The organism is Flexivirga sp., from assembly GCF_051955415.1.
Lineage (GTDB): Bacteria > Actinomycetota > Actinomycetes > Actinomycetales > Dermatophilaceae > Flexivirga.
On the sequence record NZ_JBQCGS010000042.1, the window covers coordinates 55,199 to 104,090 of the forward strand.

The window sequence follows — 48,892 nt, forward strand, 5'->3', positions numbered from 1 at the left end:
CTCGTCGGCCAGTTTGCCGTCGGCCACCGTCTCGCCGGTGAGCAACCGGACGCCGCGGTCGGTGAATTCCTTGGTGATCAGCTCGGCGATCGATGTCGGGAAGAGACGCTGCTGGACCAGGTCCTCATCGAAGATCATGGTGACCTTCGCGCCGTTCTGGGTGAGGGCCGAGGAGATCTCGGCCCCGATGTAGCCGCCGCCGACCGTCGTGACCGGGGTGTCCTTGCCGGCCAGGTCGCGCAACCGCCGGTAGTCGGCAGCGGTGCGGTAGTAGATGACCCGGTCGGTGTCGGGCAGGTCGAGGGTGCGGGGGCTGGAGCCGGTGGCGAGCAGCAGCTTGCCGTAGGTGACGGTGGCGCCGCCCTGCACCGTGACGGTGTGCGCGCCGGGGTCGATCGCGGTCACCGGGCTCGAGGTCTGCAGGTCGGCCTGCTGCCCGTCGAGCAACCGGCTCTGCTCGAGGGTGGCGTCCTCGTCGAGCCAGAGCTTCTTGGACAGGTCGGGACGGTAGACCGGACCGTCGGGTTCGGCACCGAGCACGAGCACCGAGCCGTTCTCGTCGAGCTCCCGGATGCCGCCGACCGCGGCCGCGGCCGCGACGCCTCCGCCCACGATCACGTAGTCGTAGTTCTTGCCGTCGAGATCTGCCATGACTCTCCTCGCATCGCTTGCGTCCGCATTGCTGCGCGGTCCTCCTGATCGTATGACGCCGGCAGTCACCGGGGACAGGGGCGCGGACAGTGGGGCCCTATTCCCGATATCTGCTGTGAATTTTCTTACCGCACAATGGAATCCAGCGGTTTTGCGGCGTACCTGAGCAGGTCTATCGTCTTTCCCATGCCGACAACAACACCTGCACTGTCCGTCGCCGCGGCCGGGGAGAGCTTCGCGCCGATCCACCTCGAGCGTCGCGACCTGGGCGAGAACGACATCCGCATCGACATCCAGTGGGCAGGCATTTGCCACAGCGACATACACACCATCCGTGAGGAGTGGGGCGCTGCGCACTTCCCGCTCACACCCGGCCACGAGATCGCCGGTGTGGTCAGCGAAGTGGGCTCCGGCGTCACCCGGCACAAGGTCGGCGACCGCGTCGGCGTCGGCTGCCTGGTCGACTCGTGCGGTGAGTGCGAGCAGTGCAAGAACGGCTTCGAGCAGTTCTGCGAGCGCGGCTCGGTCGGCACCTACAACAGCAAGGGGTATGACGGCAAGATCACCCAGGGCGGCTACGCCCAGCAGGTCGTGGTCTCCGAGCGCTTCGTGTGCCGCATCCCGGACGGCATCGACCTGGACGTCGCGGCGCCGCTGCTGTGCGCGGGCATCACCACCTATTCGCCGCTGAAGCGGTGGGGCGCCCGCCCCGGCGCGACCGTCGGCGTCATCGGCATGGGCGGCCTCGGGCATCTGGGCGTGAAGATCGCCGTCGCTCTGGGCGCGGAGGTCGTCGTGCTGTCCCGCACCACCGCGAAGTCGGCGGACGCCGCGGAGTTCGGGGCGGTCGACCACCTGGCCACCTCGGACCCGGCCGTCTTCCAGGACAACGCCGGCCGCTTCGACCTGATCCTCAACACGGTCAGCGCTGACCTGCCCATGGAGGACTACCTGCGGTTGCTGAAGCCGAACGGCGCGCTCGTCTCGGTCGGTCTGCCCAACCAGCCCTACGAGATCAGCCCGGGGAGCCTGATCGGCGGCAACAAGGTCGTCGCCGGCTCGATGATCGGCGGCATCCCGGAGACCCAGGAGATGCTGGACTTCTGCGCCGACCACGGCATCGGAGCCACCATCGAGCGGATCGACGCCGACCAGGTCGACGCGGCCTACGACAAGGTCGTCGCCGGTGACGTCCGCTACCGCTACGTGATCGACACCTCGACCATCAGGCCGTCGTAACCGGTCTCGATACGTCACTCGCCGAGCGGCTCGCTCCTACTCGGCCGACGTAGGGTCGACGATCGTCATACCGGCGGGCGTGGCGGTCTCCATGGCCGGCAGCAGCTGCGCAGCCTGGTCGAGTCCGACGACGCGCTCGACCAGGTCCTGCGGAGCCAGCGCGCCGGAGGCGATCAGTGCGAGCATCTCGGGGTAGTCCGCGGCCGCCATGCCGTGGCTGCCGAGCAGGTCCAGCTCCCAGGCGATGACACGGGCCATCGGCACCGGGGGATGGACCGTTGGCAGCAAACCGACCTGCACGTGCCGGCCGCGCCGGCGCAGGCTGAGGATCGAGTCGGCGCAGGCCTGTTCGGTGCCGACCGCGTCGATCGCGACGTGGCTGCCGCCGGTCACCTGGTGTACCTGCGCCGGTATGTCGCCTCCGCCCGCCACCAGCACGTGGTCCGCGCCGCATGCGGTGGCCTTCGCCAGGGCGCCCTCGTGGCGGTCGACGGCGATCACCTGCGCGCCGAGCGCTTTCGCGATCAGCACGGCGGACAGCCCGACGCCCCCCGCGCCGACGACCGTCACCCATTCACCGGCCTGCAGCCGCGCCCGGCCGACCAGTGCGCGGTATGCCGTCGCGAAACGACACCCCAGGCTCGCGGCCGCTGCGAAGGACACGTCGTCCGGCAACGCGACGAGGTTGGTGTCGGCGGCGTGCAGGGCGACATACTCCGCGAACGAGCCCCAGTGGGTGAAGCCGGGTTGCTGCTGGTCCGGGCAGACCTGCGCGTTGCCGGCCATACACCACTCGCAGTGGCCGCAACCCTCGACGAACGGCACGGTGACACGGTCGCCGATCCGCCAATTGCGCACTCCTGCACCGATTGCGGTCACCACGCCGGCGAGCTCGTGACCGGGCACGTGTGGCAGTGCGATGTCGTCGTGGCCGGCCCAGGCGTGCCAGTCGCTGCGGCAGAGGCCGGTCGCGCGCACCTGCACCACCACGCCGCCGTCGGGGGCGACCGGCTCCGGCGCCTCGCGCACCGTGAGCGGCCCGGCGATCTGCTCCATCAATACGGCGCGCATGGGCTCGAGTATGCCGAGCCGCGCGCTGCGACTGGCACTGAGGCGCCTCCGCCTAGGACGATCGCGGCGGCGTCACGTCGTGCAGACCGAGGTAGTGAGCCAACGCCAGCTCGACTTCGATCAATTGGTCCTGGGACAAGTAGTCCACGGGATCGCCCACGACGTAGTCGGCGTCGATCGAGCGGACCTGATCGATCAGCATCCGAGTCGGTCGGCCGGCGATCTCGACCTCGGGGCGGTGAATGGACGAGCCGGCCGACGTCGACGTCGACGTCGGAATCACGGTCACCACGGACAGCGGCGAGTCCGACGGAGACACGACAAGTCCCAGACGCTTGCCGCCCTGCTCATGACCGCGCGGCCGGCCGAGGTCGACCCGGTAGACGGCTCCGCGGATCACCAGGCTTCCGGTTCCGCGTTGAGGTCTTCGTCCTTGACCGCCTCGGCGTCGGCACGAAACTGCTGCAACCAGCGTTCGTGATCGAGCAGACGCAGCGCGCGGCGCAGGATGTCCGAGGTGCTCTCGCCAGGCTGTGCCGCTTCGTGGAGGATGCGCTCGTCCTCGGGGGTGGGACGGAATCCGATGGATGCAGCCATTGCCCCATGGTAGCCGCACGTTCGACAATTGTTGAACACGCGGCGGCAGGCCGCTCAGTCCTCGGCGTCGAGGTCGTCGTCGGGCTCTTGGTCGTCCGGACCCTGCCGGCGGCCGCGGGTCAGCACGATCAGCGCTGCGCCACCGACGCCGACGATCGCAATGACGACGATCGCGACGATGGCTGCGGTCGGCGTCCCGCCGCGGCTCGACCCGGCCTTCGGCGCCGCGGCGGCCGTGGAGGCCGCAGCGGACCCGGCGCTGGAGGAGCCGGTGCATGCCTTCGGGGACGCGATGCCCGTCGCGGCGGCAGCTCCGGCCTTCGGCCGGTAGGTGAAGGACAGGCTGTCGGAGACCGGGTGGCCGTCCGCCGACACGATCCGCCACGTGACGGTGTATTTCCCGGTTCCGCCGAGCGCGACCGGGACCACGACGGTCCGGTCGGTGACCGTGCCACAGCCGGTCTCGTAGTAGCGCCCGTCCGGCCCCTTGACGGTCAGCTGCGGGGGCGCCGGCCGGCTGAGCACGATGTCGTTGAACTCCAGCGACACCTGCTGCGGCGCCGTGGTGATGGTGCTGTTCGGCTTCGGCGTGCTGCCGACCAGGTAGTCGTGCGCCTGCGCCGCCGGTATGACGCCGAAGACCGCCGACACGAACGCGACCGCGGCGATGAGGCCGCGGCGCCACGTCATACCGGCCCGGGGGGCCGTCACCGGGATCGCCGCGTCACGGCATACAGCGCGACGAGCAGCGCCACGACACCCACGGCCAGGCCGGCGACACCGAACCAGACACCGCTGTCGGAGGAGGAATCGTCCGCCGGCTGCGGTGCGGCCGCCACCGAGGGAGCGTTCGACGGGGAGGCCGGGCTCGCGGCGGCGCCGATCGTGAGCACCGGTGCGGGGTGCTCCGGCTCCGGCGCGCCCGGCTTCGTCGGGTCGACCCACTTGACGACCGAGCCGTCCGAATAGGTCTGGATGGCCTTGAAACTCACCGACGGCACGTCGGGCACCACACCGACCGACACCGGGAACTGCTGGAACTGACCGGCTTTGATGCCGGCGTCCTTGCCCGCGGTCCAGACGATCTTGGTCGGCGCCTCGGTGATCGTGCCGTCCTCGGTCTTGACCGGCTGGGCCAGCTTCGAGGTGGTGATCGTGGTGGTCCAGCCGGGCACCGGCTGGTAGGAGACCGAGGTGAACGGGTGCTCGGTCGGCAGGTCGACCTCGATCCGGGTGGTCGAGGCGTCGGCCTTCTCGGTGGGCACCTTGAAGACGAGGGTGGCGTAGGAGCCGGCTTCGGCGGTGTCCGGGTTGACGGTGACGTGCGCCTGCGCAGCCACCGGGACGGCCAGCAGCAGCCCGGCGGTGGCGAGAGTGGCAGCGGTACGTCGGAGGCTGGCGGAGCGCAGAGTCGTGGTCACGGCGTTGACTCTACAAGTTGTAGAACACGGGCTGCTGGCCGGCATCAGCGGAATGCCGATTCGCCGGTCAGCGCCTGGCCGATGATCAGCTGGTGCACCTCGCTGGTGCCCTCGTAGGTCAGCACCGATTCCAGGTTGTTGGCGTGCCGCATCACCGGGAACTCCAGGGTGATGCCGGCGGCGCCCAGGATGGTGCGGCATTCGCGCGCGATGCCGATGGCCTCGCGCACGTTGTTCAGCTTGCCGAGCGAGACCTGTTCGGGCCGGATCGTTCCCGCGTCCTTCAGCCGGCCGAGCTGCAGCGCGAGCAGCATGCCCTTGCCGAGCTCGAGCGACATGTCCGCCAGCTTCGCCTGGGTGAGTTGGTATGACGACAGCGACCTGTCGTAGATCTGCCGGTCCGCGGCATACGCGATGGTGGCCTCGAGGCAGTCGCGGGCGGCGCCGAGCGCACCGAAGACGATGCCGTAGCGGGCTTCGTCGAGGCAGGTGAGCGGCCCGCGCAGGCCCCGCACCTCCGGGAACGCCGCGCTGCCCGGCAGCCGGACGTCGTCCAGCACCAGCTCGCTGGTGACCGAGGCACGCAGCGACAGCTTGTGCTTGACCTTCGGCGCCGAGAACCCCGGCGTGTCGGTCGGCACCACGAATCCCCTGATGTCACGGGAGGTTTCGCCCGTCTGGGCCCAGACGACCGCAACGTCGGCGATGGAGCCGTTGGTGATCCACAGCTTGTTGCCGGTGAGCACCCAGTCGTCGCCGTCGCGGCGGGCGCGGGTGCGCATCCCGGCCGGGTTCGACCCGAAGTCCGGCTCGGTCAGCCCGAAGCAGCCGATCGCCTCACCGGTGGCCATCCGCGGCAGCCACTCCTGCTTGTGCTCCTCGCTGCCCCAGTGGTGGATCGCGAACATCGCCAGCGAACCCTGCACCGACACCAAGGAGCGGACGCCGGAGTCGGCCGCCTCCAGCTCCATGCACGCCAGTCCGTATGCCGTCGCCGAGGTGCCGGCGCAGCCGTAGCCCTCCAGGTGCATACCCAGCACCCCGAGTTCGCCCAGCTGGCGGGCGAGTTCGCGAGCCGGCAGGTCGCCCGCCTCGTACCATTCGGCCAGGTGCGGCTTGATCTTGTCGGTCGCGAACGACCGCACCGCGTCACGCAACTCCCGGTCGTCGTCACCGATGAGCTGGTCGGTGGAGAAGAGTTCCAGCGGTGTCTGCGTCATGACGCTTCCTTGTCGAGGCGGCGAGTGGCTTCGTCATACAGTGTCCCGCACCCGCGAATCTCCATTGCGAGGCCTGGTGCTGCGGCGGTTGACTGGCGGCCATGACGAACACCACCGGGTATGACGGCATGTGGCTCCCCATCGCGGATGACCCACGCACGCAAGGCAATCCGCAGGGCGAGCTGGCGACATACCGGGAGTATCTGGGCAACTACCGGGCGACGTTGCGGCTGAAGTGTGACGGACTCAGCCCGCAGCAGCTGGCGACGCAGAGTGTGCCGCCGAGCAATCTGAGCCTGCTCGGGCTGATCCGGCACATGGCCCGGGTGGAGAACGCGTGGTTCACCTGGTTCCTGCAGGGCCGGTGGGACGTGCCGCGGCTCTACAAGACGCCGCAGGAGCCCGATCTGGACTTCACCGGTGCCACCGGCACGCAGGACTGCGTCGCCGACGCGTTCGCCGGCTGGGAGCGCGAGATCGCCGAAGCCGAGCGGTGGCTCGACGGGCTGACGGAGGAGCGCCTCGGAGAGGAGTTGCCCTTCCCGCCGAGCGCCGACGGCGCCGAGCCGGAGCGGGCCAGCATCCGCGACGTCCTGCTGCACATGGTCGAGGAATACGCGCGGCACGCCGGGCATGCCGACCTGCTGCGGGAGTGCATCGACGGCCGCACCGGGCAGTAATCGCCAAAAGGCGGGCCCCGGCCGGCCCCGATCGGCTAGGTTTCACTCGCCGTCACAGACTCCGCGCGCGTCCCGCGCGGGTCAGCCGTCTTGTCTCTCCGGGGGTCCGTCAGTCATGTCCGCATTGTCCCGTGTGCAACAGCTCGCCGTCGCCGGCTCCGTCGGCGCCACCGTCGCGGCGGTCGCCGTGCTGGGCGCGGCCGGCTCGACCGCCGCACCCGCCGCTGCGTCCCACTCCGGTGGTCCGCGCTGGTATGCCGCGCAGTCCGCGCCCGCGTGGCTCAGCCATGCCGACGCGTCCCGGGACGGAGCGAGCGGCGCGGCCGATGCCTCGTCCGGCTCCACCAGCGACAGCGGATCCGATCCGACGTCGACCGTCATCTCGCCGGCGCCGACGTCGACCGCCACGTCCCCGAGCACCACCCCGTCGAGCATTTCGTCTGGCATTTCGTCGAGCAGCAGTTCATCCAACACGGACGGAGGCGAGGGCAACCAGGGCTCGGATCCGCAGATCGTCGACATCAGCGCCACGCCGGGGCCGTGCACCCAGGACGACATCACGGCCAGCCGCTGGTCGACCCGGGTGACCATCACCAACCCGGCGGACGCGGGGCCGCTGGACTACCTGGCCGTGGCGATCAACTTCGCCAACGGCAGCGAGGACCTGAACGACTACCCGCACGCCGGCCCGGTCCACCTGGCGGCCGGCGCCACGGGCAGCGTCGTGCTGACCGGCCCGAGCAACTACTTCCCCGACGCGATCGTGGTCGGCGGCGGCATCAGCGCGGACGGTCAGACGGCCCAAGCCATCGGCGAGGTCGACATCTTCGACCAGCAGGACTTCCTCAAGGTCGCGAAGGTCTGCGGCTCCACGACGCCGACACCGGACCCGATCGACTCCGATCCCACCGGCGCGGCCACCGAATACCCGGTCGAGACCAAGACCGTGACCGCCACCGTGACGGTCACCCGGACCATGCCCGGCGGCCCGGCGATTACCGAGCCGCCGACCCCGTCGCCGGTCACCACCCGACTGGGCGTCACCGGCTGACGGCATACGGGCCGCCCGGCGTCAGCGAGCGGTACGCCGCGGGTGCTGCTGGTCCGACCGGCCAGGGCCCGGCACCGGCTCGCCCGCCGGTATGGCGCCCGGTGCGTTGGTGCACTCACACACCCGGCACCCGGTGGAATCGTGCCAGCCCGGGTGATGCCCGCAGTCACACAGCTGTCCTGAGTGACGCAGGTGCTTCTTGCCGGGCCATCGCATGGTGTCGAGTCTCGCGTGGTCACCCGCACGTTCGCTGAGCGTTCGGTGTGAGCCGGCCGCGTGCGGCGTGCACCAGCGCCGCGATCGGTGCGTGGTCCGGACCCATCTCCGGGTGCCACTGCACTCCGACGCAGAAGCGGTCGGCGGCCGGGTCGCCTTCGGTCGCAAGCAGTTCCATCGCCTCGATGCTGCCGTCGGATGCCCGGCCGGTGACCGCGAACCCCGGGTGGGTCGCCACCGACTGGTGGTGGTGGCAGGGGCCACGGACCGTGTCGCCCTGCACGGCGGCCAGGCGTGAGGTGCGCTCCAACGCCACGTCGACGGTGCCAAAGACGTCCCCGCCGGGAGAGTGCCCGGTGTGACCGACCTCGTCGGGCGTGTGCTGCTGCAACGTGCCGCCGGCGTGGACCGCCATCAGTTGCATTCCGCGGCAGATGCCCAGCGTGGGGAGCCCGCGCGCGTCGGCCGCGTCGAGCAGGGCGAGCTCCCACGCGTCGCGATCGGGGCGGACACCGCTGGTGGCCGGGTGCGGCACGGCGCCGTACCGCTGTGGATCGATGTCGGCTCCGCCGGCGATGAGCAGCCCGTCCAGCCGGGCCACGACCGCCGCGGCCGCTCCGCCCAGGTCGTCACCGTGCACCGGGGCGGGCGTGAGCAGCACTGGCACCCCTGCGTGTTCGACGACCGCGTCGGCATACTGGGCGAACTGTATGTCGGCCACCTGGCGCCATACGCCCCAGGACGCCTCTTCCCGGTAGGTGCTGATGCCGATCAGTGGAGGAGCCGTCACAGCGGCGTCACGTAGGCGCCGGAGATGCCGCCGTCGACCAGGAAGGTGTTGGCGGTGATGAAGCTGGCGTCGTCGGAGGCCAGGAAGAGCACCGCACTGGCCATCTCCTCGGGCTCGCCGAAGCGACCCATCGGCACATGCACCAGGCGGCGCGCTGCGCGTTCGGGGTCGGAGGCGAAGAGTTCCTTCAGCAGCGGCGTGTTGACCGGGCCGGGGCACAGGGCGTTGACCCGGATGCCTTCCCGCGCGAACTGCACGCCGAGTTCACGGGACATCGTAAGCACGCCGCCCTTGGACGCCGAGTAGGAGATCTGCGAGGTCGCCGCCCCCATCACCGCGACGAAAGACGCTGTGTTGATGATGGATCCGGACTTCTGCTCCAGCATGTAGGGCAGCGCCGCCTTGCAGCACAGGTAGACCGACGTGAGGTTGACCTCCTGGACCCGGCGCCACGCCTCGAGATCGGTGTCCAGGATGGAGTCGTCCTCCGGCGGGCTGATGCCGGCGTTGTTGAAGGCGATGTCGACCGCACCGTAGGTGTCCTTCGCGGTCTTGAAGAGGGCCTCGACCTGGTCCTTGTCGGTCACGTCGACGTGCACATAGGTCGCGACCTCGTCGCCGCCGAGGTCGGCGACCAGCTGGGCGCCGGCGTCGTCGGCGATGTCACCGATGACCACCTTGGCTCCCTCGGCGACGAACCGCTGGACCGTGGCCAGCCCGATGCCCGAGCAGCCGCCGGTGATCACGGCGACCTTGCCGTCAATGCGTCCTGTCATGGTGTGAGTTCCTCGATTCGGTGGGGTGAACGAAAGCCGGTGATCTCACCGAGAGGACAAGTACCGCACCGAGAGGACACGAAAAAGGGGCCGTTCTGCCCGCATTATGGTGTCCGCTCGGAGTGTTTGTTGTCCTCTCGGTGAAGTTGGTGGCCGGCGGGGGGTGGCCGGGGTTGGATCGGGCCGGTCGGGTCAGTCGGCCGGCGTGCTGGCGAAGAAGACGTTCTTGACCTCGGTGAAGCCGTCCGGTGCGTCCGGGCCGAGCTCGCGGCCGAGTCCGGACTGCTTGAAGCCGCCGAACGGCGTCCAGTAGCGCACCGCGGAGTGCGAGTTGACCGACAGGTTGCCGGACTCGACACCCTGGGCGACGCGCAGTGCGCGGCCGAGGTCTCGCGTGTAGATCGACCCGGACAGGCCGTAGTCGGTCCGGTTGGCGAGCGCGATCGCCTCCTCCTCGTCGTCGAAGGTCATCACCGACACCAGCGGGCCGAAAACCTCCTCCTGCCAGGCCGGTTCGTCCACCGAGTGTGCCTCGGCGACGGTGGCGGGCAGCCAGAAACCGCCCAGGTCCGGCACCTCGCCCTGTATGACGACGTCGGCGGCCTCGACATACGACCGCACCTTGTCCCGGTGTGCCGCCGAGACCAGCGGGCCCATCTCGGACCGCTCGTCGCTCGGGTCGAGCACCTGCACCCCGCGGACGGCGGGTTCGAGGTGGGACATGAACTCGTCGTATGCCGCACGCTGCACCAGGATCCGCGATCGTGCGCAGCAGTCCTGACCGGCATTGTCGAACACGCCGTAGGGCGCTGCGGCGGCTGCGGCCGGGACGTCGGCGTCGGCGAAGACGATGTTGGAGTTCTTGCCACCGAGCTCGAGGGTGACCCGCTTGACCTGCTCGGCGCAGCCGGCCATCACCTTCTTGCCGACCACGGTGGAGCCGGTGAAGCAGACCTTGCGCACCAGGGGGTGGGTGACGAAGCGTTCGCCGACGACGTCGCCGGCGCCGGGCAACACCGTCAGGACGCCCTCCGGGATGCCGGCTTCGAGGGCGAGTTCACCGATCCGCAGCGCGGTCAACGGGGTCAGCTCGGCGGGCTTCAGCACGACCGTGTTGCCGGCGGCGAGTGCGGGCGCCAGGCCCCATCCGGCGATCGGCATCGGGAAATTCCACGGCACAATGATGCCGACGACGCCGAGCGGCTGACGGAAGGTGATGTCGACACCGCCGGCCGCCGGGATCTGGCGTCCGAAGAGTCGCTCCGGCGTGGCGCTGTAGTAGTTGAGGACGTCGCGGACGTTGCCTGCCTCCCACCGCGCATCGCCGATGGTGTGACCGGCGTTCCTGACTTCGAGTCGGGCCAGCTCCTCCAGGTGGTCGTCGACGACGGCCGCGAACGCCCGCAGCAGCCGGGCGCGTTCGCCGGGCGCGACCGCCCGCCAGGAGCGGAACGCCTCGTGGGCGCGTTCGATCGCCGCGTCGGTGGTGGCGAGGTCGGCGAGCTCGATCTCGGCGAACACCTCGCCGGTGACCGGGCTGATCAGGGTGTGACTGGTCAATGCTGTTCCTCTCAGAGCCTCTCGAAGCCGCGGCGGCGTTCCCAGTCGGTGACGGCGGCACCGAACGCGGCCACCTCGACCTCCGCCATGTGCGCGTAGTGGTCGACGACGTCGTCACCGAGCGCGGTACGGGCGACGACGGAGGACCGGAACACGTCCCCCGCCGCGGCGAGGTTGTTCGGCACGCGTGGCTTGTCCGTCTCGTAGGCGTTGCCCTCGACCGGCGCCTCCAGGGTCAGCTGCTGCTCGATGCCGTGCAGCCCGCCGGCGATCATCGCGGCCAGCGCCAGGTAGGGATTGACGTCCGCGCCGGGCACGCGGTTCTCCATCCGGGCCGCCGCGCCGTGGCCGACCAGGCGCACCGCGCAGGTGCGGTTGTCCTGCCCCCAGCCGATCGTCGTCGGCGCGAAGGTGCCGTCCGCAAACCGCTTGTAGGAGTTGATGTTCGGCGCATAGAGCAGGGTGAAGTCGGCCGCGGTCGCGAGTACGCCGGCGACGAACTGCTCATAGAGCTCGCTGCGCCCGCCCGGACGGTCGTCGTCGGTGAAGACCAGCGAGCCGTTGTCACCGCGCAGTGACAGATGGATGTGGCAGGAGGAACCCTCGCGCTCGTCGTACTTGGCCATGAACGTGAGCGACTCGCCACGCTGGGCGGCGATCTCCTTGGCGGCGTTCTTGTAGAAGGCGTGGTTGTCCGCGGTCACCAGCGCCTCGTCGTACAGGAAGCCGATCTCGTGCTGGCCGAAGTTGCATTCGCCCTTGGCCGACTCGACGTTGAGGCCGGAGTCGTAGAGCGTGTTGCGCAGCCGGCGCAGCAGCGGCTCGATGCGGGCGGTGCCGAGCAGCGAGTAGTCCACGTTGTAGCGGTTGGCCGGGGTGAGCCGGTGGTAGTCGCGTTCCAGGGCGTCCTCGTAGGAGTTCTCGAAGACGATGAACTCCAGTTCGGTGCCGGCGTACGCCTTCCAGCCGCGGTCGGCCAGCCGCTCCAGCTGGCGACGGAGTATGCCGCGGGGCGACGCGTCGACCGGACGGTGGTCGGGCCAGACCAGGTCGCACTGGATCATGGCGGTGCCCGGCTGGTGCGCGACCCGGCGGGTGGTGTCCCAGTCGAGGACGAACTCCATGTCGCCGTAGCCCTTGTCCCACCCACTGGTGGCGTAGCCGTCGACGGTGTTCATGTCGACGTCGACCGCGAGCAGGTAGTCGCAGCCCTCAGTGCCGTCGGCCGCGACGTGGTCCAGGAAGTGGTGGGCGTGGAAGCGCTTGCCCTGCAGGCGTCCCTGCATGTCGGTGAAGGCGGTGACGACCGTGTCGATGTCTCCGGCTTCGATCAGGTGACGCAGTTGCTCCTGCGTCAGATGGCGGTCGTTGCGTAGCGGCATCTCATCCTCTCTTCACGTGCTTGGTCTCGATACGCCGCTCGTGCCTCGCGGCTACTCGACCAGCGCTGGTGCTCATCCGAGTAGTCCGCGCAGCAGCGCCGCGGTGTCCGAACAGTGTTGGTGCATCACGCGACTCGCGCGTGACTCGTTGCCGGTGAGGATCGCGGTCACGATCGACCGGTGTTGGCTCGAGGAGTGCTTGATGTTGCGCGAGAGCACCGGAATGGCCTGCAGCAGCGTGTGCAGGTCGTCCTGCGCGGCGGTCACCGCGGTGATCAGCCGGGCCGAGCCGGACAACCGGGCGATGGTGAGGTGCAGGATGCTGTCGGCTCGCCGATGGATCGCCTCGTCCGGAGCACCCTCCACCGATGCGAGCGCCGTCTCGAGCGCCCGGCGATCGCCGGCACCCACCTCGTCCCGGGCGCAGCGGGCGGCGGCCAGCGCGGCGGCGCCCGGTTCGACGATCGCCCGGAAGTCGAGCGCATCGCGCAGATCATGCTGTCGGCCGGCGAGCGCCGAGGCGCCGGAGTGCTTTTCGTCGACGGGGACGGAGTCCAGCACCACCGTGCCGCCGCCGCGGCCACGCCTGGTCTGCAACACCCCGGCTGATCGCAGCGCGGTGATCGCCTCGCGGAGCGTGGCACGCGACACCGCCAGCAGGCCGGCCAGGTCGCGCTCCGGCGGCAGCATGCTGCCGGGCGGGTAGATACCGAGCCGGATAGCGATCGCCAACTGTTCGACGCAAGCCTCGAAGGCGTGGTGCGCACGGACCGGGCGCAGCACTGCCCGGTCCAGTCGGTCGCTGCTGCCGGTGGTCGCGCCGGTCGAGCCGTTGTCGAGGCCCGACGGATCCTTGGTCGTCACGGTGCCGACGGCTCCGCCTCGCGCAGCGCCTCCGGGTCGATGTCACCCTCGGGCTCGATCTTCTTGAGCATGAAGTGGTTCCGGCCTCCGGCATACCAGGTCACGATCGCGAAGACGGCGACGACCAGCACCGCGATCGGTGCGTAGTTGAAGTTGTCGACGGTGACGGGCGATCCGGGCGGCAGGATGAAGAGGATGCAGATGAAGATCACCCACACGACGGCGATCCAGCCGATCACCGGACTCCACTTGCCGAGATTCCACGGGCCGGGCGTGAAGTCGGGCTGGCGGCGGCGGAGGAACACCGGCACGACATACGCGATGTAGAGCCCGATGACGGCGATCGACGTCACCGCCAGGTATGCCGTGGTGCTGAAGAGTGCCGGTGAGGTCAGGATGATCGACAGCACGATGCAGAACCAGATGGAATTGGTCGGCGTGCCGGTGCGCGGGTTGACCTTGGCCCACAGTCGCGAGCCGGGTAGCGCGTCGTCTCGCGAAAAGGCATAGGTCATGCGGGAATTGGCGGTCACCGACGCCATACCGCAGAAGAACTGCGCCATACAGACGATGAAGAGCAAGAACTTGGCCATGAACGGACTGTTCAGCGAGTCGAGGAAGACCTGGGCCGGCGGCAGTCCGGTGCTGGTCCCGAGCAGCTTGTCGATGCCGGCCGGTGAGGCGTTCTGGATGGCGGCGGTGATCGAGAAGAGCAGCAGGAAACCGCCGATCACCGAGACGACGACGCTCATCACGATGCCGCGAGGTGCGGCGAGCGCCGCGCCCTTGGTCTCCTCGGCGACGTGGGCGGAGGCGTCGTACCCGGTGTAGGTGTATTGCGCCATCAGCAGGCCCATCAGCAGCACGTAGGGGCCGAAGGTCCAGCCGGTGCCGTTGTGCCAGCCGGTCAATGTCCAGCCGACCGACTGGTGGTGGTCGGGCAGGATCCACAGCATCGCCACGATGAACAGCGCGCCGGCCACGTGCCACCAGGCCGACACCATCGACAGCAGGCTCACCAGGCTGACGCCGAAGGTGTTGAGCAGGCCGTGCACGATGATGATGCCGACGAACAGCAGGAACGTGCCGGTGGCGGTGACATGGACGCCCCAGGTGAGGTTCATGAACGCCATCCACGTGGTGGCACACCCGAAGTCGATCGCCGCGGTGACCGCGACCTCACCCATGAAGTTGAACCAGCCGACGAACCACGCCCACTGCCGATTGTTGCGGCGAGCCAGCCGGCTCGCCCAGAAGTAGAGGCCGCCGGCGGTCGGGTAGACCGAGCAGACCTCTGCCATCGCCAGCGCCACGCAGACGACGAAGGCGCCGACGACCAGCCACCCGAGCGTGATGGCCGACGGGCCACCCGAGTTGAGCGCGATGGCGTAGGACGTGATGCAGCCGGCCAGGATCGAGATGATCGAGAACGACACGGCGAAGTTGGAGAACGCGGACATGCCGCGGTGCAGCTCTTGCTTGTAGCCCATCTCCGCCAGGAGGCGGGCGTCGTCATCCAGGTGTGCGTGTGCAGAGGTCGAGGCGGAGTCTTGGCTCACGGCTGGCTCCCGTGGTGGACGGACCGAAGGGGACCGCGCCAGTGTGGCGCAGGTCACATCGTCTGGTCAATGGTCCGACTTCATACCTTTGATCCGCGGCATTTCGTGACCCGTCAGTGCTCCGGCAGGTCGGCGAACGCCTGCTTCATGTCGCGGTACCAGCCCATCGACTTCTTCGGGTGCCGCCAGCGACCCTTCATCTCTTTGCGTGCCTCGAAATGCGTTGCGTCACCGGCGTTCTCGGCGTCCTTGAGGTGCTGGTCCTGTGCCTTGATCACGTCGTCGGCCGTCGCGCCGCGGTGCTCGAGGTCGCACGGTCCGCCCAGTTGGCGGCAGGTCATGGTCTTCATCGGAGTGCCCTTTCGGTCGAGTTGCTGTCACTTGTATGACGATCGACGCGCCGCGAGTGTGACCGGCCACGGCTACCCGGCGGAATGATCCCTGGTCTCGACGAACTCGACCCGCCCACCGATGGCGACGGTACCGTCCGCCCGAGGGTCGACGACGATCCGCGAGGCCACCCCCTGGTGGATCGTCACCGGGCGCTGCAGCAGCGCGCCGAGGCGGATCGCGGCGGCACCGGTCGCCTCGTCCTCGGCGATCCCCATCCGGGTGGGGAAGACCCGCACCCGAACCTCACCGGCCGGCTCGTCCTGCCAGGACCAGACCTGCAGGTGCTCGTCCGGGCCGGCGCCCGGGTGCGCGTCGACCTCCGCCGGCGCATCGAGCCGGTGCATGTCGAACTCCGGCGCCCACTCCGGTCGCGCGCTGATCCAGGTGTCGCGGCCCTCGGTCCACGTCGGGACGTCCCCGGCGGGCGGCCGGAGCACCGGGACGGGCACGCCCTCGCGGCGCAACAACCAGGATGTGCCGACGAGCGGATGGCCGGCCAGCGGCAACTCGACCGCCGGAGTGTGGATCCACAACTCGCCCCTCGCGGCATCTCGGACGAAGACCGTCTCGGAGAAGCCGAGCTTCGCCGCGACCCGCTGCCGGCGTTCGGCGGACCAGCTGTCGGCGTCGAGGAAGACGCCCAGCGGATTGCCGCCGCGTCCGTCCTCGCCGACGAACACCTTCAGCACGTGCAACTGCGTCATACGACCCCGATCCATGCGGCTGAGTGCCGGTCGCCCGTCAACCTACGAGATCCGCGAGCGTCATACAGCCGAAAGAAATGCCGAAGGCCGGTGGACTCTCGTCCACCGGCCTTCGTCTCGCGTGCGCGAGGGGGGATTTGAACCCCCACGCCCTTTCGGACACTGGCACCTGAAGCCAGCGCGTCTGCCGTTCCGCCACTCGCGCGAGTGCGGGTCAAGTGTGCCTTGTCCGGCCGTCGAACGCCAAATCGGCACGGTGCCACCGTGAGGACGGCGACTCTGCGCCGCCGTTGACCTCGCGGGAATCGCACCCATCGCCAGCGCGTATGCCGAGCCGTCATACGCCACACAGTTACCATGGCGTGCGCGGCACGGCCGCCACCCGGAACAGACCCGAGCACGACACAAGCACCGACACGAGAACCGAACCCCGCACCACCGGAGCAAGGAGGCGAGGCGTGGGCATCTTCGACAAGCTGGAGCGCAGCATCGAGCGCGGCGTCAACGGCGTCTTCGCCAAGGCGTTCCGGTCCGAGGTGCAGCCCGTCGAGATCGCGAGCGCCATGCGGCGGGCGATGGACGACCGCGCGGTGAGCGCCGGCAAGGGCAAGCGGCACGTCGTGCCCAACCTCTTCGTGGTGGAGCTGTCGACCACGGACTACGAGGGCCTGGTCACCGAGCACGAGGACGAACTGGCCGACGACCTCATTGCGACCGCGTCCGAGCACGCCGAGAGCCAGCGCTACGAGCCCGGTGGTCCGGTGAGCGTGCAGTTCACCGAGGACGAGAGCCTGGAGACCGGCGTCTTCCGGCTGCGGCCGTCGACCGCCCGCCAGGTGCAGTCCGGCATGCACCGGATGCCGGAGCGTATGCCGCCGGCCCGCGATCACGACGACCCCCGCGCGCCGCAGGGGCAGGAGCCGCCGCCGCGCGCCGACCGAGTGGGGGGTCGTGGTCTCGATACGCCTCCTCCGCTTCGCTCCCCCGGCTACTCGACCAGCGACGCACAGGGCTCGACCGACAGGTCGGACTACCGGCCGTCGCCGGCGGCGCCCCGGAAGCTGCGGCAGCGGCCGTGGCTGGACGTCGACGGCGACCGCTACCCGCTGCTCGGCTCGATCACCGTCCTCGGCCGCGACGACGACGTCGACGTGGTCCTCGACGACCCGGGCGTCTCCCGGCGGCACAGCGAGATCCGCATCACCTTCGACGGTCCGCACCAGGTCATCAGCATCCGTGACCTCGGCTCGACCAACGGCACCTTCGTCAACGGCGACCCCATCGGTTCGCTGCACCTGCAGGAGGGCGACCGCATCACCATCGGACGCACGCACCTGATCGTGCACGAAGGCGGGACTCGGTGAGCGAACTCACTCTCACCGCAATCCGACTCGGGTTGCTGGCACTGCTCTGGGCGTTCATCTTCAGCATCGTCAGCGTGCTGCGCGGCGACCTCTACGGCACCCACGTCACCAGCCGCGCCGGCGACCGGCGCAGCAGCTCCGCGTCCCCGCCGCGTCCGGCCAAGCCGGCCCGCCGGGGTCCGACCCGGCTGGCGATCATCGAGGGTCCGATGCGTGGCGGCAGCGTGCCGCTCACCGCGGGCGGCGTGCTGATCGGCCGCAACCCCGAGTGCACCCTGGTGCTCTCCGACGACTTCGCCAGCGGCCGCCACGCCCGGATCTACGCGCGCGGCGACGGCTGGATGATCGACGACCTCGGCTCGACCAACGGCACCTTCGTCGGCGGCGAGCGCATCGGCCAGGGCATGCAGTTGCGCGAGGGATCGCGGGTGCGCATCGGCCAGACCGTCCTCGAGGTCAGGAAGTAACCGCCCCATGTCGATCTCCCTGCGGTATGCCGCACGCACCGACATCGGTCTGGGCAGCAAGAGCCGCAACGAGGACTCCGGGTATGCCGGACCCGACCTGTTGGTGCTCGCCGACGGCATGGGCGGGCACGCCGCGGGCGACATGGCCAGCTCCACCGTGGTCGCGGAACTCCTCGACCTGGACGGTGCGTCGTTCGCCACCGACGAGGCGCTGCGCCGGCTCGCCGCGGCCGTGCGGGCCGCCAACGCCCGGCTGCGGGCGGAGATGGACGACGACCCCGAACTCGAGGGCATGGGGACCACCCTCATCGCCTTCCTGCGCAGCGGCAACATGCTGGCCCTGGCGAACATCGGCGACTCGCGCGCCTACCTGGTGCGCGACGGCGTCTTCAGCCAGATCACCAAGGACCACAGCTTCGTGCAGACCCTCCTCGACGAGGGACGCATCACCCCGGAGGAGGCCGAACACCACCCGCAGCGGTCCCTGGTGACGCGGGTGCTGACCGGCCGCGACGACGACGAACCGGACCTGTCACTGCGCGAGGCCAAGCCCGGTGACCGGCTGCTGCTGTGCTCCGACGGCCTGCCGGACTACGTCGCCGGCTCCACCATCGAGCAGATCGTCACCGGCGACGGCACCCCGGCACAGATCGCCGAAGCGCTCATCGCGATCGCGCTGAAGGCCGCCACCCGCGACAACGTCACGGTGGTGGTCGCCGACGTCATCGGCGACGACGAGGACGGGCCCAGCTCCTCGACCCCGCAGATCGTCGGCGCCGCCGCCGCGCACGACCTCGCCGCCGAGGAGGCCGACGCCCCCACCTCTCCGGCGGCCAAGGCCGCCGCGCTCAGCCGGGCGGCCAACGCACCCGCGCCCCGGCTCGACGACAACGCCGACGACGCGGACGACGCCGCCGCGCCGGTCCTCGCCGAGGAGGGCCCGCGTCGCTTCACCGGGCTGCGCCGCGGCCTCTTCGCGCTGCTGGTCGTCGCGGTGCTCGCCGTCATCGGCATCTTCGGGTATGCCGCCACCCAGCGGCAGTACTACATCACCCAGCACCACGGGAAAGTGACCATCTACCAAGGCATCTCGCAGGACTTCGGGCCGATCAGCCTGCACTCGGTCGACACGGTCAGCGACATCTGGGTCGCCGACCTGCCCAGCTACGACCGCAGCAAGGTCACCGCGGGCAGCCTGACCGCGGACAGCCGCCAGGCGGCGATCGGCATCGTGGAGAACCTCCGCTCCGACATGGTCACCTGCCAGGCACAGGCCGCCGACGGAAGCAGTTGCTGAGCGTGAGAGCCAAGATCGCCGCACCCAGGACCCGGCGCAACACCGAACTGGTGTTGCTGCTGATCGCTGTCGCGATCGTGCTGGTGGCCTACGCGAATGTCGGTCTGGCAGTGAACAACTCGTTGCCGGTCGACTTCTACACACTCGGCGGCGGCTTCGCGGTCGTGGCGTTCGCCTTCCACCTGGTCCTGCGCTGGAAGGCGTCATACGCCGACCCGGTGCTGTTGCCGATCGTCACCCTGCTCAACGGGCTCGGTCTGGTGATGATCCACCGCATCGACCTGGCGCCCGGCTCACCGCATGCCGCGCCCAAACAGCTGATGTGGACCGCCGTGGCGGCGGTGGCCGCCGTCGCGTTGCTGTTCTTCGTGCCGGACCACCGCCGGCTGCGGCGCTACACCTTCATCTTCGGGCTGGCCGGCTTCGTGCTGCTGCTGACCCCGCTGCTGCCCGGAATCGGCCGCAACATCAATGGATCCCGCGTGTGGATCGGGCTCGGCGGGTTCTCCTTCCAGCCCAGTGAGATCGCCAAGATCCTGATCACCATCTTCTTCGCCAGCTACCTGGTGCAGACCCGCGACGCGCTCTCGCTGGTCGGCCGGCGGGTGCTCGGGCTGCCGCTGCCACGCGCCCGTGACATGGGCCCGATCCTGATCGCCTGGATCGCCTCGCTGGGTGTGCTGGTCTTCGAGTCGGACCTCGGCACGTCGTTGCTGTTCTTCGGTCTCTTCGTCGGCATGCTCTACGTCGCCACCGAGCGCCGGTCCTGGATCATCATCGGCCTGGGGCTCTTCCTGGTCGGCACGTATGTCGCCTACCTGCTCTTCGCGCACTTCCAGGAGCGGGTGTCGTTGTGGCTGGACCCGTTCCAGCCGGCCCTGTCCGACCAGATCGCCAAGGGTCTGATGGGTATGGCGGCCGGCGGCATGTTCGGCACCGGCCTGGGCCAAGGACATCCGGAGCTGACCTACTTCGCCAACAGCGACTTCATCATCCCCTCCTTCGGCGAGGAACTCGGCCTGGTCGGGCTGTGCGCGATCCTGGTGCTCTACGGGCTGTTGGTGGAGCGCGGCCTGCGCGCCGGGGTCGCGTCCCGCGACGGCTTCGGCAAGTTGCTGGCCACCGGCCTGGCGTTCTCGATGGCGTTGCAGGTCTTCGTGGTCGTCGGCGGTGTCACCCGGGTGATCCCGCTGACCGGTCTGACCACACCCTTCCTGTCCGCGGGTGGCTCGTCGCTGCTGGCCAACTGGGTGATCGTCGCGCTGTTGCTGCGCATCACCGACCACGCGCGCCGTCCCACCACCGAGGGGCGCCCGGAGAACCTCGGCACCGACGACACCCAGATCGTGAAGACCCGATGAACGCACCCATCCGCCGCCTCGGGCTGGTCGTCGCCGCGATGTTCTGTGCCCTGCTGGTCGCGACCACGCTGATCCAATTCGTGCAGGCCCGCAGCCTGGACGATCGTCCCGGCAACCGGCGCACCCTGCTGGCGTCATACAGCAAGGAACGCGGGTCGATCCTGGTCGGCGGTTCCTCCGCGGCCGTGTCCAAGCCGACCGACGACCAGTACAAGTGGCTGCGCACCTACCCGCAGGGTTCGCTGTACGCCGACGTGACCGGCTACTTCTCCTTCACCTACGGCAGCACCGGCATCGAGCGCAGCTACAACGATTTCCTCAACGGCAGTTCGGACAAGCTCTTCTACCGCCGGCTGATCGACATCGTCACCGGACAGTCGGCGCAGGGTGCCAGCGTGCAGCTGACGCTCAACGCCAAGGCGCAGCAGGCCGCCACCCAGGCGCTCGGCAACCAGAAGGGCGCCGTCGTGGCCCTCGACCCCAGGACCGGCGCGATCCTGGCGATGGTCACCAGCCCCAGCTACGACCCCAACAAGCTGTCCAGCCACAACCTGGACGAGGTGCAGCGCGCCTTCACCCGGCTGTCCAAGGACCCCGACCAACCGCTGCTCAACCGCGCGATCAACGGCAACCTCTACCCGCCGGGATCCACCTTCAAGCTGGTCGACGCGGCCGCCGCGCTCGAGTCGGGCAACTACACGCCCCAGTCCACGCTGCCCGGGCCGGCCACGCTGCGGCTGCCCGGCACCAACAGCTACCTGCCCAACGACTTCCCCGGCAACTGCGGCGCGCACGACAAGGTCAGCCTGAAGCGCGCGCTGACGATCAGCTGCAACACCGCCTTCGCCTCGCTGGGCATGACCCTCGGCCAGGACACCGTCCGGAGTATGGCGACGAAGTTCGGCTTCGGGAAATCGCTGTCGATCCCGATGTCGGTCACCCCCAGTGTCTTCCCGACCGACCTCAACCAGCCGCAGCTGGCCCAGTCCGCCATCGGTCAGTACGACGTACGGGCCACGCCGCTGCAGATCGCGATGATCAGCGCCGCGATCGCCAACGGCGGCAAGGAGATGACGCCCTACCTGGTGCAGTCGGTGCGCGACAAGAACCTCGACGTCATCCAGACGACCGACCCCAAGGAGTTCTCCCACCCGGTGTCGGAGAGCACCGCCAAGGACCTGACGAACATGATGGAGTCCGTCGTGAGCCAGGGCACGGGAACCAACGCGGCCATCCCGGGCATCAAGGTTGCGGGCAAGACGGGCACCGCCGAGCACGGCGCCGGCCGCAACGCCGACGTGTGGTTCACCGGGTTCGCGCCCGCCGACAACCCCAAGGTCGCCGTCGCGGTGCTGGTCGAGAACGGCGGCACGGTCGGGCAGGAAGCGAGTGGCGGTCTGGTGGCGGCACCGATCGCCAAGCAGGTGATGGAAGCAGTGATCGGACGATGACGACGCCGGGTGACCTGATGGGCGGCCGCTACCGGCTGACCAGTCGCATCGCGGCCGGCGGCATGGGCGAGGTCTGGCAGGCCCGCGACGAGATCCTGGGCCGGACCGTCGCGATCAAGCTGCTCAAGGAGGGGCTGACCGACGAGGCGGGCTTCACCGAGCGGTTCCGCAACGAGGCGCGCCTGTCCGCCGGGCTCGCGCACGGCAACATCGCCCAGGTCTACGACTACGGCGAGGACGGCAACCTGGCCTACCTGGTGATGGAATACGTCCCGGGCAAGCCGCTGTCCTCGATCCTGCACGAGCGCGGCCCGATCTCCGCTGCGGACACCGCCAACCTGATCGGCCAGGCCGCCGCCGCGCTGCACGCCGCGCACCGGTCCGGGCTGATCCACCGCGACGTGAAACCCGCCAACATGCTGGTCACACCCGACGGGGTGGTGAAGCTGACCGACTTCGGCATCGCGCGCGCCGTCGGATCGGCAGCGATGACCAGGACCGGCGAGGTGATGGGCACCGCCCAGTACCTCGCACCGGAGGCCGCCATGGGCCGCGAGACCACGGCCCTGTCCGACGTCTACTCACTGGCCGTGGTCACCTACGAGATGCTCGGTGGCAGAAGGCCGTTCACCGCCGACAGCGCGGTCGCGCTCGCGCTGGCGCACGTCAACGAACAGCCCCCGCCGCTGCCCACCGAGGTGCCCGCACCATTGCGTGCCGTGGTGCACGTCGCGCTCGACAAGGACCCGGCGGCGCGTCCGGACTCCGCGCAGGAGTTCGGCCGGGCGCTGCGTCAGGCCGTCGCCGACAGCGAGCGGATGGGCCTGAACATCTGGACGCCCGCACCTCGGGCGGCCCTGCCCGGCGTCCCGGGGGGATCATCCGGTCCGCAGTCGGCTGCCGCACCGGGCGCCGTCTCCGGTCCGCAGCCCACGACGCAACGACGTCGTGCAGCGGCGTCCTCGGCACCGCAGTCCCAGATCGCGCCTTCGGGTCCGCCGACCGGGTCGGGTCCGGCGACCCACCGCTCGCTGCGTGTCGGCGGCGTCGGCATCATCGCCGGCATCCTGGCCGTCGTGGTCATCGCGGTCGTGGTGGGCGTCATACTGGCGACACGTGGCGGGGGGAGCCCGCAGGTGCCCTCCGCCCCCGACACCGGACCCTTCCACCAACCGCTCGTGACCTACAGCCCGGAGGCATCCTCGTGACCGACGGACTGCCCCGCATCCTCGGCGGCCGTTACGAGGTCGGTGAACTCATCGGCCGCGGCGGTATGGCGGAGGTGCATCTCGGACACGACATCCGGCTGGGCCGGACGGTCGCCATCAAGATCCTGCGCGCCGAACTCGCCCGGGACAGCACCTTCCTGACCCGCTTCCGCCGGGAGGCGCACTCGGCGGCCGGCCTGTCGCACCACTCGATCGTGGCGGTCTACGACTCCGGCGAGGACACCTTCACCGAGACCGGCGGCGCCGACATCGACATCCCCTACATCGTCATGGAGTATGTCGACGGCCAGACGCTGCGCGAGATCCTCAACGACGAGGGCAGGCTGTCGCCGGACGAGGCGGCACGGGTCACCATGGGCATCCTGTCGGCGCTGGAGTACTCCCACGACAAGGGCATCGTCCACCGTGACATCAAGCCGGCCAACGTGATGCTGACCAAGGGCGGCAGCGTCAAGGTGATGGACTTCGGCATCGCCCGGGCGTTGGCCGACACCGGGGCCACCATGACGTCCGCGCAGGCGGTGGTCGGCACCGCGCGGTACCTGTCGCCGGAGCAGGCGCAGGGCGAGACCGTCGACGCGCGCTCCGACCTCTACTCCGCCGGCTGCGTGCTCTACGAACTCCTCACCGGCCGCACGCCGTTCGTCGGGGAGCCGGTGTCGCTGGTCTACCAGCACATCACCGACCCGCCGAAGCCGCCGTCGACCTACGAGGCGTCGGTCCCGGACGCGATGAACGCCGTCACGTTGCACTCGCTGGCCAAGGCGCGCGACGACCGCTACCAGTCCGCGGCCGAGTTCCGCGCCGACCTGCAGGCCGCCCGCACCGGTGCGCCGCTCAGCGAGGGGGCGACCGCCGTCTTCAGTGCGGCGGCCGCGGCGGCACCGTCGATGATGGACCACGAACCCCAGGCACCCGTGGCGCCCGCGCGCCGCGACCACACCCGCGAGATCCACGACCGGGAGCCGCAACGCCGGCTGACCGGCCTGTGGGTGGTCGCCGGCATCATCGCGCTGCTGGCCATCCTGGGCATCGGCTACCTGGTCATGAACGGCGGCAAGGGCGACAACCCGACCGCGACGGTGCCCAACGTGGTGCAGAAGTCGGAGGCGCAGGCCAAGGCGATCCTGCGGGGAGCCGGCTTCGACCACTACCAGGTCAAGGAGATCAACAGCAGCAGCGTCGCCAAGGGGTATGTCGTCGGCACCGATCCGACGCGCGGCAGCACCGTCGACCCGACCACCCTGATCCAGCTCAACGTCAGCAAGGGGCCCGGGCTGGTGCAGGTGCCGGACGTCACCGGCAAGTCGGTCGCCGAGGCCCGGCAGGCCTTGGGCAGTCAGGGCTTCCAGAACGTCGCGGTCGCGCCCAAGAAGGTCGACGACACCGAGTACTCCGCCGGGGACGTCGTGTCGGCATACCCGGCGATCGGCTCGATGGCCGACCCCAGCCAGAAGGTGACGCTCAGCGTCAGCAGCGGCAAGGTGCACGTGCCCAGCGACCTGACCGGCAAGGACAGCGGCGAGGCGCAACTGGCGGTGCTGCAGGCCAACCTGCAGCCGAAGGTCGAGAACGTCCCGGTCAGCGACGAGGGCCAGGGCGGCAAGGTGCTGAAGGTGTCGCCGCACGAGGGCGCCCGGGTCGACAAGGGGTCGACGGTGACGCTGACGGTCGGCGTCTACAGCAGTCAGACGACGGTCACCGTCGTGCCGCCGCCGTCGTCGACCAGTGAGCCGTCCAGCACCAGCAGCAGCTCCTCGAGCACACCGACCACCACTCCGCCGAGCACCGGGCCGGAGTCACCGACGCAGACCGGGCCGCCGCTCACCCCGCCGGGCAAGACCAAGACCCACAAGAAGTGAGCGGCTGACCGTCCGCCGGACGACGTGGCAGGTTCAGGCCCCGGCCGCGGTGTGCACCAGCGGAGCCAGGCCCGCCGAGCGTTCGACGGCGTCGTCCATCCCGCACAGCTGCAGCCAGTTGGCCAGCATCCGGTGGCCTCCCTCGGTGAGCACCGACTCGGGGTGGAACTGCACGCCGTGCAACGGCAGTGTCCGGTGCTGCACGGCCATGATCACCCCGGACTCGGTGCGGCCGGTGACCTCCAGCTCGTCCGGGACGGTGCCGGACTCGATCGCCAGCGAGTGGTAGCGGGTCGCGGTGAACGGCGACGGGAGTCCCGCCAGCACGCCGGCGCCCTGGTGCACGATGCGGGAGGTCTTGCCGTGCAGCAGCTCCGGGGCGCGGCCGACCGTTGCGCCATACACGACGCCGAGGGCCTGGTGGCCGAGGCAGACGCCGAACATCGGCTGCTCCCGCCGGGCGCAGGCCTCGATCATCGCGGTCGAGACGCCGGCCGCCTCGGGCGTGCCGGGCCCGGGCGAGACCAGCACGCCGTCGTAGCCGGCGCCCTCGGCGGCGGTGACGGCGTCGTGGCGCACGACGGTCGTGTCCGCGCCGAGCTGCTGCAGGTAGCCGACGATGGTGAAGACGAAACTGTCGTAGTTGTCGATCACCAGAATGCTGGTCATCCGGCACCTCTTCGCGTGATGGTGGGTTATTTGGCGACCTTGGCGTACTTCAGGTCGAGGGCGCCCTGGTATGCCGGGAAGGTCTCCTTGTCGGAGGTCTGCACGTCATACCCGAGACCCGCCAGGGGCACGTAGGCCTGGTAGTTCTGGACCGCCGGGTCGTCGTTCAGTGCCGCGCGCAGCTTCGCCGGATCGCCCATCGCGCGGATCCGGAACGGCGGTGAGTAAACCCGCCCCTGCAACAGCAGGGTGTTGCCGACGCAGCGCACCGCCGAGGTGGAGATGACCCGTTGGTCCATCAGCATCATCGCGGTCGCCCCGCCGGCCCACAGCGCGTTGACCACTGCTTGGACATCCTGCTGGTGCACCACCAGCCAGTCGAGGTTGGCGCCCGGGGGCAGGGTCGACGGGTCGCGGGTGGAGTCGTTGAGCGTGACGGTGACGACCTTGCCGGTGACCTTCGTCAGCCCGGCGCTGTCGGCGTAGCGGTCGGCGGTGCGCTGGGCGGTGCGCAGCCGGGACGACCCGGGCGCGTCGCGTGTGCCCAGCCGTTTGACGTCGGCCTGCAGCGCGGCGACGTCGGCCGCCTGGCCGGCGACCCGGCGGTTGCCGTCCTGGACGACCTGCACCAGGTCGCGGGTGCCGGGCCGCAGATCGTTGCCCTGGGACGTGGTCGCGCTGACACCGAACAGCAGCCCGGCGGCGACGCCGATCACCGGCACGGCATACGCCCAGCGGTTGCGTCCTGGCACCACGCACCTCCTCGTCCGGCTGATGGCTCACGGGTGTCCGCCACGCCGGCGGCGGTCACTGGTGAAATAGTCTGGTCCAGATTCTGACATCTCGCTTTGGGAGTATGCCGTGAGCACGTCCGAGAACAACGCCGACGACAGGTCTGCAGTCCCCGCCGGCGACGAGGACGCCGCCGCGAAGAAGGCCGCCAACAAGGCCGCCGCCAAGGAGGAGAAGGCAGCGCGGCGCAAGGAGGAGGAGCGCGAGCGCGAGGAGAAGCGCGTCGCGAAGATGGTCGACTCCCCGAGCCCCGGCTGGTGGGTGCCGACGCTGTGCACCTTCATGATCGTCGGGTTGTTCTGGCTGGTCGTCTATTACCTGACCGGGGAGAAGTACCCGATCCCCGGGATCGGGCTGGGCAACATGGCCATCGGCTTCGTGCTGATCCTCGTCGGTTTCGGGATGACGACCCGCTGGCGGTAGCCCGGCCGCCCGGGTTCGGTCCCGCCGAGTTATCCACCGGGTTATCCACAGGCCGTGGAAAACTACATCGGTGTCATTCGCCCTCCACTGCGGTGAGGTGTCCTGGGGCACCATCCCGCGGTTTTCCGCGCCCGCCGCGCCGCTGACGACGGCCGCTCGCCGCCTTGTCCACAGGGTTATCCACAAGGAGTGGATAACTACATGTGTGTAACTTCGATCAGGTGATCGATTACTCGTCTGCCGCCGGAAGCGTCGGCGGTTCGGTGCTGAACGAGCGCAGCGCGTCCAGCACGCTGCGCACGAGCGGCACCTCGTGGGTGCGATAGATCCCGGTGCCGCCGAGGTGGGCGAGCACGGCGAAGAAGCCCTCGCCGCTGCGGTACTGGTCCTCGAAGATGTCGAACGCGTGCGGCAGCGCGTGACAGATCGGCACCCCGAGCCGGCGCAGCCGGAAGGTGTGCAGCAGTGCGGTGGCCTGGTGTCGGGCGCGGGCCCGCTGGTCGTCCAGGTGGAAGCCGAAGCCGAGGCCGGGGTCGATGGCCAGGCTGGGCACGCCGAGTGCTCGCGCCCGGTCGATGCGCCGGCCGAAGGTGTCCAGCATCGCGGGAACCGGGTCGGGGTCGACGACGTCGCCCGTCAACGCGCGCGCGTTGGGACCGAGCACGTGGCACAGGACCACGGTGGCGTCGTGCTCGGCGGCCAGGGTGAACATCCGGTCGTCGTCGTCGGAGCCGGTCAGATTGAGCAGGCAGGCGCCGGCCTTGAGGCCGGCCCGGGCGACGGGTTCCTGGTAGGCCTCCACCGACACCGCGATGCCCTCGGCAGTGAGCTGCTCGATCACCGGTGTGAGCAGCGCCCGCTGGGCGGCCAGGTCGGCGCGGGCAGCGGTCGCGCGGGTGGACTCCGCACCGACGTCGACGATGTCCGCGCCGGCGGCCGCCTGCACCCTGCCCTTGCGGACCGCCGAGGCGGTGCTCACCGCGATGCTGTCCCTGTATGAAGAATCGCGCGACAGGTTGACCACGCCCATCAGCACCGGCCGCTCGTCGGTGTCGATCGACCGCGAACCCAGCTGCAGCGGTGCAACCGGTGCCGCGAGGTCGGACTCGTGGCGGCCGGCCAGCTCGGCGAGCGCGGCGAGGTCGATCATCGGCCCGCCGCCAGGTAGCGCAGCATCAGGGTGTCGTCGCCGTGCAGCACGTGGGCCAGCCGGAACCTGTTGACCCGCGGCAGCGACGGCGTCGGCGGCGAGGTCTCGGTGCCGGCGAAGACCGGGCTGACGGTGATGTCGGCCTCGTCCACCAGGTCGGCGGCGACCAGATCCCGCAAGAGCCGCGGGCCGCCCTCGCACACGATGCGGGTCAGGCTCCGCTGGACGAGTGCGCCGACGATCGCCTCCGGATCGGTCCGGTCCAGCTCGATCACGTCGGCGTGCTCGCGTGCGGTTTCCAGCCGGCCGGGGTCGACGCCGGCCGGGGCCAGCACGAGCGGTCGATGAGTCGACTCGCGCCATACCGGCAGCTGCCACGGCAGGTCGAGCGACCGGCTGACCACCGCGATCACCGGCGCCGGCAGCTGCCCGGCGGCCTCGCGACGGGCTGTGTCGGCCGGTTTGGCGCGCATCGGGGTGTACTGCTCGGCGCGCAGGGTGCCGGCGCCGATCAGCACGGCGTCGGCGTCGCGGCGCACGGCGTTGAAGACGAGCTGGTCGGCCGGCGACGAGACGGAGCCGCTCAGCTGGTCCGGGCCGGCCGCCGCACCATCGAGGGTGGTGACCATCATGGCCCGCAGCCACGCCCCGGATCCCGGCCACGGGTAGACCTGCAGCAGGTCGTCCTCGGTCAGCGGGTCGCCGCCGGTGAGCGGGAGTGGGCCATGAACCGGGCCAGCCTCAGACATATCTCCGCAACCTACCTGGCCGGTGTGTGCCTCAGCCGGTGACACCCGTCAATGCCATGAACTCCGCCCGCGATCTCGGGTCGATGCGCCGGGTGCCCACAGCGTCGAGGTGATGGTGCTCGACCCGGTCGCCGGGACGCCGCGCAGCGTCATACAGGAGTGCTCGGCGGCGGGTCCGGTACGGGTTCGGCTTGGATGCATGGACCGAAGTCTCCCCAGGGTCAGGTCCGGTACAAATCCGGCCCGGGTGCGCGTACCGAAGTCTCCCCAGGGTCAGCTCCGGTACGGGATCGGCCCGGGTGCGCGTACCGAAGTCTCCCCAGGGTCAGGTCCGGTACGGGATCGGCCCGACACCCGTACCGAAGTCTCCCCAGGGTCAGGTCCGGTACGAATCCGGCCCAGCACCCGTACCGAAGTCTCCCCAGGGTGGTTCGATTCACCCGGCAGGTAGGCGACACATGCCGTGCCCGGCTCGGGCCGGGGCCGGGGCCGGGGCTCGGGCCGCGGCCGGATGCACGATCATTGACCGGGCACGACCGCACGCACCACCGAGCACGTCAGGAGCAGACCATGAGCAATGACTTCGCCGTCGGTGACCACGTGCGCTGGAACTCCGAGGCAGGACACGTGACCGGCGTGATCGTCGCCAAGCACACCAGCGACACGGCATACAAGGGGCACACCCGCCGGTGCTCACCGGACGACCCGCAATACGAGATCAAGAGCGACAAGACCGATCACGTTGCGATGCACAAGGGCGATGCGTTGCACCGGATCGACTGAGGCGTCGATGACCGCACCGGACGACATGGGCGACACCCGCCGGCTCTGGACGATCGGGCACTGGACGTGTCCGATCCCGGTCTTCCTGGCGCCGCTGGACGAGGCCGGCATCGAGCTGCTCGTCGACGTGCGCGCGCACCCGGGGTCCCGGCGAAACCCGCAGTTCGGCAGCGATGCGATGGCGCACTGGCTGCCGGAGCACGGCATCGCCTACCACCACTTGGAGGCATTGGGCGGCCGCCGGCGGCGCCAGCCCGAGGTCGATCCCGAGCTCAACGCCGGCTGGCAGAACGCCAGCTTCAAGAACTACGCCGACTACACCCGGACCGACGACTACCGCGCCGGCATCGCCCAGCTCACCGCGTGGGCGACGGCACAGCGGGTGGCGATCATGTGCGGCGAACCGATGCCGTGGCGCTGCCACCGCCTGCTCATCGCCAACACCCTCACCGCGCAAGGGTGGACGGTGCGGCACCTGATGGCCGGTGCCGCACCGCGCGAGCACGTGCTCGGCCAGTGGGGTGCGACACCGGTGCTCGACGCCGACCGCCAGCCGATCTACCCGGCCGGCAGGTGCACCGACTCGAAGCGCACGTAGGCCGCGACGACCAGCAGCACCGTGATGGCCGTCAGCGCCGCCCACTGCCACTGCGCCCGCTGCCGGCCGAGCAGAGCGATCGCGCCGGCGCACAGGCCGCCGGTGACGGCGCCGCCGAGGTGCGACTGCCAAGCGACATCGGGCACCAGGAAGCCGATGACGCCGTTGATGACGATCAGTCCGATCATGGGCCCGACCTCACGGCCGAGGTGACGGTTGAGCACCACCACGACGACGAACAGGCCGAAGACCGCGCCGGAGGCACCGACTGTCGGCGTCACCCACCCGGTCCCGTAATCGGTCGGCGAGCTGGGCGTCGAGGCCAGCAGCTCGTAGCCGACCGACCCCCCGAAGGCCGAGATCAGATAGATCGCCAACAACCGGAACCGGCCGAGCAGTGGCTCGAGGTACTGGCCGACGATCCACAGGGCGTACATGTTGAACAGCAGGTGGAAGATCGACGACGGGGAGTGCACGAACGCCGCGGTGATGAACCGCCACGGATCCTGGCCGGACAGGATCGGGGCGTAGAACAGCTCGGTGGTCACCTGGTCGTCGAGCTGCTGGCCGATCCACACCACGACGCAAATGGCGATGAGCGTGATGGTGACGATCGGACGGCCCTCGGCGACCCGGCCGCCGAAGATCGACACCAGAGAACGGCTCTCCTTGCGCTGTGCCGCTACGCAGTCGACGCACTGCACCCCCACCGGCGCGGGGCGCTGGCACTCGGCGCAGGTCGGCCGGCCGCATCGCTGGCACGACACCAACGCCACCCGGTCGGGGTGGCGTGGGCAGGTGGGGAGGTTCCCCGTGTTGTCGGTCATGAGTTGTGAACGAAGGTCACGCCACGATCATTTCTGGATGCTGACCTTTTCGATGACGACCGGCTCCACCGGGCGGTCCTGCGCACCGGTCTGCACGCCGGCGATCTTGTCGACGACGTCGCGGCTCGGCTGGTCGGCGACCTCACCGAAGATCGTGTGCTTGCCCTGCAGCCAGGTGGTCGGTCCGACGGTGATGAAGAACTGCGAACCGTTGGTGCCGTGCCCGCCGCGCTTGCCGGCGTTGGCCATGGCCAGCATGTACGGCGCGGAGAAGTTCTTGTCCGGGGAGATCTCGTCGTCGAACTCGTAGCCCGGGCCGCCGATGCCGATGCCCTGCGGGCAGCCGCCCTGGATCATGAAGCCCGGGATGATGCGGTGGAAGGTGAGCCCGTCGTAGTAGGGCGTGGGGTTGGTGCGCCCCGCGTCGTCGCGGTAGTCCTTGGTGCCCTCGGCCAGTCCGACGAAGTTGTCGACCGTCTTGGGGGCGTCGTTCGGGAAGAGATTGACCTTGATGTCACCGTGGTTGGTCTGCAGGGTTGCGATCATTGCCCCAGTCTCGCATCCCGCAGGCGTCATACTCACGGGTGCACCCGGCCCACGTTGGCAGGTCGGGGTAGGGCTTGGCAGGATGAAGCGAACCCGATGCCTAGGAGGGCTCCAGTGCTCAGCAAGACCTCGCGCAAGGACGCGGCCAAGGATGCGGCCAAGGACAAGGCCGCCGAGCTGCTGTCGGCAGCGACCGAGGCCGCGGAAGCCGGACGCGACAAGATCGCCCCGGTCCTCGACAACGTCACGAGCCAGCTCTCGGAGGCGGCCGAGAAGGCGACCGACGCGGCAGCACCGCACGTCGCCAAGGCCAAGGAAGCCGTCGCCGACGCCGTGACCGACGCCGCCTCGGACGCCTCGGACGCCGCTGCTCCGCACATCGCGGCGGTGCACAAGCAGTCCAAGAAGCAGCTCCGCAAGCACGCCGAAGAGGCCAAGAAGCAGGCGGAGCACGCCACGAAGCGCGCCAAGCAGGAGGCGAAGCAGCAGCTGAAGCACTCCAAGAAGCAGGCGAAGCAGAGTGCGAAGCAGGCCAAGCACTCCGGCAAACGGGCCCGGAAGGTCGCCCGTGACGTGAGTGCCGCGGCCGCGCCGCAGCTGGCCGAGGCCAGGGATGCCACGGTCGAGGCCGCTGGTCTGACGTCACAGCAGGCCCGCCAGCTGTTCCACGAGGAGTGGATGCCGCGCGTCCACGAGGCGATCGCCGCGGCGGCGGCCGCAGGTGGTCAGGCGTATGCCGCCCTGCCGCAACAGGCACGCGAGGCCGTCGACGTCGTCGCGCCTCAGGCGATCAAGAAGCGCCGCAAGAAGGGCGGTGTCTTCATCGCGCTCGGGCTGCTGGCCGGCGCCGGAGCGGTCGCGCTGATCGTCAGCGCGAAGAAGAAGGAAAGTGGCACCTCCGCTGTCTCTTCGCTGCCCGACGTGGAGCGCCTGGACGTCACCGCTGTCGAGGGCGACACCGCCGTGCTCAGCGACTCCGACGACGCCGTCGGCGACCTGGAGAAGAAGGTCGACGCGGCGGTCTCCGGTGGGCGCCGGGGACGGCATGCCGCCCAGGAGTGAGATGACGGCACCGATCCTGAGCACCGGAGCGACCGGCGAGATCGGCGGCCGGGTGGCACGGGCGCTGGCCGACCAGGGTGTCCCCACCCGGTTGTTCGTGCGCTCGCCGGAGCGCGCGCCCGTGCTGTCGCAGTCGCAGGTCGTCGCCGGTTCGTATGCCGAGCCGGCGGCCTGCGCGGCGGCCGTGGAGGGCGTGCAGACCGTCTTCATGGTCTCCGCCACCGAGAGCCCGAGCCGGCTGGAGGACCACCGCACCTTCGTGACGGCCGCCACCGCAGCCGGTGTGCGACACGTGGTCTACACCTCGTTCGCCGGCGCGGCTCCCGACGCGACCTTCACCTTCGCCCGCGATCATTTCGCCACCGAGCAGCTGCTTCGACGCTCGGGGATGCACTTCACCTTCCTTCGCGACAACTTCTACCTCGACGTCCTCGTGCACTGGGTGGGTGACGACGGGGTGCTGCGCGGGCCGGCCGGCCAGGGCACGGTCGCGGCGGTCGCACGCGCCGACGTCGCAGCGGTCGCGGCCAGGCTGCTGCGCGAACCCGACGACGGTGTCGACGCGACATACACGCTCACCGGTCCGGAGTCGCTCAGCCTGGCGCAGCTCGCCGCGACGATCAGCGAGGTCACCGGCCGCCCGGCGACCTACCACGCCGAGTCGGTCGACGAGGCCTACGCCTCCCGCCAGGGGTATGGCGCCCCGCAGTGGCAGCTCGACGCCTGGGTGTCGACCTACACGGCGATCGCGGCCGGCGAGCTGGCACAGGTGACGCCCGATGTCGAGCGTCTGCTCGGCCGCCCGGCGACGTCACTGGCCGAGCTGCTCCGCGGGCGGGCGTGACACCCCTCGGCTGGTGTCCTCCAGTTGCGGGGCACTGAAGCCCTCCGCCCTGCCCAACAGCACGGCCCGGGTGACCGCGGCGCCACCGAACCTGTCGCGCACCGCGTCGAGCGCCCCGTCCAGAGCCCGGCGGTGCGCGATGTCCGGGCCGCCGGCCGCGTCCGCGCCCAGCGGCAACTCCAGCTGCTCGTCCGCTGCGGCATCCAGCCCGGTGATGCTGATGCCCAGCAGGGTGACGCCCCGGTCGGCGATCAGCGGCATCGCCTCCTCCAGCAGTTGCCGGCCGGCGACCAGCCAGACGTCGGTGCCGGCCGAGGCACGGGGCAGCGTGCGCGAACGCGTCACCCGCGTCATGTCCGCGCACCGCAGTCGCAGCACGAAGGTGCGCCCGATCCGCTCGCCCGCACGCAGCCGCCGGGTGACCTTGTCGACCAGGCTCACCAGTGTCGCATCCAGCTCTGCGCCGGTATGCCGCCCGCGGCCGATCGCCCGCTGCGCACCGATCGACCGGCGCCGGCCGCGCGCCTCCACCCGCCGGGGATCACGCCCGTGCGCGAGCGCGTGCAGTTGCCGGCCGCTGGCCGGCCCGAGCATCCCGATCAACGTCTGCTCGTCCAAGGCCGCGAGCGCGCCGATCGTGCCGACGCCGTGGGCATGCAGTCGCCCAGAGGTCACCCTGCCGACGCCCCACAGCACCTCGATCGGCAACGGGTGCAGAAACGCCAGCTCCTGGCCCACCGGGACGCTGAGCAGGCCGTCCGGCTTGCCGGCGGCGCTCGCCACCTTGGCCAGGAACTTGCTGCCCGCGATGCCGACCGAGATGGGCAGGCCGACCTCTTGCTTCACCCGCCGGCGCAGCATCGCACCGATGGTCGACGGTGACCCGCTGACCCGGCGCAGACCGCCCACGTCGAGGAACGCCTCGTCGATGGAGACTCCCTCCACCACCGGCGTGATGTCGTGGAAGATCGCGAAGACGGCGCGGGAGGCCTCGACATACGCGGTGAAGGTGGCCGGCACCTCGATCAGCCCCGGACACAGCCGTCGCGCCACCCGGCTCGACATGGCGGTGCGGACGCCCCTCGCCTTCGCCTCGTAGCTGGCCGCGAGCACGATCCCGCCGCCGACCGCGACAGGCTTCCCACGCAAGGCAGGATCGTCACGCTGCGCGACGCTGGCGTAGAACGAGTCGAGATCAGCGTGCAGGAAGTTGCCCTCTGCCACGAACACATGTTCCCACCCCTGACCGACAACCCACCGACCGAGAGGAGCACCAACCGACCGACAGGAGTACGAAAATAGGTCCGATCCGTACTCCGCTCGGTCATTTTGTACTCCTCTCGGTCCGGGAATGCCGTTAGCCTGACGTTTCATGAACATCGTCTTCGTCGAGCCGAACTTCCCGCGCAACCAGCGCGAGTTCGCCCGAGCCTTGCACGACGTGGGCGCCACGGTCTTCGCCGTCGGTGAGACTCCGTGGGAATGGCTCGACGAGCAGTTGCAGTGCTGGGTCGATCACTACTACCAGGTCGGCTCGGTCACCGACGTCGACCAGCTGCGCACGGCGGTCGAGCACTTCCAGTCGATCGCCTGGATCGACGGCCTGGAAGCGACCATCGAGGCGCACACGCTGCCGGCCGCGATCGTGCGGGAGGCCACCGGCATACCCGGCACCTCGGTGCGCACCACCTGGCTGTGCCGCGACAAGCCGGCCATGAAGGAGGCACTGCGGGCGGCCGGCGTGCCGACCGCAGCGTCCGCTGCCGCCCACGACATCGACGACCTGCGGGATTTCGTGGACGAGCACGGCTACCCGGTCATCCTCAAGCCGCGCGACGGCGCCGGCGCGGCGGGCACCGTGCGGCTGGACAGCTACCGCGAACTCCTCGATGCCGCAGCGTCTTTCGGCGGCGCCGACTCCATCGCGATCGAGGAGTTCGTCGAGGGGCACGAGGGCTTCTACGACACTCTGAGCGTCGACGGTCACATCGCCTTGGACTTCGCGTCGCACTATTACCCGGGCGTCCTGGAGGCGATGCGGACCCGGTGGATCAGCCCGCAGTTCATCGCCACCAACCGGGTCGACTCGGAGCCGTTCTACGGCGAGCTGCGCGACCTGGGCGAGCGGGTCAACGCGGTCCTGGGCATCTCCACCTCACCGACCCACATGGAGTATTTCGTCAGCCCGAAGGGCCTGCGATTCAGCGAGATCGGCGCGCGGCCGCCCGGAGTCGGCTGCTGGGACCTGTATGCCGCCGGCAACGAGATCGACATCTACCGTGCCTGGGCCGACTCGGTGGTGCACCACCAGGTGTGGCACATCCCGAGCCGCTCGTACGCCGCCGGCATCATCGCGCTGCGACCGGACCGCGACGGCACGATCCGGGCCATCACCGGCTTCGACACGATCACCGACAAGTACGCCGAGTGGATCCTGGACTCCCACCTACCGATCGGCTCCGCGACCCAGCCCATCGAGGCCGGCTACATGGCGAACGCCTGGGTGCGCATGCGCCATCCCGACTACGACGTGCTGCGCGGCATGCTGGACGAGGTCGGTCGCACCGTCTCGGTGCACGCCGAATGAGCGTGCAGTGAGCGGGCAACGCGATTGCCGGTTGGTACTGCTCGGACCACAACGCCGGCCCTCGCTGGACAAGGTGGTCGCCGGGCTGCACCTGGACGGGCCGTTCGCCACCATCACGGCGGGCTGGCAGGAACGCGAACACGCCGACGAGGAACTGGACCGCCACCTCGGTGGCCGGGCGACCAACCTGGCACTGTGGTCCCGCCGGCAGGACGTCCTGGACCGCGACCCCGAGTTCGCCGCCGCGCATCGGCGCCGCGCGGTCGAACTCACCGACCTGCAGGAGCTCTACCTGATCGGTGTGCGGCATACCTCCCGGGCGTTGACCGAGCTCCGTGCCCAGGTCGAACGCTCCGAGCGCGCCCAGCGATTCGCGCTCAGTGACGCCGAGGAGGTGCTGCGTTCCCTGGACCGGCGGCATCTGGAGCGGGTCCGCGAGATCAATGCCGGTTTCTACGACGCGACCCGGCCGCACGAGCACCCGTTGATCGCCGCGCATCGGGCGGAGGTTGCGCAACTGCTGACCGAGGCGGCCGCCGTGGTGATCACCGGCGGTCACGTGGGCGAGTTGCTCGACGCGCTGCACCTGTTCAACGTCGTGCCGGCCGGCCTCGAGCGGGTGCCGGTGATCGCCTGGTCGGCGGGAGCGATGGCCCTCACCGAACGCGTTGTTCTTTTCAACGACAACGCTTCTCGCGGACCACGCGCTCCCGAGGTGTATGACGACGGGCTCGGCCTGTTGCCCGGTGCCTTGGTGCTGCCGGCGGCACACCAGCGACTGCACATGCAGAACACCGAGCGGATGTCTCTGATGGTGCGGCGTTTCGCGCCGGCGGTGTGCCTGCCGCTGGACCCCGGCGCCCGGATCGACCTGGGCCCGGACGGTTCGCTGCCCGGCAGTGCCCAGGTGCTCGACGAGTCGGGCAACGTCAGCACCTTCGATGCAGTGTCCGGGCGGGTGGCAGCCGATGGCTAGACAGCTCGCGATCCACCGGTTGCGTGCCCGGAAACCGTTGGACGACAACGCGATCGACCGGTTCCTGCAACAGCATTCGGTGCCGATCGTGGAGGGCGAGAAGTGCACCTTCCTCTACCGCGGCGAAGCCGACGAGGTGTGGGTCCGGCACCGCATCGTCGGTCAGCCACAGCGGGTGCCGATGCGCCGGCTGCCCGGCACGGCGCTCTGGTTCGTCATCCTCGAGCTACCGGCGGGGTCCCGGGTCGAATACCAGCTGGAGGTGCGCCGCGGCGACCACCACGAGGAGGGCAACGACCCGCTCAACCCGCACGTGGCCAACAGTCCGGTCGGCTCGTCGTCGGTCTGCCAGGCGACGGGGTATGTCGTGCCCGACTGGGTGCACCCGGATCCCGAGGCGCGGCAGGGCGAGATCGTCGACCTGACCGTCCAGTCCAGCGCGCTGCGCCGCAGGAGCGAATGCCGGGTCTATCTGCCGGCACGTTTCCGCACCACCCACACCTATCCATTGCTGATCGTGCACGACGGCGACGACTACCTGCGGTATGCCGCGATGGGCACCGTGCTGGACAACCTGATCCACCGGCTCGACATGGCCGAGACCGTCGTGGTTTTCAGCAACCCCGGCGACCGGACCAAGGAATACGCCAACTCGGTGCAGCACGCCCGTTTCGTCGCCAAGGAGCTGCTGCCGCGGCTGGAGGACGAATTCCCCCTGCTGGCAAAGCCTTCCGGCCGATGCCTGATGGGTGCGTCGTTCGGTGCGGTGGCGAGTCTGTCGACGGCATACCGCTATCCGGGCCTGTTCGGCTCCTTGCTGCTGCAGTCCGGCTCCTTCGTCTTCACCGACATCGGCGACGACCACGGCGGCGGTGCGGCGTTCGACCCGGTGGTGCGCTTCATGAACCGCTACCGCGCCAAGCCGGCCAAGGTCGCCGCCCGGATGTTCGTTTCATGTGGAACCTACGAGCCGCTGATCGTGCCGAACCGGTCGATGGTGCCCGTCTTCGAACGCGCGGGCATGCGGGTGCGGTATGTCGAAGCCCGCGACGGCCACTCCTGGGAGGACTGGCGCGACCGGCTGCGCGACGGGCTGTCCTGGATCTACCCGGGTCCGCAGAAGTACGTCTACGAGTAGTCGCGATCCGCTGGATGTCCGCTGCGATTCCTCCGCAGTGGCATCGCAGTGCTCTCGCAGCGCACCCGAGCACGCTGGGTCCTGACCGCACCGGCATCAGGAGGAGACCCATCATGCGCAGGACACATTTCACGCTCACCGCCGCACTCGTCACCGCACCGGCGCTGCTGGCCTGCGCCGGTGCCCTGGTGGCCGCACCGGCGGCCCACGCAGCGACGGCCCGCAACGGTGTCTGTGAGTCGGGTGAATTCTGCCTCTACTACAACTCCGGACAGGCCGGGTCGGTCTCGGACTTCACCACCTCGATCAGCGACTACGGCGCGACGCAGCCCGGCTGCTACGACTTCAAGGGCGCCGGCGCCGGCAAGGGACTGTGCGTCAAGAACAACGCCGCTTCGGTGTGGAACCGCACCGGCAAGACGGTCACCGTCTACTACAACTCGGGATACGCGGGTCACGCCCAGCAGTTCGCCGCCGGAGCCAAGAGCAACCTGGACGCGACCCTGAAGAACAACAACGCCGCACACCGCATCGGCGCGGCGCCGGCGAGCGTGCGTGGCATCGACGTCAGCAACACAAACGGCACGATCAACTGGTCGAGCCAGCGCTCCTCCGGTGTCCGCTTCGCCTACGTCAAGGCCAGCGAGGGCAGCACCTGGACCGACCCGACGTTCGCCACCAACTACAAGGGTGCGCGCAACGCGGGCGTCATCCGCGGTGCCTACCACTTCGCCAACCCGGCAGGCGCGTCCGGCAAGACGCAGGCCGACTGGTTCATCAACCACGGCGGCGGGTGGACCGCGGACGGATACACGCTGCCGGGCGCCCTGGACGTCGAGGGCACGTGCTACGGCAAGTCGCCGACGGCGATGGTCGGCTGGATCACGTCGTTCGTCGAGGAGTACAAACTCAAGGAGGGTCGCACCCCGGTGATCTACACCAACCGCTCGTGGTGGCAGGACTGCACCGGCAACAGCACCGCCTTCCACAGCAGCGCCCTGTGGTTCGCCCACCCGACCACGCTCGGCACGCTCCCGGGCGGATGGACCAGGCAGACCATCTGGCAGTACGCCGTCGCGGGCGGGATCGACCAGAACAAGTTCAACGGTTCCCTCACCCAGCTGAAGGCGTTCGCGAACAACAGCTGAGCCGGCCGTGGTCGGACCGGCACTGGTCGAGTGCCGGAGGAGTGCAGGTGTATCCGGACCGAGCGCTTGCTGCTGCGTCGGACTCGCGCAGTAGTGTGAAAACACGCCGCACACCGGACCGAACCGGGGACGACGAGCACGCGAAGTTCGAAGGACTGCAGATCAGGGGCCCACATGAGCGACACCACCTGGGAGCACGACGCACTGCGCCGGCTCAGTGCGCTGATCTCCCGGGCCGCGGCACAGCCCGGCCTCGACGAACTGCTCGACCTGGTGACCTCGGGCGTGGCCGACATCGTCGGCTTCCAAGTAGCCGCCGTGAGTCTGCTGCAGCCGGGTGACCAGTTCGAGGTCGTGTCGGTGGCCGGTGACGACGACGCCCGCGCCCAGTTGATGGGTGCACGCACGCCGCTGCGCCAGATCGAGTCCGAGTTCGCCGAGGCCGAGCACTGGGGCAGCCTGTGGTTCCTGCCGCACGACCGGTTGCCGGCCGACGCCCGCCCGGGCTGGGTGTCCACGGATTGGCAGGCCGATGATCACGATGGGCGGCCGGACGCCGACGCGTGGCACCCCGAGGACACGCTCATCGCACCGTTCTTCTCGGCCTCTGGTGCGATGGTCGGCTTCCTGTCGGTCGACCTGCCCGACGACGGGCGTCGTCCGGGTGACCTGCGGCGCGGTGTGCTGGAGGTCTTCGCCGCCCAGGCCGGCATCGCGATCAGTCACATGCGCGAGCGCGCTGCCCTGGCCGAACGCGACCGGCTGGTCGCCGCCGTCCACTCCGTCGTCCGCGCCTCGCAGCAGTCGCTGGAGGTCGACCGCATCCTCGCCGACACCATCGGCGCGCTGGCCGACGGATTGCGCAGCCAGCGCATGTGGGTCCGCATCTTCAGCGACGAGGACGACGCACGGGCCCACGGCCACGGGCGGCGATACCCCGAGAACATGGACGGCGCGCCACAACCGGCGCTGGTCGGGCTGGCCGGCCGGATGGCCCAGCACTGCTGGCTCACCCAGCGGCCGGCGATCGTGGCGCACCGGCACATGGAGCCCCGGGAAGCGCTCACCGAGGACGAGGCCGGCATGGTGCTCGACTTCATCGCCGGGATCGGATCGCACTCCCTGCTGCTGGTGCCGCTGGGCGCCGCCACCGAGTGCGTCGGCTACCTGGTGATGACCCGCGAGGCGGCATACCCGTCCTGGAGCCCGCAGGAGGTCGACGGCGCCATGGAGGTCGGCCGTGACCTGGGACGCTCGGTGCTCAACGCGCGCCTGCTCGAACGCGAACGCCACCTGGTCGGTGTGCTGCAGGAGGCCGACCACGCCAAGAGCACCCTGCTGTCGACCGTGTCACACGAGCTCAAGAACCCGCTGACCTCGATCCTGGGGCACCTGGAGATCCTGCGGGGCGAGGTCGACACGCTGTCCACAGCGCAGGCGCGCACACCCGCGGACGGTATGGCGAGCCGGTCGCTCGGCGTGATCGACCGCAACTCCCGGCGGTTGTTGTCGCGGGTGGAGGAGTTGTTGTCCTTCTCGCGGCTCAGCGACCCCGACCGGCCGCTGGAACGTGTCCCCGTGGACCTGCAGCAGGTGATGGCCGACGCGGTCGATGTGCTGGCACCGCTGGCGTCGGCCGGTGGCGTCCGGGTCGAGGTGCAGGTGCCGGCCGGTGGCCTGGTGGTGCAGGCGGACGCGGACCAGGTGACGGCACTGGTGCTCAACCTGGCCAGCAATGCGGTGAAGTTCAGCCCGCGCGAGTCGACGGTGCGGCTCAGCGCCCACCCGGTGCCGGACGCCGTGGAGATCCGGTGCACCGACGAAGGCATCGGCATCTCGCAGGACGACCAGCGCAAGCTCTTCGGCGAGTTCTACCGTTCGAGCAACCCGCAGGCTCACGAGATCGCCGGCACCGGCCTCGGCCTGAGCATCGTCAAACGCATCGTCGAGCGGCACGGCGGCCACATCGAGGTCTCCTCCCGGCTCGGCCAGGGCAGCACCTTCACCGTCACGCTGCCGACGGCATACGTCGTGCAGGATCACCTGTCGACCAGTTCGTCGTCGCGGTCCTGCTGACCGGCCGGGTGCCTCCGTCCCGGATGCGCCCGGTAGGTCGTCTAAGGTGACGCATCATGCGGATCCTGCTCACCGGTGGCGCCGGCTATATCGGATCGCACACCACCCTGACCCTCCTGGAACACGGTCACGACGTCGTCGTCGTGGACGACCTGCTCAACAGCAAGCGGGCGGCGGTGGAGCGCGTGGAGTCACTGTCCGGCCGCACCGTCCCGCTGCACGTCTTCGATCTGCGCGACGAGACCCGGTTGGACCAGCTCTTCGCCCGGGAGCGGTTCGACGCGGTGATCCACTGCGCAGGCCTGAAGGCCGTCGGCGACAGCGTCGCCCGCCCGCTGGACTACTACGGCAACAACCTGGACAGCACGTTCGCCGTCCTCGCGGCGATGGCCCGCCACGATGTACGGCGCCTGGTCTTCTCCTCCTCGGCCACCGTGTACGGCGAAAACGCGCCGCTGCCCTGTCAGGAGGACCACCGACCGTTGTCAGCGACCTCGCCGTACGGCCAGACGAAGGTGATGATCGAGCAGGTGCTGACCGACGTGGCGTCCGCCAGGGACGGTCTGCGGGTCGCTCTGCTGCGGTACTTCAACCCCGTCGGCGCGCACCCGTCCGGACGGATCGGTGAGGACCCGCAGGGCGTCCCGAACAACCTCATGCCGGTCATCGCCCGGGTCGCGGTCGGCCGGCTGGACCGGTTGCAGGTCTTCGGCGCCGACTACCCGACCGCGGACGGCACCGGCGAACGCGACTACATCCACGTGATGGACGTGGCGATGGGCCACCTGCGCGCCCTGGAGCACCTCGACGCCATGGTGCAACCTGCCCGGGCGTTCAACCTCGGCACCGGCACCGCGACCTCGGTGCTGCAGCTGCTGGCCGCCTTCGAGCGGGCCTGCGGCCACCCGTTGCCCTACGACGTGGTGCCACGACGACCGGGTGACGTGCCGGCCAACTGGGCGGACCCGGCGCGGGCGCAGCAGGAGCTGGGCTGGCGGGCGACCCGTGGCATCGACGAGATGTGCGCGGACACCTGGCGGTGGCAGTCGCAGAACCCGTCCGGCTACCCCGAACGCTGAGTGTGCGGATCCGGCGTGCCGCAGGCCGCTGCCCACGGCTCCCGACGGTTAGGGTGAGGCTGTGGTGGAGGGAGCGAGCGAGCAGCCGGGCCGGGTCGACGTGGTCGTGGCCGACGACGACGACGACATTCGTGACCTGGTCGAGTTCAAGCTGACCCAGGCCGGCTACGCCGTCCGCGCGTGCGTCGACGGTGTCCAGGCACTGGAGGAGATCCGCGACAACCCGCCACGGCTGGCGGTGCTCGACGTGATGATGCCCGGCCTGTCCGGTCTGGACGTCCTGCGCACCATCCGCGCCGACGAACAACTGGCGGATGTCCGCGTCGTGCTGCTGACCGCCCGCACCCGCGACAGTGATGTCGACGCCGGTTTCTCGGTGGGCGCCGACGACTACGTCAGCAAACCGTTCAGCCCCCGTGAGCTCGTCCACCGCGTCGCCGGCCTGCTGGGGCGGGGTGCGTGACCGCACCGTCGATCATCAGCAGCGGGCTGCTGCATGTCGTGGCGGTCGTCGTCCTCTGCCTGTGCCTGCTGTTGGCCGCCGTGGTGGTGTTCAGCAAACTACTCATCGCCCGCCGTCAGGCGGCGACCCGGACCCGGCTGGCACCGTTGCGCCCCGACCTGCTCGAAGTGGCGGCGGGTGAGGACGCCGACGGTGCGGCGCGGGCCCGGCTCATCGCCCACCAGGACCACCGCGGAGAGCTCGACCGGGCGCTGGTCAGCGTGCTGACCAAGGTCCGCGGGGCACCGGCCGAGGCACTGGTCGAGGTGCTGCGCGGCCGGGATGCGGTCGGCCGCACCGTTCGTGCCACCCGGTCGATGTCCAGCGTGCATCGGGCCCGTGCCTTCCGCACCCTCGGCTTGTTGCGCGATGCCGACCTGGTTCCCGACCTGCTGCGTGGGCTGCACGACCGATCCCCGGAAGTCCGGCTGGTGGCCGCGCGCGCGATCGGCGCCGTGGGCCCGCCGGCCGGTGAACGCGCCGCCCGGGCGGTGCTGCGCGCCGTCCGCACCCAGCACGCGCAACCGGGTGTGGCGGCCGGCACGGCCACCGAGGCGCTGGTCCGGCTCGGCGTCGTGTCCCAGCCGGCCGTTCGGGAAGGCATCACCGACGACGACTCCGGCGTGCGGCTGGTCGCTGCGACCGTCGCCGGCCGCGGGCTGTTCAGTGCGTGCGCAGCGCAGCTGGCCGACCTGGCCCGCAGCGATCCGGATCAGCTGGTGCGGATCGCGGCAACGCAGGCACTCGGCGAGCTGGGCCGGCCGGCCGACGGTCCGGTGCTGACGGCCCTGACCGGTGCGGTCGAACCCGTGGCTGTCCGCCGGGCGGCCGCCACTGCACTGGGCAGACTGGGCACCGAGGACGCCGCCGTCACGCTCGCCGGTCTGCGCGGCGACGCCGACCGCGGCCTGGCGGGCGTCGCCGCGACCGCACTGGGTGAGTCGGCGCCGGGGCAGGCCGCCCTGGACCGGGTCGCGGCCGACCCGGCCGGCTCGGCGCCGGCGGTCCGTGCCGCTCGCGCCACGCTCGAGGTGCTGCGGCTGCGCAGCGGGAAGGTGGACCAGTGAGCTGGGGCGGATTCGTCGACGGGTTGCGGGAGGTGGTGGTCACCACCCTGGCGGTGGTGCAGTGGCCGATCCTGATCTATTTCCTGATCATCAACACCTCCTACCTGATCCTGATCGGCCTTGCGGCGTGGGACTTCGTGCATCACCTGCGTCGGGTCGAGCAGTCTGGCCGGCCGGAACGCATCGCCGGTGATTACGCGCCCTCGGTGACCCTCGTGGTGCCGATGCACAACGAGGCGGCCGGCATCGTCTCCTCGCTGCAGTCGCTGCTGGCGCTGCACTATCCGCACCATGAGGTGGTCGCGGTCGACGACGGCAGCACCGACGACACCTTCGCGGTGCTGCAGCAGGCCTTCGACCTGGTGCCGGTGGATCGCGAGATCCCCACCGACGTGCCGATCTCCGCGGAGGTGTTGTCGGTCAACATCCCGCGGGACGGCCGCACCGCGCTGACCGTCGTGCGCAAGACCAACTCGGGCCGCTCCGACGCCGTCAATGTCGGGATCAACGCGGCGAGCACGGACCTGGTCGTCTTCGTCGATGCCGACTCGATCCTCGACCCGGACGCCCTGATCACGGTCACCGTGCCGTTCGCCGACGACCCGGGCCGGATGGTGGCGACCGGTGGCGTGGTCCGCGCCGCCAACGGCAGCCGCATCGTCGCGGGCCGGCTCGTCGAGGCGCGGTTGCCGCGGCAGCTGCTGCCCCGCATCCAGATCGTGGAGTACCTGCGGGCCTTCCTGCTGGGCCGCACCGGCTGGTCCCGGCTGCGCGCACTGCTGCTCATCTCCGGCGCCTTCGGGGTCTTCCGCCGCGACATACTCGTCGAGGTCGGCGGCCTGGACACCACCAGCATCGGCGAGGACTTCGAGCTGGTGATGCGGGTGCACCGCACGCTGCGACGCCAGGGCCGCGATTACCGCGTGCAGTTCGTCGGCGAACCGGTCTGCTGGACCGAGGTGCCCTCCACCACGAAGGTGCTGCAGAAACAGCGGGCCCGCTGGCACCGCGGCCTGTGGGAGACGCTGTGGAAGTACCGCGGCATGCTGTGCAACCCGCGGTACGGCCGGTTGGGCATGATCGCCCTGCCGTTCTACTGGGCGTTCGAACTGATCGCACCGCTGCTGGAGTTCGGCGGTCTGCTGCTGATGATCCTCGGCCTGGCGCTGGGCGTCGTCAACGTGCCGTTCGCGATCCTGTTCATCCTGATCGCCTACGGTTACGCGATCCTGGTGACCCTGGCCGCGATGACGGTCGAGGAGCTCACCTTCCACAAATACACCCGGTGGCGCGATCTGGGCGCGATGCTCACCGCCGCGATCGCCGAGAACCTCGGCTACCGCCAGCTCACCGCCTGGTGGCGGCTGCAGGGCTGGTGGGCGAGCTTGCGGGGCAAGAAGCAGGTGTGGGGCACGATGACACGGGTCGGGTTGGGCGAGAGCACCGACCAGTGACGGCGTGACCGCCGACCGCGATGGTGGGTGGGGTGCCGCTCAGTCGGGGTCCCCGCGAAGTATTCGGGGGAGCGCAGCGGAGGAGAAACGTCGTGGGGTGCTGCTCAGGGCATGATCTTCCAGGTCAGCGGCTGTGAGACGGTCAGCCCCTGGTAGGAATTGCCGAGGTTCCGTGGCGCGGCGACCACGAAGGTGTAGGGCTGGGCCGTCTTCGGTCCGAGCACGGCCAACCGGGGTCCGGTGGCGGCCGCGAACTCCGCCGGGGTGCCGCTGAACACCGGGCTCCTGTCGGGTCCGGTGCCGGCATACACCGAGACGGTGAGTCGACCGCACAGGTCGATCGCGGGGTCGCCGCCGGCCGACGGGCCGTGCTGGGTGCACCGGCCCGCGGTGAGAGTGAACGACTTCGGCGTCGTGGACCCCTCGTTCGACATGAGCACCGTGGTGACGACAGAGTCGCCGGGCATCAGCACGCCTCCGCCGTACGCGTTGACCGCTGCGCAGCTGGCGCTGCCGTCGCCGTCGTCGGCGCTGCTGCACGCGATCGTGCCGTCCGCGGTCGTCTCCTGCAGCACCAGGGGCTGGGCGACCACCACCGGATCGAGCGATCGCTGCACGGAGGCTGCGACGGCCGGAACCGCACCGGACATCGTCAGCAACGCCACCCCCGCGCTGACACCGGCCGAGACGGCGACCGTGATGCGACGGGAACGACGGGCATGCGAGCGGACGGACATGGGCAGACCCCGGATCAGCGAGAAGGAGACAGAGAGCTGGTCGACACCGTGACCCCAGGCCTTCCGGACGACGACCGACCATGTCGTCGCCGCGAAATTGTCGCACAGCACGCGCGACGACGACAGCGGCTAACCGGCAGCGGATCCGTGCACCCGACGGTCGGCCGACGGGCGTCCCGCCGGGCGCCGGGGCTGCTCGACCGGCAACTCGATGCGGAACGTGGTGCCGACGCCCTCGGTGCTGGTCATGGTCAGCGTGCCGTGGTGCGCCTCGACGATGGTCTTGACGATGGTGAGCCCGAGGCCCACGCCGGGTATGGCGCGGCCGACCGCGGTGGAGGCGCGGAAGAAGCGCTGGAACATCAGACTCTGCTCGTCGGCGGGTATGCCGATGCCGGTGTCGCGGACCTCGATCGCGACACCGGAGCCGTGGCTGCTCAGGGCGAGGTCGACGTGCCCGCCCGCGGGGCTGAACTTGATGGCGTTCGAGAGCAGGTTGTCCAGCACCTGGCCCAGTCGCCCGGGGTCGCCGGTCACGGTCGGGAGGTCCTGGGCGTCCAGCCGCAGGGTGATGTCACCGGCCGTGGCGCGCGGCTGCGCCGCTTCGACGGCCGCGTCGGCCAGCGCGCGCAGGTCGACCGGGGCCAGGTCGAGCGTGACGCTGCCGGCGTCGATCTGTGCGGTGAGCAGCAGGTCACCGACCAGACGCAGCAACCGGTGGGCATTGCGGTCGATGGTGGTCAGGAACTGCACCTGGGCCGGATTGAGGTCGTCGGTGTCGTCCAGCAGCATCTCCAGGAAGCCGATGATCGACGTCAACGGGGTGCGCAGTTCGTGCGAGACGACCGCGAGGAACTGGTCCTTCAGGTGTTCGGCGGCGCGCACCTCGGTCAGATCGCGGGTGATCAGGCTGAAGCCGCGCAACTGCCCGGCGGTGTCCCGGATCGCGGTGATCACCACACCGGCCCAGAAGATCGTGCCGTCCTTGCGGGCGATCCAGCACTCCTCGGCGAACCTGCCGTCCTGCGCCGCCTCCGCCAGCTTGCGGTCCAGCTCGGCGCCGGAGGACTTGCCGGGCGGATACAGCACCGAGAAGTGCCGTCCGACGATCTCGTCCGCCTCGTAGCCCTTGAGCCGCTGCGCCCCGGTGTTCCAGGTCTGCACGCGACCCTGCGGGTCGAGCATCAGGATGGCGTAGTCGGTGGTCGCGTCGATCAGCAGCCGCAGGCGTTCCTCACTGTCGCGGACCGCCTGCTCGGCGGCCCGGCGATCGGTGATGTCGTGCATCGCCACCACCGCACCGAGGACGCTGCCGTCGTTGCGGGTGATGCGTTGTCCGCGCACCACGGTGCGCCGAACGGGCCCGCGCGCGGGTGCGACGACGATCTCCTCGTCATACACCTGCTCACCGCGTAGCGCACGCTCCAACGGCGCCTGCTCCGCCGGAATCTCGGTGACGCCGGCGGCGGCGAGCAGCCGGTAGCCGGCGTCGGAGCCGCGGATGACGCGTGCGGCGTTGTTGGCCAGGGTCGGCCGGCCCTGCGGGTCGCAGGCGGTGATGCCGACGTCGACGCTGTCCAGCACGGCCTGCAGGAAGACCCGGCTGGACTCCAGGTTGTCGGCGCGGGACTCCTGCTCCTGCACCAGTCGATGCACGATGTAGCCCACGATGCTGGCGAGCACCGGCCACAGGATGACGCGGGTCCACTCCCGCGAGGGGTAGTCCGGTGCCCCGATGACCAGGATCGGCACCAGGAACGCCGCGCAGGCGCCGACGACGGTGACCGCGAGCTGCCGCCAGCTGCCGTAGAGCGCGACCCACAGGACCGGCAGGATGATCAGCGCGGACAGTCCCGAGCGACTGGCACCATCGGCGTCGCGCAGCAGCGCGGCCACCGCCAGGAACGCCACCGGTATGGCGCCCTGCGCCCACGGCGGCAGGCGGCGCCACGGCACGGTGACGACGATGACACCGAGGACACAGGTCAGCACCACCGCCGCGATCAGCGTGGACGGCCGCAGGTCGTGCCCGGGCAGGGCGAGCGTGAGGAACGCGACGACGATGGCGCCGACGAACGGCAGGATCCGCCGGGTGCGCCCGGGGGGAACCAGTGGGCCGTGGGACCCGGTGGGCGACGCGGGCGCCGGCTGCAGTTGCTGCACGGCGTTGTCGTCCCCGGACTCGCCGGCCGCAGAGGTCCGGCTCATCCGGCGTTCTGCGCGATCAGGGTGGTCAGCAGTTCCTCGAACTGGCGGCGGGTGAACGGCTTGGGCAGCACCGCATCCGCGCTCGGGGGATAGCGGTCGGTGTCGAGCACCGAGGTGATCACGATGCGGCAGTGCGCCGTCTCGGGGTCGGCGCGCACGTCGTGCATGTCCTTCGCGCCGGGCATGCCGGGCAGCCGCAGGGCGACGATCGCGCGGTCCGGCCGCTGCAACCGCGCCGCGGGCCAGGCGTCCCCGCCGCGGCCGACCTCGGC

The 48,892-nt window shown here is 70.0% G+C and carries 48 protein-coding genes, 1 tRNA gene and 1 pseudogene (1 of these 50 only partly in view); 24 read left to right on the top strand and 26 right to left on the bottom strand.

What is annotated here, in order from left to right; all coding sequences use genetic code 11:
* On the bottom strand, window positions 1-651 hold the 5' portion of the coding sequence (locus ACTHL4_RS06890) for an NAD(P)/FAD-dependent oxidoreductase (protein WP_440282004.1). 555 nt of this gene lie to the left of the window's left edge; the window shows 651 of its 1,206 coding nt (coding positions 1-651); it begins with the start codon at window positions 649-651; its stop codon lies off the left edge, out of view.
* Window positions 652-837: 186 nt separating this feature from the next.
* Here ACTHL4_RS06890 and ACTHL4_RS06895 point away from each other — a divergent pair, with 186 nt between their 5' ends.
* The gene (locus tag ACTHL4_RS06895) at window positions 838-1,890 is read left to right on the top strand and encodes an NAD(P)-dependent alcohol dehydrogenase (RefSeq protein ID WP_440282005.1); all 1,053 of its coding nucleotides are present in this window, start codon (window positions 838-840) and stop codon (window positions 1,888-1,890) included.
* Window positions 1,891-1,926: 36 nt separating this feature from the next.
* Here ACTHL4_RS06895 and ACTHL4_RS06900 read toward each other — a convergent pair whose 3' ends face one another.
* Genes ACTHL4_RS06900 through ACTHL4_RS06925 form a run of 6 tightly spaced genes read right to left on the bottom strand, consistent with a single transcriptional unit; the run spans window position 1,927 to window position 6,199 of the window.
* Window positions 1,927-2,961: an alcohol dehydrogenase catalytic domain-containing protein gene (locus ACTHL4_RS06900; RefSeq protein ID WP_440282006.1), complete on the bottom strand. Its 1,035-nt coding sequence runs from the start codon at window positions 2,959-2,961 to the stop codon at window positions 1,927-1,929.
* 52 nt (window positions 2,962-3,013) lie between these two features.
* A complete protein-coding gene (locus ACTHL4_RS06905; RefSeq protein WP_440282007.1) occupies window positions 3,014-3,361 on the bottom strand; it encodes a type II toxin-antitoxin system PemK/MazF family toxin in 348 nt (115 codons plus the stop codon).
* Window positions 3,358-3,558, bottom strand: coding sequence for a hypothetical protein (locus ACTHL4_RS06910; RefSeq protein WP_440282008.1), 201 nt, complete (start codon window positions 3,556-3,558; stop codon window positions 3,358-3,360). Before ACTHL4_RS06910 ends, ACTHL4_RS06905 begins: the two co-directional genes overlap by 4 nt.
* Window positions 3,559-3,612: 54 nt before the next feature.
* Window positions 3,613-4,269, bottom strand: a complete 657-nt coding sequence (locus tag ACTHL4_RS06915; RefSeq protein WP_440282009.1) for a copper resistance CopC family protein — start codon at window positions 4,267-4,269, stop codon at window positions 3,613-3,615.
* The gene (locus ACTHL4_RS06920; protein ID WP_440282010.1) at window positions 4,266-4,979 is read right to left on the bottom strand and encodes a YcnI family copper-binding membrane protein; all 714 of its coding nucleotides are present in this window, start codon (window positions 4,977-4,979) and stop codon (window positions 4,266-4,268) included. Before ACTHL4_RS06920 ends, ACTHL4_RS06915 begins: the two co-directional genes overlap by 4 nt.
* Window positions 4,980-5,023: 44 nt before the next feature.
* Window positions 5,024-6,199, bottom strand: coding sequence for an acyl-CoA dehydrogenase family protein (locus ACTHL4_RS06925; RefSeq protein WP_440282011.1), 1,176 nt, complete (start codon window positions 6,197-6,199; stop codon window positions 5,024-5,026).
* Between the two features lie 101 nt (window positions 6,200-6,300).
* On the opposite strand from ACTHL4_RS06925, the gene ACTHL4_RS06930 reads away from it, so the two are divergent.
* Window positions 6,301-6,879, top strand: coding sequence for a DinB family protein (locus ACTHL4_RS06930; protein WP_440282012.1), 579 nt, complete (start codon window positions 6,301-6,303; stop codon window positions 6,877-6,879).
* A 115-nt stretch (window positions 6,880-6,994) separates the two neighbouring features.
* The gene (locus ACTHL4_RS06935) at window positions 6,995-7,930 is read left to right on the top strand and encodes a hypothetical protein (RefSeq protein ID WP_440282013.1); all 936 of its coding nucleotides are present in this window, start codon (window positions 6,995-6,997) and stop codon (window positions 7,928-7,930) included.
* A gap of 235 nt (window positions 7,931-8,165) precedes the next feature.
* On the opposite strand, the gene ACTHL4_RS06940 is transcribed toward ACTHL4_RS06935, so the two are convergent.
* The 9 genes from ACTHL4_RS06940 to ACTHL4_RS06980 all read right to left on the bottom strand — a co-directional run bounded on the left by ACTHL4_RS06940 (window position 8,166) and on the right by ACTHL4_RS06980 (window position 16,379).
* Window positions 8,166-8,936 carry a gamma-glutamyl-gamma-aminobutyrate hydrolase family protein gene (locus ACTHL4_RS06940; RefSeq protein ID WP_440282014.1) on the bottom strand — a complete coding sequence of 257 codons (771 nt, stop codon included), beginning with the start codon at window positions 8,934-8,936 and terminating at the stop codon, window positions 8,166-8,168.
* Window positions 8,933-9,712: a 3-oxoacyl-ACP reductase gene (locus ACTHL4_RS06945; protein WP_440282015.1), complete on the bottom strand. Its 780-nt coding sequence runs from the start codon at window positions 9,710-9,712 to the stop codon at window positions 8,933-8,935. The genes ACTHL4_RS06940 and ACTHL4_RS06945 overlap by 4 nt, the downstream gene beginning before the upstream one ends.
* Before the next feature lie 192 nt (window positions 9,713-9,904).
* The gene (locus ACTHL4_RS06950) at window positions 9,905-11,272 is read right to left on the bottom strand and encodes an aldehyde dehydrogenase family protein (protein WP_440282016.1); all 1,368 of its coding nucleotides are present in this window, start codon (window positions 11,270-11,272) and stop codon (window positions 9,905-9,907) included.
* Window positions 11,273-11,283: 11 nt separating this feature from the next.
* Window positions 11,284-12,654, bottom strand: coding sequence for a glutamine synthetase family protein (locus ACTHL4_RS06955; RefSeq protein ID WP_440282017.1), 1,371 nt, complete (start codon window positions 12,652-12,654; stop codon window positions 11,284-11,286).
* Between the two features lie 72 nt (window positions 12,655-12,726).
* On the bottom strand, window positions 12,727-13,518 hold the full coding sequence (locus tag ACTHL4_RS06960) for a FadR/GntR family transcriptional regulator (RefSeq protein WP_440282018.1): 792 nt from the start codon (window positions 13,516-13,518) through the stop codon (window positions 12,727-12,729).
* Complete coding sequence (locus ACTHL4_RS06965; RefSeq protein ID WP_440282019.1) at window positions 13,515-15,077, bottom strand: amino acid permease; 1,563 nt, start codon at window positions 15,075-15,077, stop codon at window positions 13,515-13,517. The genes ACTHL4_RS06960 and ACTHL4_RS06965 overlap by 4 nt, the downstream gene beginning before the upstream one ends.
* 113 nt (window positions 15,078-15,190) lie before the next feature.
* Window positions 15,191-15,427 (bottom strand): DUF1059 domain-containing protein, encoded by a 237-nt coding sequence (locus ACTHL4_RS06970; protein ID WP_440282020.1) that lies wholly within the window; start codon window positions 15,425-15,427, stop codon window positions 15,191-15,193.
* A gap of 72 nt (window positions 15,428-15,499) precedes the next feature.
* The gene (locus ACTHL4_RS06975; protein WP_440282021.1) at window positions 15,500-16,174 is read right to left on the bottom strand and encodes a PhzF family phenazine biosynthesis protein; all 675 of its coding nucleotides are present in this window, start codon (window positions 16,172-16,174) and stop codon (window positions 15,500-15,502) included.
* A 122-nt stretch (window positions 16,175-16,296) separates the two neighbouring features.
* A tRNA-Leu gene (locus ACTHL4_RS06980) sits at window positions 16,297-16,379 on the bottom strand.
* Between the two features lie 253 nt (window positions 16,380-16,632).
* Between ACTHL4_RS06980 and ACTHL4_RS06985 the strand changes: the two genes are divergently transcribed.
* From ACTHL4_RS06985 to pknB, 7 genes are read left to right on the top strand one after another with little or no spacing between them, the layout of a single operon-like run.
* Entirely contained in the window at window positions 16,633-17,538 is a 906-nt protein-coding gene (locus ACTHL4_RS06985) for an FhaA domain-containing protein (RefSeq protein ID WP_440282022.1), read from the top strand.
* A complete protein-coding gene (locus ACTHL4_RS06990) occupies window positions 17,535-18,005 on the top strand; it encodes an FHA domain-containing protein FhaB/FipA (protein ID WP_440282023.1) in 471 nt (156 codons plus the stop codon). The genes ACTHL4_RS06985 and ACTHL4_RS06990 overlap by 4 nt, the downstream gene beginning before the upstream one ends.
* Window positions 18,006-18,012: 7 nt before the next feature.
* Window positions 18,013-19,302: a PP2C family protein-serine/threonine phosphatase gene (locus ACTHL4_RS06995; protein ID WP_440282024.1), complete on the top strand. Its 1,290-nt coding sequence runs from the start codon at window positions 18,013-18,015 to the stop codon at window positions 19,300-19,302.
* 2 nt (window positions 19,303-19,304) lie between these two features.
* Entirely contained in the window at window positions 19,305-20,663 is a 1,359-nt protein-coding gene (locus ACTHL4_RS07000) for an FtsW/RodA/SpoVE family cell cycle protein (RefSeq protein WP_440282025.1), read from the top strand.
* The gene (locus tag ACTHL4_RS07005) at window positions 20,660-22,114 is read left to right on the top strand and encodes a peptidoglycan D,D-transpeptidase FtsI family protein (RefSeq protein WP_440282026.1); all 1,455 of its coding nucleotides are present in this window, start codon (window positions 20,660-20,662) and stop codon (window positions 22,112-22,114) included. The genes ACTHL4_RS07000 and ACTHL4_RS07005 overlap by 4 nt, the downstream gene beginning before the upstream one ends.
* On the top strand, window positions 22,111-23,322 hold the full coding sequence (locus tag ACTHL4_RS07010) for a protein kinase domain-containing protein (RefSeq protein ID WP_440282027.1): 1,212 nt from the start codon (window positions 22,111-22,113) through the stop codon (window positions 23,320-23,322). Before ACTHL4_RS07005 ends, ACTHL4_RS07010 begins: the two co-directional genes overlap by 4 nt.
* Entirely contained in the window at window positions 23,319-25,205 is a 1,887-nt protein-coding gene (pknB, locus tag ACTHL4_RS07015) for a Stk1 family PASTA domain-containing Ser/Thr kinase (RefSeq protein ID WP_440282028.1), read from the top strand. The genes ACTHL4_RS07010 and pknB overlap by 4 nt, the downstream gene beginning before the upstream one ends.
* Before the next feature lie 33 nt (window positions 25,206-25,238).
* On the opposite strand, the gene ACTHL4_RS07020 is transcribed toward pknB, so the two are convergent.
* A complete protein-coding gene (locus tag ACTHL4_RS07020) occupies window positions 25,239-25,874 on the bottom strand; it encodes an aminodeoxychorismate/anthranilate synthase component II (RefSeq protein WP_440282029.1) in 636 nt (211 codons plus the stop codon).
* Between the two features lie 26 nt (window positions 25,875-25,900).
* The gene (locus ACTHL4_RS07025; protein ID WP_440282030.1) at window positions 25,901-26,626 is read right to left on the bottom strand and encodes a DUF881 domain-containing protein; all 726 of its coding nucleotides are present in this window, start codon (window positions 26,624-26,626) and stop codon (window positions 25,901-25,903) included.
* 109 nt (window positions 26,627-26,735) lie between these two features.
* Between ACTHL4_RS07025 and ACTHL4_RS07030 the strand changes: the two genes are divergently transcribed.
* Window positions 26,736-27,089 (top strand): cell division protein CrgA, encoded by a 354-nt coding sequence (locus tag ACTHL4_RS07030; RefSeq protein ID WP_440282031.1) that lies wholly within the window; start codon window positions 26,736-26,738, stop codon window positions 27,087-27,089.
* A gap of 229 nt (window positions 27,090-27,318) precedes the next feature.
* Here the strand turns inward: ACTHL4_RS07030 and ACTHL4_RS07035 are convergent, their stop codons facing one another.
* Together ACTHL4_RS07035 and ACTHL4_RS07040 are read right to left on the bottom strand one after the other, a co-directional pair.
* Complete coding sequence (locus tag ACTHL4_RS07035; RefSeq protein ID WP_440282032.1) at window positions 27,319-28,239, bottom strand: dihydropteroate synthase; 921 nt, start codon at window positions 28,237-28,239, stop codon at window positions 27,319-27,321.
* Window positions 28,236-28,988, bottom strand: coding sequence for a dihydrofolate reductase family protein (locus ACTHL4_RS07040; RefSeq protein WP_440282033.1), 753 nt, complete (start codon window positions 28,986-28,988; stop codon window positions 28,236-28,238). Before ACTHL4_RS07040 ends, ACTHL4_RS07035 begins: the two co-directional genes overlap by 4 nt.
* Before the next feature lie 570 nt (window positions 28,989-29,558).
* On the opposite strand from ACTHL4_RS07040, the gene ACTHL4_RS07045 reads away from it, so the two are divergent.
* Together ACTHL4_RS07045 and ACTHL4_RS07050 are read left to right on the top strand one after the other, a co-directional pair.
* Window positions 29,559-29,771 carry a DUF2945 domain-containing protein gene (locus ACTHL4_RS07045; RefSeq protein WP_440282034.1) on the top strand — a complete coding sequence of 71 codons (213 nt, stop codon included), beginning with the start codon at window positions 29,559-29,561 and terminating at the stop codon, window positions 29,769-29,771.
* A gap of 7 nt (window positions 29,772-29,778) precedes the next feature.
* A complete protein-coding gene (locus tag ACTHL4_RS07050) occupies window positions 29,779-30,369 on the top strand; it encodes a DUF488 domain-containing protein (protein ID WP_440282035.1) in 591 nt (196 codons plus the stop codon).
* On the opposite strand, the gene ACTHL4_RS07055 is transcribed toward ACTHL4_RS07050, so the two are convergent.
* Together ACTHL4_RS07055 and ACTHL4_RS07060 are read right to left on the bottom strand one after the other, a co-directional pair.
* Window positions 30,330-31,022, bottom strand: a complete 693-nt coding sequence (locus ACTHL4_RS07055) for a rhomboid family intramembrane serine protease (RefSeq protein ID WP_440282036.1) — start codon at window positions 31,020-31,022, stop codon at window positions 30,330-30,332. The genes ACTHL4_RS07050 and ACTHL4_RS07055 overlap by 40 nt on opposite strands.
* Before the next feature lie 201 nt (window positions 31,023-31,223).
* Window positions 31,224-31,742, bottom strand: a complete 519-nt coding sequence (locus ACTHL4_RS07060; RefSeq protein ID WP_440282037.1) for a peptidylprolyl isomerase — start codon at window positions 31,740-31,742, stop codon at window positions 31,224-31,226.
* Window positions 31,743-31,856: 114 nt separating this feature from the next.
* Here ACTHL4_RS07060 and ACTHL4_RS07065 point away from each other — a divergent pair, with 114 nt between their 5' ends.
* Window positions 31,857-32,804 carry a hypothetical protein gene (locus ACTHL4_RS07065; protein WP_440282038.1) on the top strand — a complete coding sequence of 316 codons (948 nt, stop codon included), beginning with the start codon at window positions 31,857-31,859 and terminating at the stop codon, window positions 32,802-32,804.
* Window position 32,805: 1 nt separating this feature from the next.
* On the top strand, window positions 32,806-33,648 hold the full coding sequence (locus ACTHL4_RS07070) for an SDR family oxidoreductase (protein ID WP_440282039.1): 843 nt from the start codon (window positions 32,806-32,808) through the stop codon (window positions 33,646-33,648).
* Here ACTHL4_RS07070 and dinB read toward each other — a convergent pair.
* Window positions 33,616-34,878 (bottom strand): DNA polymerase IV, encoded by a 1,263-nt coding sequence (gene dinB, locus ACTHL4_RS07075; protein WP_440282040.1) that lies wholly within the window; start codon window positions 34,876-34,878, stop codon window positions 33,616-33,618. The two genes, ACTHL4_RS07070 and dinB, sit on opposite strands and share 33 nt — an antisense overlap.
* 142 nt (window positions 34,879-35,020) lie before the next feature.
* On the opposite strand from dinB, the gene ACTHL4_RS07080 reads away from it, so the two are divergent.
* The 9 genes from ACTHL4_RS07080 to ACTHL4_RS07120 all read left to right on the top strand — a co-directional run bounded on the left by ACTHL4_RS07080 (window position 35,021) and on the right by ACTHL4_RS07120 (window position 45,675).
* A complete protein-coding gene (locus ACTHL4_RS07080) occupies window positions 35,021-36,235 on the top strand; it encodes an ATP-grasp domain-containing protein (RefSeq protein ID WP_440282041.1) in 1,215 nt (404 codons plus the stop codon).
* Window positions 36,236-36,242: 7 nt separating this feature from the next.
* On the top strand, window positions 36,243-37,211 hold the full coding sequence (locus tag ACTHL4_RS07085) for a Type 1 glutamine amidotransferase-like domain-containing protein (RefSeq protein WP_440282042.1): 969 nt from the start codon (window positions 36,243-36,245) through the stop codon (window positions 37,209-37,211).
* On the top strand, window positions 37,204-38,349 hold the full coding sequence (locus ACTHL4_RS07090) for an alpha/beta hydrolase-fold protein (RefSeq protein WP_440282043.1): 1,146 nt from the start codon (window positions 37,204-37,206) through the stop codon (window positions 38,347-38,349). Before ACTHL4_RS07085 ends, ACTHL4_RS07090 begins: the two co-directional genes overlap by 8 nt.
* A gap of 113 nt (window positions 38,350-38,462) precedes the next feature.
* Entirely contained in the window at window positions 38,463-39,497 is a 1,035-nt protein-coding gene (locus ACTHL4_RS07095; RefSeq protein ID WP_440282044.1) for a GH25 family lysozyme, read from the top strand.
* A gap of 174 nt (window positions 39,498-39,671) precedes the next feature.
* A complete protein-coding gene (locus tag ACTHL4_RS07100) occupies window positions 39,672-41,573 on the top strand; it encodes a sensor histidine kinase (RefSeq protein ID WP_440282045.1) in 1,902 nt (633 codons plus the stop codon).
* 56 nt (window positions 41,574-41,629) lie between these two features.
* Window positions 41,630-42,652 carry a UDP-glucose 4-epimerase GalE gene (gene galE / locus ACTHL4_RS07105; protein ID WP_440282046.1) on the top strand — a complete coding sequence of 341 codons (1,023 nt, stop codon included), beginning with the start codon at window positions 41,630-41,632 and terminating at the stop codon, window positions 42,650-42,652.
* A gap of 61 nt (window positions 42,653-42,713) precedes the next feature.
* Window positions 42,714-43,115 carry a response regulator transcription factor gene (locus tag ACTHL4_RS07110; RefSeq protein WP_440282047.1) on the top strand — a complete coding sequence of 134 codons (402 nt, stop codon included), beginning with the start codon at window positions 42,714-42,716 and terminating at the stop codon, window positions 43,113-43,115.
* Window positions 43,112-44,221, top strand: a complete 1,110-nt coding sequence (locus ACTHL4_RS07115) for a HEAT repeat domain-containing protein (protein WP_440282048.1) — start codon at window positions 43,112-43,114, stop codon at window positions 44,219-44,221. The genes ACTHL4_RS07110 and ACTHL4_RS07115 overlap by 4 nt, the downstream gene beginning before the upstream one ends.
* A complete protein-coding gene (locus ACTHL4_RS07120) occupies window positions 44,218-45,675 on the top strand; it encodes a glycosyltransferase family 2 protein (protein WP_440282049.1) in 1,458 nt (485 codons plus the stop codon). Before ACTHL4_RS07115 ends, ACTHL4_RS07120 begins: the two co-directional genes overlap by 4 nt.
* Before the next feature lie 104 nt (window positions 45,676-45,779).
* On the opposite strand, the gene ACTHL4_RS07125 is transcribed toward ACTHL4_RS07120, so the two are convergent.
* The 3 genes and pseudogenes from ACTHL4_RS07125 to ACTHL4_RS07135 all read right to left on the bottom strand — a co-directional run.
* Window positions 45,780-46,523 (bottom strand): hypothetical protein, encoded by a 744-nt coding sequence (locus tag ACTHL4_RS07125; RefSeq protein ID WP_440282050.1) that lies wholly within the window; start codon window positions 46,521-46,523, stop codon window positions 45,780-45,782.
* 18 nt (window positions 46,524-46,541) lie between these two features.
* Window positions 46,542-48,620 (bottom strand): ATP-binding protein, encoded by a 2,079-nt coding sequence (locus ACTHL4_RS07130; protein ID WP_440282051.1) that lies wholly within the window; start codon window positions 48,618-48,620, stop codon window positions 46,542-46,544.
* Window positions 48,617-48,892, bottom strand: a pseudogene (locus tag ACTHL4_RS07135) (hypothetical protein); the annotation flags it as partial. The pseudogene ACTHL4_RS07135 and the gene ACTHL4_RS07130, both read right to left, overlap by 4 nt.

Excerpts from the sequence above, each read along its gene's own strand:
- ACTHL4_RS07045 (WP_440282034.1), top strand. The coding sequence starts at position 29,559 with ATGAGCAATGACTTCGCCGTCGGTGACCACGTGCGCTGGAACTCCGAG.
- ACTHL4_RS07010 (WP_440282027.1), top strand. The coding sequence starts at position 22,111 with ATGACGACGCCGGGTGACCTGATGGGCGGCCGCTACCGGCTGACCAGT.
- ACTHL4_RS07005 (WP_440282026.1), top strand. The coding sequence starts at position 20,660 with ATGAACGCACCCATCCGCCGCCTCGGGCTGGTCGTCGCCGCGATGTTC.
- ACTHL4_RS07130 (WP_440282051.1), bottom strand. The coding sequence starts at position 48,620 with ATGAGCCGGACCTCTGCGGCCGGCGAGTCCGGGGACGACAACGCCGTG.
- ACTHL4_RS06935 (WP_440282013.1), top strand. The coding sequence starts at position 6,995 with ATGTCCGCATTGTCCCGTGTGCAACAGCTCGCCGTCGCCGGCTCCGTC.
- ACTHL4_RS06925 (WP_440282011.1), bottom strand. The coding sequence starts at position 6,199 with ATGACGCAGACACCGCTGGAACTCTTCTCCACCGACCAGCTCATCGGT.
- ACTHL4_RS07100 (WP_440282045.1), top strand. The coding sequence starts at position 39,672 with ATGAGCGACACCACCTGGGAGCACGACGCACTGCGCCGGCTCAGTGCG.
- ACTHL4_RS07035 (WP_440282032.1), bottom strand. The coding sequence starts at position 28,239 with ATGATCGACCTCGCCGCGCTCGCCGAGCTGGCCGGCCGCCACGAGTCC.
- ACTHL4_RS06970 (WP_440282020.1), bottom strand. The coding sequence starts at position 15,427 with ATGAAGACCATGACCTGCCGCCAACTGGGCGGACCGTGCGACCTCGAG.
- ACTHL4_RS07040 (WP_440282033.1), bottom strand. The coding sequence starts at position 28,988 with ATGTCTGAGGCTGGCCCGGTTCATGGCCCACTCCCGCTCACCGGCGGC.
- ACTHL4_RS06945 (WP_440282015.1), bottom strand. The coding sequence starts at position 9,712 with ATGACAGGACGCATTGACGGCAAGGTCGCCGTGATCACCGGCGGCTGC.
- ACTHL4_RS07090 (WP_440282043.1), top strand. The coding sequence starts at position 37,204 with ATGGCTAGACAGCTCGCGATCCACCGGTTGCGTGCCCGGAAACCGTTG.
- ACTHL4_RS06995 (WP_440282024.1), top strand. The coding sequence starts at position 18,013 with ATGTCGATCTCCCTGCGGTATGCCGCACGCACCGACATCGGTCTGGGC.
- ACTHL4_RS06900 (WP_440282006.1), bottom strand. The coding sequence starts at position 2,961 with ATGCGCGCCGTATTGATGGAGCAGATCGCCGGGCCGCTCACGGTGCGC.
- ACTHL4_RS07095 (WP_440282044.1), top strand. The coding sequence starts at position 38,463 with ATGCGCAGGACACATTTCACGCTCACCGCCGCACTCGTCACCGCACCG.
- ACTHL4_RS07050 (WP_440282035.1), top strand. The coding sequence starts at position 29,779 with ATGACCGCACCGGACGACATGGGCGACACCCGCCGGCTCTGGACGATC.
- ACTHL4_RS06910 (WP_440282008.1), bottom strand. The coding sequence starts at position 3,558 with ATGGCTGCATCCATCGGATTCCGTCCCACCCCCGAGGACGAGCGCATC.
- ACTHL4_RS07060 (WP_440282037.1), bottom strand. The coding sequence starts at position 31,742 with ATGATCGCAACCCTGCAGACCAACCACGGTGACATCAAGGTCAATCTC.
- ACTHL4_RS06930 (WP_440282012.1), top strand. The coding sequence starts at position 6,301 with ATGACGAACACCACCGGGTATGACGGCATGTGGCTCCCCATCGCGGAT.
- ACTHL4_RS06955 (WP_440282017.1), bottom strand. The coding sequence starts at position 12,654 with ATGCCGCTACGCAACGACCGCCATCTGACGCAGGAGCAACTGCGTCAC.
- ACTHL4_RS07020 (WP_440282029.1), bottom strand. The coding sequence starts at position 25,874 with ATGACCAGCATTCTGGTGATCGACAACTACGACAGTTTCGTCTTCACC.
- ACTHL4_RS06975 (WP_440282021.1), bottom strand. The coding sequence starts at position 16,174 with ATGACGCAGTTGCACGTGCTGAAGGTGTTCGTCGGCGAGGACGGACGC.
- ACTHL4_RS07070 (WP_440282039.1), top strand. The coding sequence starts at position 32,806 with ATGACGGCACCGATCCTGAGCACCGGAGCGACCGGCGAGATCGGCGGC.
- galE (WP_440282046.1), top strand. The coding sequence starts at position 41,630 with ATGCGGATCCTGCTCACCGGTGGCGCCGGCTATATCGGATCGCACACC.
- ACTHL4_RS07080 (WP_440282041.1), top strand. The coding sequence starts at position 35,021 with ATGAACATCGTCTTCGTCGAGCCGAACTTCCCGCGCAACCAGCGCGAG.
- ACTHL4_RS06895 (WP_440282005.1), top strand. The coding sequence starts at position 838 with ATGCCGACAACAACACCTGCACTGTCCGTCGCCGCGGCCGGGGAGAGC.